The sequence below is a fragment of the Corynebacterium sp. LK26 genome (assembly GCF_014335085.1).
GTDB classification, from domain to species: domain Bacteria; phylum Actinomycetota; class Actinomycetes; order Mycobacteriales; family Mycobacteriaceae; genus Corynebacterium; species Corynebacterium jeikeium_D.
The window spans coordinates 57672-113349 of the sequence record NZ_PDHB01000017.1 but is presented as its reverse complement, the minus strand read 5'-3'; the positions used below and the strand labels follow the sequence as shown (position 1 = coordinate 113349).

The 55678-nt window shown below is 59.5% G+C and carries 48 protein-coding genes and 1 tRNA gene (1 of these 49 running past the window's edge); 21 read left to right on the top strand and 28 right to left on the bottom strand.

Annotated features, from left to right (window positions below):
• Positions 1 to 245: 245 nt before the first annotated feature.
• Positions 246 to 317, bottom strand: a tRNA-Asn gene (locus tag CRD13_RS09660).
• Positions 318 to 593: 276 nt separating this feature from the next.
• Between CRD13_RS09660 and CRD13_RS09655 the strand changes: the two genes are divergently transcribed.
• Entirely contained in the window at positions 594 to 1751 is a 1158-nt protein-coding gene (locus tag CRD13_RS09655) for an S-(hydroxymethyl)mycothiol dehydrogenase (protein WP_049170748.1), read from the top strand.
• On the top strand, positions 1748 to 2380 hold the full coding sequence (locus tag CRD13_RS09650; protein ID WP_070642011.1) for an MBL fold metallo-hydrolase: 633 nt from the start codon (positions 1748 to 1750) through the stop codon (positions 2378 to 2380). Before CRD13_RS09655 ends, CRD13_RS09650 begins: the two co-directional genes overlap by 4 nt.
• 19 nt (positions 2381 to 2399) lie before the next feature.
• On the opposite strand, the gene dnaG is transcribed toward CRD13_RS09650, so the two are convergent.
• Positions 2400 to 4331, bottom strand: a complete 1932-nt coding sequence (dnaG, locus tag CRD13_RS09645) for a DNA primase (protein WP_187401561.1) — start codon at positions 4329 to 4331, stop codon at positions 2400 to 2402.
• Positions 4332 to 4451: 120 nt separating this feature from the next.
• Here dnaG and CRD13_RS09640 point away from each other — a divergent pair, with 120 nt between their 5' ends.
• Complete coding sequence (locus tag CRD13_RS09640) at positions 4452 to 4955, top strand: ribonuclease domain-containing protein (protein WP_070438686.1); 504 nt, start codon at positions 4452 to 4454, stop codon at positions 4953 to 4955.
• Positions 4956 to 4959: 4 nt separating this feature from the next.
• On the opposite strand, the gene CRD13_RS09635 is transcribed toward CRD13_RS09640, so the two are convergent.
• Positions 4960 to 6252, bottom strand: a complete 1293-nt coding sequence (locus CRD13_RS09635) for a deoxyguanosinetriphosphate triphosphohydrolase (protein WP_016423106.1) — start codon at positions 6250 to 6252, stop codon at positions 4960 to 4962.
• A gap of 28 nt (positions 6253 to 6280) precedes the next feature.
• Here CRD13_RS09635 and CRD13_RS09630 point away from each other — a divergent pair, with 28 nt between their 5' ends.
• Positions 6281 to 8314, top strand: coding sequence for a TPM domain-containing protein (locus tag CRD13_RS09630; RefSeq protein WP_222866708.1), 2034 nt, complete (start codon positions 6281 to 6283; stop codon positions 8312 to 8314).
• 8 nt (positions 8315 to 8322) lie between these two features.
• On the opposite strand, the gene CRD13_RS09625 is transcribed toward CRD13_RS09630, so the two are convergent.
• The 3 genes from CRD13_RS09625 to CRD13_RS09615 are packed head-to-tail and all read right to left on the bottom strand — an operon-like array spanning position 8323 to position 10681.
• Complete coding sequence (locus CRD13_RS09625) at positions 8323 to 8739, bottom strand: hypothetical protein (protein WP_049192874.1); 417 nt, start codon at positions 8737 to 8739, stop codon at positions 8323 to 8325.
• Positions 8727 to 9296, bottom strand: coding sequence for a hypothetical protein (locus CRD13_RS09620; RefSeq protein WP_049170730.1), 570 nt, complete (start codon positions 9294 to 9296; stop codon positions 8727 to 8729). The genes CRD13_RS09625 and CRD13_RS09620 overlap by 13 nt, the downstream gene beginning before the upstream one ends.
• Positions 9296 to 10681: a glycine--tRNA ligase gene (locus CRD13_RS09615; RefSeq protein WP_049189626.1), complete on the bottom strand. Its 1386-nt coding sequence runs from the start codon at positions 10679 to 10681 to the stop codon at positions 9296 to 9298. The genes CRD13_RS09620 and CRD13_RS09615 overlap by 1 nt, the downstream gene beginning before the upstream one ends.
• Positions 10682 to 10871: 190 nt before the next feature.
• Between CRD13_RS09615 and CRD13_RS09610 the strand changes: the two genes are divergently transcribed.
• Complete coding sequence (locus CRD13_RS09610) at positions 10872 to 11366, top strand: Fur family transcriptional regulator (RefSeq protein ID WP_070607075.1); 495 nt, start codon at positions 10872 to 10874, stop codon at positions 11364 to 11366.
• A 35-nt stretch (positions 11367 to 11401) separates the two neighbouring features.
• Here CRD13_RS09610 and CRD13_RS09605 read toward each other — a convergent pair whose 3' ends face one another.
• The 12 genes from CRD13_RS09605 to CRD13_RS09550 all read right to left on the bottom strand — a co-directional run bounded on the left by CRD13_RS09605 (position 11402) and on the right by CRD13_RS09550 (position 23654).
• The gene (locus CRD13_RS09605) at positions 11402 to 12124 is read right to left on the bottom strand and encodes an isoprenyl transferase (protein ID WP_016423112.1); all 723 of its coding nucleotides are present in this window, start codon (positions 12122 to 12124) and stop codon (positions 11402 to 11404) included.
• 28 nt (positions 12125 to 12152) lie between these two features.
• Positions 12153 to 12902: a DNA repair protein RecO gene (recO, locus tag CRD13_RS09600; RefSeq protein ID WP_070549895.1), complete on the bottom strand. Its 750-nt coding sequence runs from the start codon at positions 12900 to 12902 to the stop codon at positions 12153 to 12155.
• Between the two features lie 4 nt (positions 12903 to 12906).
• Entirely contained in the window at positions 12907 to 13848 is a 942-nt protein-coding gene (era, locus tag CRD13_RS09595) for a GTPase Era (RefSeq protein WP_042389423.1), read from the bottom strand.
• Positions 13849 to 13852: 4 nt separating this feature from the next.
• Positions 13853 to 15181, bottom strand: coding sequence for a hemolysin family protein (locus tag CRD13_RS09590; protein WP_016423115.1), 1329 nt, complete (start codon positions 15179 to 15181; stop codon positions 13853 to 13855).
• Positions 15178 to 15711, bottom strand: coding sequence for an rRNA maturation RNase YbeY (gene ybeY, locus CRD13_RS09585; RefSeq protein ID WP_187401560.1), 534 nt, complete (start codon positions 15709 to 15711; stop codon positions 15178 to 15180). Before ybeY ends, CRD13_RS09590 begins: the two co-directional genes overlap by 4 nt.
• Before the next feature lie 16 nt (positions 15712 to 15727).
• The gene (locus tag CRD13_RS09580; protein WP_070549896.1) at positions 15728 to 16756 is read right to left on the bottom strand and encodes a PhoH family protein; all 1029 of its coding nucleotides are present in this window, start codon (positions 16754 to 16756) and stop codon (positions 15728 to 15730) included.
• Positions 16757 to 16768: 12 nt separating this feature from the next.
• On the bottom strand, positions 16769 to 17548 hold the full coding sequence (locus CRD13_RS09575; RefSeq protein ID WP_069359237.1) for a 16S rRNA (uracil(1498)-N(3))-methyltransferase: 780 nt from the start codon (positions 17546 to 17548) through the stop codon (positions 16769 to 16771).
• Positions 17549 to 17589: 41 nt separating this feature from the next.
• Entirely contained in the window at positions 17590 to 18720 is a 1131-nt protein-coding gene (gene dnaJ, locus CRD13_RS09570) for a molecular chaperone DnaJ (RefSeq protein WP_069359238.1), read from the bottom strand.
• 2 nt (positions 18721 to 18722) lie between these two features.
• Positions 18723 to 19760, bottom strand: coding sequence for a heat-inducible transcriptional repressor HrcA (hrcA, locus tag CRD13_RS09565; RefSeq protein WP_187401559.1), 1038 nt, complete (start codon positions 19758 to 19760; stop codon positions 18723 to 18725).
• Positions 19761 to 19769: 9 nt separating this feature from the next.
• The gene (gene hemW, locus CRD13_RS09560) at positions 19770 to 20933 is read right to left on the bottom strand and encodes a radical SAM family heme chaperone HemW (protein WP_187401558.1); all 1164 of its coding nucleotides are present in this window, start codon (positions 20931 to 20933) and stop codon (positions 19770 to 19772) included.
• Positions 20930 to 21616, bottom strand: a complete 687-nt coding sequence (locus CRD13_RS09555) for a hypothetical protein (RefSeq protein WP_016423121.1) — start codon at positions 21614 to 21616, stop codon at positions 20930 to 20932. Before CRD13_RS09555 ends, hemW begins: the two co-directional genes overlap by 4 nt.
• Before the next feature lie 205 nt (positions 21617 to 21821).
• Complete coding sequence (locus CRD13_RS09550; protein WP_016423122.1) at positions 21822 to 23654, bottom strand: long-chain fatty acid--CoA ligase; 1833 nt, start codon at positions 23652 to 23654, stop codon at positions 21822 to 21824.
• A gap of 154 nt (positions 23655 to 23808) precedes the next feature.
• Between CRD13_RS09550 and malQ the strand changes: the two genes are divergently transcribed.
• On the top strand, positions 23809 to 26028 hold the full coding sequence (malQ, locus tag CRD13_RS09545; protein ID WP_187401557.1) for a 4-alpha-glucanotransferase: 2220 nt from the start codon (positions 23809 to 23811) through the stop codon (positions 26026 to 26028).
• 361 nt (positions 26029 to 26389) lie between these two features.
• Here malQ and CRD13_RS09540 read toward each other — a convergent pair whose 3' ends face one another.
• Positions 26390 to 26605, bottom strand: a complete 216-nt coding sequence (locus tag CRD13_RS09540) for a hypothetical protein (protein ID WP_070866660.1) — start codon at positions 26603 to 26605, stop codon at positions 26390 to 26392.
• A 75-nt stretch (positions 26606 to 26680) separates the two neighbouring features.
• Entirely contained in the window at positions 26681 to 28735 is a 2055-nt protein-coding gene (locus tag CRD13_RS09535) for a M3 family metallopeptidase (protein WP_187401556.1), read from the bottom strand.
• Positions 28736 to 28843: 108 nt separating this feature from the next.
• Between CRD13_RS09535 and CRD13_RS09530 the strand changes: the two genes are divergently transcribed.
• The 6 genes from CRD13_RS09530 (at position 28844) to CRD13_RS09505 (ending at position 37499) form a co-directional block, all read left to right on the top strand.
• Entirely contained in the window at positions 28844 to 30118 is a 1275-nt protein-coding gene (locus CRD13_RS09530) for a carboxylesterase family protein (RefSeq protein WP_187401555.1), read from the top strand.
• A 231-nt stretch (positions 30119 to 30349) separates the two neighbouring features.
• Complete coding sequence (locus CRD13_RS09525) at positions 30350 to 30838, top strand: PH domain-containing protein (RefSeq protein WP_049170706.1); 489 nt, start codon at positions 30350 to 30352, stop codon at positions 30836 to 30838.
• A 60-nt stretch (positions 30839 to 30898) separates the two neighbouring features.
• Complete coding sequence (locus CRD13_RS09520) at positions 30899 to 32218, top strand: PH domain-containing protein (protein WP_070600904.1); 1320 nt, start codon at positions 30899 to 30901, stop codon at positions 32216 to 32218.
• 108 nt (positions 32219 to 32326) lie between these two features.
• The gene (gene treS / locus CRD13_RS09515; protein WP_049170701.1) at positions 32327 to 34138 is read left to right on the top strand and encodes a maltose alpha-D-glucosyltransferase; all 1812 of its coding nucleotides are present in this window, start codon (positions 32327 to 32329) and stop codon (positions 34136 to 34138) included.
• Between the two features lie 32 nt (positions 34139 to 34170).
• Positions 34171 to 35523, top strand: coding sequence for a hypothetical protein (locus tag CRD13_RS09510; RefSeq protein ID WP_049170698.1), 1353 nt, complete (start codon positions 34171 to 34173; stop codon positions 35521 to 35523).
• Positions 35524 to 35582: 59 nt separating this feature from the next.
• Positions 35583 to 37499 carry an ABC transporter ATP-binding protein gene (locus CRD13_RS09505; protein WP_070600905.1) on the top strand — a complete coding sequence of 639 codons (1917 nt, stop codon included), beginning with the start codon at positions 35583 to 35585 and terminating at the stop codon, positions 37497 to 37499.
• 55 nt (positions 37500 to 37554) lie between these two features.
• On the opposite strand, the gene CRD13_RS09500 is transcribed toward CRD13_RS09505, so the two are convergent.
• Positions 37555 to 38514 (bottom strand): diacylglycerol kinase, encoded by a 960-nt coding sequence (locus CRD13_RS09500; protein ID WP_049192863.1) that lies wholly within the window; start codon positions 38512 to 38514, stop codon positions 37555 to 37557.
• Between the two features lie 224 nt (positions 38515 to 38738).
• Between CRD13_RS09500 and CRD13_RS09495 the strand changes: the two genes are divergently transcribed.
• From CRD13_RS09495 to CRD13_RS09485, 3 genes are all read left to right on the top strand, one after another.
• Positions 38739 to 40433 carry an FAD-binding oxidoreductase gene (locus CRD13_RS09495; protein ID WP_049192862.1) on the top strand — a complete coding sequence of 565 codons (1695 nt, stop codon included), beginning with the start codon at positions 38739 to 38741 and terminating at the stop codon, positions 40431 to 40433.
• A gap of 622 nt (positions 40434 to 41055) precedes the next feature.
• The gene (locus CRD13_RS09490) at positions 41056 to 42639 is read left to right on the top strand and encodes a glycerol-3-phosphate dehydrogenase/oxidase (RefSeq protein ID WP_049189384.1); all 1584 of its coding nucleotides are present in this window, start codon (positions 41056 to 41058) and stop codon (positions 42637 to 42639) included.
• 96 nt (positions 42640 to 42735) lie between these two features.
• Positions 42736 to 43887: a MalY/PatB family protein gene (locus tag CRD13_RS09485; protein ID WP_049189383.1), complete on the top strand. Its 1152-nt coding sequence runs from the start codon at positions 42736 to 42738 to the stop codon at positions 43885 to 43887.
• Positions 43888 to 43895: 8 nt separating this feature from the next.
• Here CRD13_RS09485 and CRD13_RS09480 read toward each other — a convergent pair whose 3' ends face one another.
• From CRD13_RS09480 to CRD13_RS09465, 4 genes are all read right to left on the bottom strand, one after another.
• The gene (locus tag CRD13_RS09480; RefSeq protein WP_070595537.1) at positions 43896 to 45254 is read right to left on the bottom strand and encodes a phosphatase PAP2 family protein; all 1359 of its coding nucleotides are present in this window, start codon (positions 45252 to 45254) and stop codon (positions 43896 to 43898) included.
• Positions 45255 to 45534: 280 nt separating this feature from the next.
• On the bottom strand, positions 45535 to 46401 hold the full coding sequence (locus CRD13_RS09475; protein ID WP_005510660.1) for a 3-hydroxybutyryl-CoA dehydrogenase: 867 nt from the start codon (positions 46399 to 46401) through the stop codon (positions 45535 to 45537).
• A gap of 186 nt (positions 46402 to 46587) precedes the next feature.
• Positions 46588 to 47205, bottom strand: coding sequence for a hypothetical protein (locus tag CRD13_RS09470; RefSeq protein WP_048732750.1), 618 nt, complete (start codon positions 47203 to 47205; stop codon positions 46588 to 46590).
• Complete coding sequence (locus tag CRD13_RS09465; RefSeq protein ID WP_038629105.1) at positions 47205 to 47528, bottom strand: putative quinol monooxygenase; 324 nt, start codon at positions 47526 to 47528, stop codon at positions 47205 to 47207. The genes CRD13_RS09470 and CRD13_RS09465 overlap by 1 nt, the downstream gene beginning before the upstream one ends.
• 106 nt (positions 47529 to 47634) lie before the next feature.
• Between CRD13_RS09465 and CRD13_RS09460 the strand changes: the two genes are divergently transcribed.
• Positions 47635 to 48189: a gamma carbonic anhydrase family protein gene (locus CRD13_RS09460; protein WP_187401554.1), complete on the top strand. Its 555-nt coding sequence runs from the start codon at positions 47635 to 47637 to the stop codon at positions 48187 to 48189.
• A 62-nt stretch (positions 48190 to 48251) separates the two neighbouring features.
• Here CRD13_RS09460 and CRD13_RS09455 read toward each other — a convergent pair whose 3' ends face one another.
• Positions 48252 to 48959, bottom strand: a complete 708-nt coding sequence (locus CRD13_RS09455; protein WP_016423140.1) for an isochorismatase family protein — start codon at positions 48957 to 48959, stop codon at positions 48252 to 48254.
• 171 nt (positions 48960 to 49130) lie between these two features.
• Between CRD13_RS09455 and CRD13_RS09450 the strand changes: the two genes are divergently transcribed.
• Positions 49131 to 50084, top strand: coding sequence for a DUF808 domain-containing protein (locus CRD13_RS09450; protein ID WP_069359251.1), 954 nt, complete (start codon positions 49131 to 49133; stop codon positions 50082 to 50084).
• Here CRD13_RS09450 and CRD13_RS09445 read toward each other — a convergent pair.
• Both CRD13_RS09445 and CRD13_RS09440 read right to left on the bottom strand, forming a co-directional pair.
• Positions 50081 to 50530, bottom strand: a complete 450-nt coding sequence (locus CRD13_RS09445) for a YchJ family protein (RefSeq protein ID WP_088611608.1) — start codon at positions 50528 to 50530, stop codon at positions 50081 to 50083. The genes CRD13_RS09450 and CRD13_RS09445 overlap by 4 nt on opposite strands.
• A 167-nt stretch (positions 50531 to 50697) precedes the next feature.
• Complete coding sequence (locus CRD13_RS09440) at positions 50698 to 52131, bottom strand: GuaB1 family IMP dehydrogenase-related protein (RefSeq protein ID WP_070438731.1); 1434 nt, start codon at positions 52129 to 52131, stop codon at positions 50698 to 50700.
• A gap of 152 nt (positions 52132 to 52283) precedes the next feature.
• On the opposite strand from CRD13_RS09440, the gene CRD13_RS09435 reads away from it, so the two are divergent.
• From CRD13_RS09435 to CRD13_RS09420, 4 genes are all read left to right on the top strand, one after another.
• A complete protein-coding gene (locus tag CRD13_RS09435) occupies positions 52284 to 53534 on the top strand; it encodes a glutaminase (protein ID WP_070438734.1) in 1251 nt (416 codons plus the stop codon).
• A gap of 98 nt (positions 53535 to 53632) precedes the next feature.
• Positions 53633 to 54505, top strand: coding sequence for a patatin family protein (locus tag CRD13_RS09430; RefSeq protein WP_049189375.1), 873 nt, complete (start codon positions 53633 to 53635; stop codon positions 54503 to 54505).
• A 295-nt stretch (positions 54506 to 54800) separates the two neighbouring features.
• The gene (locus CRD13_RS09425; RefSeq protein WP_049189374.1) at positions 54801 to 55325 is read left to right on the top strand and encodes a CBS domain-containing protein; all 525 of its coding nucleotides are present in this window, start codon (positions 54801 to 54803) and stop codon (positions 55323 to 55325) included.
• 153 nt (positions 55326 to 55478) lie between these two features.
• Positions 55479 to 55678 carry the beginning of an MFS transporter gene (locus CRD13_RS09420; RefSeq protein ID WP_255467840.1) on the top strand. The gene runs 940 nt beyond the window's last position, so the window shows 200 of its 1140 coding nt (coding positions 1-200); it begins with the start codon at positions 55479 to 55481; the stop codon falls past the right edge of the window.

Below are 55678 nucleotides of genomic sequence, written 5' to 3'. Positions count from 1 at the left end.
ATTTTTCGTGCCATTTTTGACATAAACGCAGTCAGTAACTCGCATCCACCCAACGCCATCAGCCATAAACGCAGTCAGTAACTCGCACTGGGGTAAGTGGCGAAAGGTGCCCACCGGCGACGCACCGCCCAGACACGCTTTTCCGACTTTCCTAGGGCTTGGATTATTTTCTGTCTGTTTTTGTCTTCTTCGTCTTCTTAAACGAAAACCAGGCCAGAGAAAAACTCTCTGACCTGGCTTAATTGCTCCTCCAGCTGGACTCGAACCAGCAACCCTTCGATTAACAGTCGAATGCTCTGCCATTGAGCTATGGAGGAATATCCACCGCACAGAACCGGCTAAACCGAACTTCGGCCATGCCGTTCCTTGCGACGGATAGATACTTTACCCAGACCCCTTGAAACTCACAAATCGCCAGGTCAAAGGTCAATTTATACCTTCTTTTCCCACACGTCATGACACCGTTGTGAGTTCTCAGAGCCACGCAATCCACACAATCCACGCAACCTCACACAGCGCCCACAAAGCTCCTACCAGTACTGAAAACGCTTTCCATCATGCACTTTTCATACCGCGTTCATATGATGGGGCTTATGTCTGAACAAACCAACGGAACCGAAAACACCGAGCAAACCGCACGCGTTGTGCGCGGCGTTATCGCCCGCGAAAAAGGCGCACCTGTAGAACTTACTGATATCCACATCCCGTCCCCGGGCCCGAACGATGTCATTGTCGACATCCAGGCCTGCGGCGTCTGCCATACAGACCTGGCTTACCGCGACGGCGATATCACCGACGAGTACCCGTTCTTCCTCGGCCACGAGGCCGCAGGCGTGGTCTCCGAGATTGGCGAAGAGGTCACGCATGTTGCCGTCGGCGATTTCGTTGTCCTCAATTGGCGCGCCGTCTGTGGCGAGTGCCGCGCCTGCAAGCGCGGTGAGCCACAGTACTGCTTTAGCACTTTCAACGCCTCCAAGCCCATGACGCTTGCCGACGGCACCGTCCTCACCCCAGCACTGGGAATCGGCGCTTTTGCGGATGCCACCCTCGTCCACGAGGGCCAGTGCACCAAGGTCGATTCGGCAGCCGATCCGGCCGTTGCGGGCCTGCTGGGCTGCGGTGTCATGGCCGGCATCGGTGCGGCTATTAACACCGGCGAGGTCAAGCGCGGTGAATCGGTAGCCGTCATCGGCTGCGGTGGCGTTGGTACGGCCGCTATCGCCGGTGCCAAGCTGGCCGGCGCTAGCAAGATTATTGCCATCGACATCTCGGACGAGAAGTTGGATACCGCCCGCGAATTCGGCGCGACCGAGACCATTAACTCTGCGGAGCTGGCTAAGAGCGATAAGGGCACCGGGGAAGAGGATCCCGTCGTTAAGCGAGTGCGTGAGCTGACCGACGGTTTCGGTGCTGACGTCGTGATTGATGCGGTCGGCCGTCCGGAAACTTACAAGCAGGCGTTCTACGCCCGTGACCTGGCTGGACGTGTTGTGCTGGTCGGTGTTCCGGCGCCGACGATGGAGCTGGACATCCCGCTGGCGGATGTGTTTAGCCGCGGTGGTGCGCTGAAGTCGTCCTGGTACGGCGACTGCCTGCCGGAGCGGGACTTCCCGATGCTGGTAGATCTGTCGTTGCAAAACCGCCTGCCGTTGGAGGGCTTCGTAACGGAGCGCATTGGCATTGAGGATGTTGATGAGGCTTTCGAAACTATGAAGGCCGGTAAGGTACTGCGATCGGTGGTGACGCTGTGAACAAGGATTTGAGGGTTGACCACGTTCTCACGTCGGGCACGTTCTCGCTCGATGGTGGCACGTGGGACGTAGACAACAACGTATGGGTGCTCGGCGATGACCGTGAGGTCATTGTCATCGATGCGGCGCATGAGGCGCAGCCGATTATTGATGCGGTGGACGGTCGCAAGGTAAAGGCGATTGTATGCACCCACGCGCACAACGACCACATCACTGTGGCCCCTGAACTGCAGGAGAAGCTCGACGCTCCCCTGCTCGTCCACCCGGGCGACCAGATGCTGTGGGATCAGTCCTGGCCGGACCTGGCGCACGAGGATCTCGCGCATGGTCAGCGCCTGGAGATTGCAGGCACGGAGGTTGTCATTATTAACACTCCGGGTCACTCCCCTGGCTCGTGCTGCCTGTACGTGCCGGAGGCCGCGGAGCTGTTCTCTGGTGACACGCTGTTTTCCGGCGGTCCGGGGGCGACCGGTCGGTCCTACTCGGATTTCGACACGATTATTAACTCCATCCGCGACAACCTGCTGACTCTGCCTGCGGAAACGACTGTCCGCACGGGTCATGGCGACCACACGACGATTGGCCGCGAGGCTCCGCACTTGGAAGAGTGGATTCGCCGCGGCTACTAGCCGCCCTACTAGTCGCTAGCTACTCAAACACGACCTTGACCGCCTCTGCTTGCAGTTCGCGGCGGTACTGCTCCATCGCGAGCAGGTCCGCGAACAGCGAGTTGTAGGCGGTTTCGTCATCTGAGGGCCGCATTCGCGAGAGCATCGCCTTCAGCTGTGCAATTTGGTCACCGACCCACACCTCCTGCAACCGCGCCAGAATCGCCTGCGCATACGGGCGCAGCGTCTCTGCATCGACAGCGATTTGCTCCACTCCCAGCTCAGTCACGAGATGCTTGACGACGTCCTCCCGCGCCTGATCCATAATTGCGGTCGCCCAACAATGTGGCTGCGTGGCCGCTTCCCCACAGGCACCACCTGCAGCCATGATGGCGTCGAATACCGCTCGGTAGGTCGGATGCCCAAAGGTCTCGGGTGCGAGCGCATCGAATACCGGACCGGTGGTGGCGGGCTCTTGAATTGCCAGCTTAAGGGCCTCACGCTGCGCATAGAGCACAGGGTCCCGCGGATTTGGATACGGCAGTGCCGGGTTGCGCCGGCGCCGCGCTTCCTCCGCCTCTTCGCGGGCACGGGCCTCTTCTTGGCGACGCTGGTAGGGAGTGCGCTTTTCACTCTGTGGCCGACTGGCCTCCTCGCGGACGCGCTGTACCAGCTCGGCCTCATCATTCCAGCCGATCCAGCCGGCAACTTCGCGGGCATACTCATCGCGCAGCGCCGCGTCCTTGAGCTGGGCCAGGACAGGCACCACGCGGCGCAACCCGGAGACCCTGCCATTAGCGGTGGTCAGGTCATAGTCGGCCAGAAGCGTGCGGAGGACAAATTCGATCAATGGCCGTCGTGAAGCGACGAGATCGCGCACTGCGGCCTCGCCCTTCTTCTGGCGCAGATCGCACGGATCCATGCCGTCCGGCGCGACCGCGACGTAGGACTGGCCGGTGAAATTCTGCTCGCCCTCGAAGGCGCGCATGGCGGCCTTCTGCCCCGCCTCGTCGCCGTCGAAGGTGTAGATGAGTTCGCCGCGGAAGAAGTTGTCATCGAGCATGAGACGGCGCAGCAGCTGGAGGTGTTCCTCGCCGAAAGCGGTACCACAGGACGCGACGGCTGTGGTCACGCCTGAGGCGTGCATGGCCATGACGTCGGTGTAGCCCTCCACAATCACAGCCTGATGACCAGCGGCAATGTCCTTCTTTGCCAGATCCAGGCCGAAGAGCACCTTGGACTTCTTGTACAGCATGGTTTCAGGCGTGTTCATGTACTTGCCCAAGTTGTCATCGTCAAAAAGCTTGCGGGCACCAAAGCCGATGACATCGCCGGACATATTGCGAATCGGCCACATGAGACGGCGGTGGAAACGATCGATTGGCCCCATCCGCCCCATCTTGGAAAGCCCCGCCTTGTCCAGCTCCTCGAAACTAAAGCCCAGGCGCTGCAGGTGCTTGGTTAGAGTATCCCAGCCGGCCGGCGAGTAGCCACAGCCGAACTGGGCCGCGTGCTCGGCGGTGAAGCCACGATTTTCCAGAAACTCGCGAGCGGGCGCTGCCGCTGGAGTCGAAAACTGCTCGCGGTAGAACTTCTGTGCCTCGCGGTTTGCGGCGATGAGACGCTGGCGGGTTCCCGGTTCCTCGCGACGGCCCGTGCCGCCGCCCTCATAGTTAATGTGGAAGCCAATTTTCTCCGCACAGGCTTCGACAGCCTCCGGGAAAGACAGGTGTTCCATCTCCATGAGGAAGCTGAATACATCACCGCCCTTGCCGGTGGAAAAGCAGTGGTAGTAGCCATGATTGGGGCGTACGTGGAACGACGGCGTGCGCTCGTCTTTAAAAGGCGATAGCCCTTTCAGAGAATCCGCGCCAGCCGGTTTGAGGTTCACGTATTCTGCAACGATCTCCTCAATCGGAGTCCGTTCGCGGATTGCCGCGATGTCGGAGTCCGGAATTCTTCCCCTAGCCATGAAAATAACCTTACCCAACCCGTCCAATCGACTCCGCCGTAGAGGTTTCGCTTGCCGACGAGCCGCCCGCGCTCAACCCAAAAGCGTGCCGGCGGCGACAGATATGGAAAGATACTAGCCATGGCTGAGTGGAAGAAGATTGCGAGCGGTGTAGGCGCTGCCGCCCTGGTGCTGGCTGGTAGTTATTTCGGGCTCGATGGCGGAGACCAGAACTCTACGGCATCCGAGAACTCACAGGGGTCGCAGGATTCCACTGCCTCCAGCGCGAAACCAGGCCCTAAACCTGGCCCCAACTTGGGCAGCAACAAGGCCGGCACAAAGGGTGCCACCTGCGCAGTAGATACCCTGCCGCAGGAGGCCGACGATGTTATCGACCGCATCCTGACCGACCAGGACCACATCTATTCGCAGCACGACGGCAAGCACTTCGGCAACTACGAGGGACGCCTGCCGAAGGAGCGCGGTGACTACTACCGCGAATACACCGTGACCACCCCGGGCAATTCCAGCCGCGGTGCACGCCGCATCGTTGTCGGCGGCGGTTCCGAAAACGATCCGGATGTCTGGTACTACACCGACGACCACTACGAGAGCTTCTGCGAAATTCCTGACGCGGAGGAGTAGACAACTATCCCCACGCCGCAGCCACACCAGCAATCTGGCGATCAAGCCGCTCTACACGCGATTCCGTCATCGACGCTAGCTGATCAACGATAACCCGCAGCCGCGCTTGGTCACTCTCCGCCCGGGAATAGAGCCACTGGAACATCGGATCAAGCGTCCCTGGAGCACCTTCCTGCAGATACTCGGCCACCCGGAAAAGACGATCGCGTTCACGCTCCTGACGGCGAATATGACGCGGAAGATCCATCACATACAGCACGGCGATGGTCTTCAGCATGGTGACCTCCGCCAGAATCGAGCTGGGCACGGCGAGGTCCGCGTCGTAACGCCCGAGCGGAAGCGTCGACCCGGAGGCAGCACGCGTACCCGCGACGGAAGCCGTGACGAAACGGCCGACCAGCTCCGAGGTCATCCGTTTCAGCGCGACCAGCGAGCGCAGCGAACCATCATAGGACGCCGCAGCTGATACCACCGGCAAGCTGGCAAGACGCCCGGCAGCCTCGACGAGCTCCGCTGGATCGCCACCAAATGCGGCAGCACCCTTGTCAGCGAGCGCGGCCAGTTCCACCGTGTCCCACAGAACACCCAGGTCAACGCGGCCAGAGACGATGCCATCCTCGACATCGTGGACGGAATAGGCGACATCGTCAGACCAGTCCATGATCTGCGCCTCAAGACACTGCTTGCCGTGCGGAACGCCCTGGCGAATCCACTGCAGGATCGCAGCATCTTCCTGGTAGGCGCCGTACTTGTGGCGGAGCTGACCATCGGGACCGATCGGTGTCCACGGGTACTTACAAGCCGCATCGAGCGCCGCCCGAGTGAGATTGAGTCCACAGGGCTCACCTGTACCATCGAGCACCTTCGGCTCGAGGCGAGTGAGAATACGCAGCGTCTGCGCGTTGCCCTCGAACCCGCCGCAACCAGCGGCAATCTCGTTGAGGGCACGCTCGCCGTTGTGGCCATACGGCGGATGCCCGATGTCATGGGTCAGGCCGGCCAGCTCTGCGAGATCCTCATCTGCACCCAACTCGCTGGCGATTCCACGGGAAATCTGCGCGACCTCCAGCGAGTGAGTCAGGCGCGTGCGCGGAGTATCACCCTCTCCTGGCCCCACGACCTGGGTTTTGTCAGCCAGTCTGCGCAGCGCTGCGGAGTGCAAAACGCGGGCGCGATCTCGCGCAAACGCCGCCCGGTGAGATTCCAAGGACTGCACCCCGGGCAGCAATGACTGCTTCGGAGACTCCTCGACAATACGAGCGAGTTCAAAAGATGAATACGAAAATTTACCGGCCACGTAATTATTGTTACGTATCCTTGTAGATATGTCTGACAGGAATCGCGTGTTTCGCCCCCTTTACCTTGCTGCATCGGGTGCTTTCCTCGGCCTGAGCATGCCGCTAATTACTGCCGCACTACCGGCACAGCCACCGGTTCACGCACCTGCTTCGCTGCTGGCACTCGCACCGTCAGCATCCCTGGCGCACGCCGAGGCACCGGCGGATGTGTCGGGCGAGGTGGCTGATCTCGCAGGTGTGCTGAGCGGCGGCGATGAAGCTCGTCTGAAGGAGCAGATTCAGCAGCTCAAGACAGAGAAGCGACTCCTGTTCTCGGTGTTTTACATCAAGAGCTTCGACGGCATTCAGGGCGAACAGTGGGCGCAGCAGGCCTGGGAGCACCTCGGAGCTGCCGACAACCGCGGTGTCCTGGTCGTCGCCGTGGAAGACCGAAACCTCGGCGCTTTCGTCGGAGACTCCTTCCCCCGCAACGCCGAGGCCGTCAACAGCGCAGCTCAAGGGCAGTTGTTAGAGGATGACAACTGGGCAGCTGCGGGTGAAGCTGCCATCGCCGAGGCAGGCGGTGGCAGCGGCTCCGCCGGTGGGTGGGCACTCGGCGCCGGCCTCGGTGGTGCCGCCGTTGTCGGTGGCGCCACCTGGGCCGTGGGCCGCCGCAATAAGAAGAAGCGCGATGAGGAGGAGATCGCTCGTGGCCGCAACATCGACCCCAAGGATGTCTCTTCGCTGGACTCGCTGAGCACCAGCTCGCTCGATGTTCTTGCGCACGATGAGATTGTCAGTACCGATGAGTCCATTCGCAAAGCCCGCACCGAGCTCGACCTCGCCCGCGCTGAGTTCGGCACCGAACGCATCCGCAGCTTCGACAACGCACTGAAGCACTCTCAGTCCACGCTCGAGCGTGCGTTTGCACTTCGCCAACAGCTTGACGACGGCTCCGTGTCCGACGAAATCGAGCGCCGCAGTGTCCTACTGGAGATTATCTCCACCTGTGGTGTAGCGGATGACCAGCTCGACGGCGAGGCCGCAAACTTCCAGAAACTCCGCCAGGAGTTGATGAATGCTGAAGCGACGATTTCGAAGCTCACTCAGCGAAGTGTCGAGCTGCGTTCACGTATGCCGCGTGCCGGCGAAATTCTCGATGGTCTGCGCGCACGTTACGAAGAGCAGATGCTCAGCTCTGTGACCGACAATATTGATATGGCCACGGAGCACCTGAATCAGGCTGACCAGTCAATGTCTGAGGCCCGCCGCATCGCGGACCTACCCGCCGGTGAGCAAGGTGGTCTGATTGATGCACTGTCGGCCACCGACTTTGCGCTCACACAGGCAGAGAGTCTTCTAGAGGCCATTGAACACGCCGATAGCGATATTCACGCTGCAGTCGCTGGACTGGCTTCCCTTATCGCCGAGGTCCGCGGTGAAATCGATGAGGCCTCGCACCTGATGTCGGCACCGCAAGGCGCCAACATCAACCGCGAGCGTCTCAATGCGGCCATCGAAGCAGGCCGTGAAGCACTCGGCGTGGCAGCCAATAAGTCCGAAGTGGATCCACTGAGTTCCTGGACCGCACTGACCGATGCCGATGAGCTGCTCGACGAAGCCCTCGACTCCGCTCGAGACAAGGCCGCATCGTTCGCCCGCGCTACCGCCACTTTGCAGCACAGCATGCAGGATGCCGACAATCACATTCGCGCCGCGGCTGACTTAATTGCTACCCGCCGCCGTGTGGTTGGTGCTGAGGCTCGCACTCGCCTCGCGGAGGCGCAGCGTGCTTACGGCTCTGCTCAGGGCTTGGCCAACGACGATCCGCGAAAGGCTTTGGCCTACGCACGTCGTGCGCGCAAGCTCGCGGCTGAGGCCGCTGACTTGGCCCGCCGTGACATCCGCCGCTACCAGGATCAGCGCCGCGGTGGCGGCAGCAACGGTTCGATGGTCGCCGGCATGGTGCTAGGCAGCATGCTCAGCAACAACAGCGGCTTTGGTGGCAGCATCGGCGGCTTCGGCGGCTTCGGCGGAGGTTCGAGCCGACCAGGCGGCTCCGGCAGCACAATGGGCTTCTAGATTCCCGCCTAAATTCGCATCTGGCGTGGCCCATCCACAGACCACGTCGCCAGTGCGGCGGCAATCAGCCAGTCTTCGAAACTCCCCCGGAAGTCTCCTTTCTGGGCATAGACACCAAATACCCCTCGGCCTAGGCTGTCCTCTCTGACGATTCGGGCGAGCTCATAGCCTGGCCGTTCGATGTCGAAGACCGTGCGAATTCCCCGTCCTTCTCTGTTTAGGACGAAAGAATCCCCCTCATCTGGATTCGTCATCACTAGCGCGTTCGTGCTAAAAAAGCGGGCTTTCACCTGCCAGCCACGCCCTTGTGGCGAGGTGATCCAGAAAGCACTAAAGACCCCGTCCTGACAGCTCCAGCCGTCGGACAGGGTCTTTTTGTTCTCGTCGTAAACGACGCCGTCTGCAATAGTTGCTACACGATCCACACCCAAATCATATAGGCAATCAGCAAGAGCAAGCAGACAGTGAGAATCCAGGTAGAGGAAACCATGCGGGACTCCAGCACTCGACGAGCACTGTAGACCAGGAAGATCTTCTCCTCTTCCGGCAGCGCACGGCCCTCATCGGTGTCGAACTGCACCTCTGCGTGGCGCACGCCACGGGACGCACCGGTAAACTGGCCCCACTTCTCGCCGGTCTTCGCATTCTCGATGACGTAGTTCGTCGATCCCTCGCACACCAGCTTGCCTTCAGGACGTTCCGGCCCAAAGGTCACTGAAAGCTGCTTGGCTCGCGAAATCTTGTCACGGTCAGCAGCAACGGTCGAGAACACGCGGCCGTCGGGAAGCGTGGCGGAAACACGGTGATTAGCAGAGGCATCAATGACCCACTCCCCTTCCGGGGTGTTGAGGCGATCGCCCTGCTCATCACGGATGTACGTGCCGACTTCGGTGCTTTCCTTCAGAATCGGCCAGGTTTGCTCGGATTTTTCCCGAGAGCCGTCGCCGAGACTATAGGATTCCCAAAAAACTTCTTCGGCCATTAGCAGCCCACCAGGCGAGCTGCGAGGTAGCCTTCCAGCTCGTCAATCTTGACGCGCTCCTGCTCCATGGTGTCGCGGTCACGGACGGTCACAGCGTTGTCCTCGAGAGTATCGAAGTCAACGGTGACACAGAACGGAGTACCGATCTCATCCTGGCGACGGTAACGACGGCCGATAGCACCGGAGGTGTCGTAATCGACGGCCCAGTACTGGCGCAGCTTGTCGGCGACAGCCTCAGCAGTCGGAGTCAGGGTGTCCTTCTTCGACAGCGGCAAAACAGCAACCTTAACCGGCGACAGACGCGGGTCCAGCTTCAGCACAGTACGGGTGTCGGTGCCGCCCTTTGCGTTCGGCACCTCTTCCTCGGTGTAGGCATCGCACAGGAAGGCCATCAGGGCGCGGGTCAGACCGAAGGACGGCTCAATGACGTACGGAACGTACTTTTCGCCGGTGACCTGGTCGTGGTAACGCAGGTCTTCCTTGGAGTGCTCGATGTGGCAGCCGAGGTCGTAGTCCGTACGGTTGGCGACACCCATCAGCTCGCCCCACTCGTTGCCCTGGAAGTGGAAACGGTACTCGAAGTCGATTGTGCGTGCAGAGTAGTGAGCGCGCTCGTCCTTCGGAACGTCGAACTGACGCATGTTCTCCGGGTTAACGCCCAGGTCAATGAACCAGTTCCAGCAGGCGTCGACCCACTCATCGAACTTCTCTTCCGCCTCGTTCGGTGCGACGAAGTACTCGATCTCCATCTGCTCGAACTCGCGGGTACGGAAGATGAAGTTGCCCGGGGTGATCTCGTTACGGAATGCCTTACCGGTCTGGCCGATACCGAACGGTGGCTTCATACGAGCCGTGGTCATAACGTTCTTGAAGTTGACGAAGATACCCTGAGCGGTCTCCGGGCGCATGTAGTGCAGGCCCTGCTCATTGTCGACCGGGCCGAGGAAGGTCTTCATCAGACCGGAGAACATCTGCGGCTCGGTCCAGTTGCCCGGCTGACCGGTCTCCGGGTCCGGAACATCTGCCAGACCATTGGCCGGCGGGTGACCGTGCTTGGCCTCGTAGGCCTCCAGCAGGTGGTCAGCGCGGTAGCGCTTGTGGGTGTGCAGGGACTCCACCAGCGGGTCGGTGAAGGTAGCGACGTGGCCGGAAGCTTCCCAGACCTGGCGCGGCAGGATAATGGAGGAATCCAGGCCGACGACATCCTTACGACCGGTGACGAAGGTCTTCCACCACTGGCGCTTGATGTTTTCCTTCAGCTCCACACCCAGGGGACCGTAATCCCATGCCGAGCGGGTACCGCCGTAAATTTCACCACACGGGTAAACGAACCCCCTGCGCTTACACAGGTTGGCGACGGTATCGACAACTGACTTAGGTGCCACGGTCTAGACCACTCCTTATAAATGGCTTCGCATCGCACACCACACGCCTTTTCCGGGCACACAATTCAGCCCGTTCCGTGCGGCGAACGACATAATGAAAAGCAAAATGTACTGACCCCAACAGGCCAGTTAAAAGTTCCCCTATACTCTAGCGCATCTTGTCCAACCGATACCGGGTAGTGTCGGTTACATGGCTGGCGAAGATATGCACGAAGTTAGTTCTGGCGAAAACCCACGTGGTACGGGCTCCCCCGCTAGCACCGGAACACAAGCCTCCGCGCGGCCGGCCGCAACCCGCATCGGCCAGCGCAGTACTCGCCAACGCCGCGCCGTCGTGTCGATTATGAGTGAGGCCCCTAATTTTCGCTCCGCTGCTGACATTCATAAGTCGCTGACGGAACGTGGGGACAAGGTCGGCTTGACGACGGTCTATCGGACGCTCCAGTCCCTTGCAGAAATGGACATTGTCGATGTTCTGCACAATGCCTCCGGAGAGGCTCTGTACCGGCTGTGCGGTGACCACCACCATCATCACCTGGTCTGCACCGATTGCGGCAGCACCGTTGAAGTCGCCGGCGGCCCTGTCGAGCAGTGGGCGCACAGCCTTGCGGAGGAGCACGGTTTTAATCTGACCGGGCACACTGCTGAGGTCTTCGGCCTGTGCAGGGACTGCCAGAAGAAGTAGCCCGGGCTCCCTCCCCCCCCTAAAAAATATCGGCTCTAGGCCTTGCCGAACCTACGGTCGCGCTTGGCGTACTCCACCACTGCGGCGCGCATGTCATCCCGACCGAAATCCGGGAAAAGCTTGTCCTGATAGACCATCTCCGCATAGGCGGACTGCCAGATTAAGAAGTTGGACGTGCGCTGCTCGCCCGATGGACGCAGGAACAGATCAACATCCGGCATAGTCGGCTCATCCAGGAACTGTGCGAAAGACTTCTCGGTCAAGTCATATTCGCTGAGCTCCCCCGCTGCTGCCTGACGAGCAATCTCTCTAGCAGCATCAACAATTTCAGCGCGACCACCGTAGTTGACGCACATATACAGAGTTAGCGCGTCATTGTCCTTCGTCTGCTCCTCGGCAATCTCAAGTTCCTTAATAACCGAGCGCCACAGTCGCGGGCGACGCCCTGCCCAACGCACGCGAACGTTCTTCGAATCCAACTCATCACGACGTCGGCGCAGCACATCGCGATTAAAGCCCATAAGGAATCGGACCTCATCGACCGAACGGCGCCAATTCTCAGTGGAAAATGCGTAAGCCGACAGGTGCTTGACGCCCATCTCCAAACAAGCATCGACGCACTCCATCAGCACGGCCTCACCACGCTTGTGCCCCTCGGTGCGTTTGAGCCCACGCTGTTCGGCCCATCTACCATTGCCGTCCATCACGAGCGCGATGTGATTGGGCACGAATTGCTGCGGTACAGGAGGATTCAACACGCTTCCTATTGTGCCCCACCGCTACTGCTTACTGCCAAAAAGCATCCACATGTTCCAGCGCCGGCACCCGGCGGCCCAGGTAGTACTGCAGGTACTTCGCCGTTAGGGTACGCGCCGTCGCAATCCGCCCCTCAAAATCGCTTGACGACGTATCGATGCCCGCCCATTGCTCATGAGCAAGCTGCCACATCAGATGCAGAACCTCGGTCGGCGGAGTATCTGCACCCGGTGGCCTGCAGTTGGTGCACACTGCTCCGCCCAGTGCGGGAGAAAACGCGTGGTGAGGGCCGGCTTTGCCGCAGCCTGCGCATTCAAAGAGGCTTGGCTGCCAACCGGCCTGCGCCATTGCTCGCAGAATGTAGGAGGTCAGCAACAAATCGGGGCGATGGCGACCGGCCGCAACGTCGTCGAGCGATTGAGTGGTGAGATCCCACAATTCGGGAGCCGGCACTTGCTCCTCGCCGACAATGCGTTCGGCGACGTCCAGGACTGCACACGCACAGGTGTAGCGCGCATAGTCGTCGACAAGCGGTGCTGCCCACGTGCGCACGGTATCTGCGCCTGCGATAGTGGACAGTCCTCGGCGTGGGTAGATGTTGACATCCACGTCGACGAATGGTGAGAGGCGCGAGCCGAAGCGGCTCTTCGCGCGCCGCACGCCTTTGGCGACACCGCGGACTAAGCCGTGGTCGCGGGTGAAAAGGACGATGATGCGGTCGGCTTCGCCGAGGTCGTAGCGGCGTACGACCAGCGCACGGTCGCGATACGGCTCGACCAACTTTTTAGAATCCCAACTTGCCCAGCTGCTTCGGGTCCGACTGCCAGTCCTTCAATACCTTCACCCGCAGGTCAAGGTAAACATTCTGACCGAGCAGCGCAATGAGTTCCTTACGAGCCTTATGAATGGTGGTGCCCATGCGTCGACCGTCGCGCCCCATGAGGATGGACTTCTGCCCCGAACGCTCGACATAGATAACGGCGTGGACATCCAGGACGCCTTCGCGGTCCTGGTTTGGCAGCACCTCATCAATCTGGACTGCCACGGAATGCGGCAACTCATCGCGCAGACCGCCGAGGGCCGCCTCGCGGATGAGCTCTGCCATCCGGGTGTGCAGATCCTCATCGGTGATGTGCCCCTTCGGGTACAGGCGCGGTCCCTCCGGCAACTGGGAAGCCATGACATCAATCAGCGTGTTGATGTTCTCGCCGGACTTCGACGACAGTGGCACCAGCTCGGCATCCGGACCGAGCAACTCCTGCAGCTCGATCAGGCGCTCAATAATGGTGTCGCGCGAGACCTTATCCACCTTGGACACAATGCCCATGATGTTCTTGCAACCTTTGGAGACGTTCTCGTAAATCCAGCGGTCACCGGGGCCAATTTTCTCGTCGGCAGGCACGACCATCGCGACCAAGTCCACATCGGAGTAGGTCTCCTGAACCATGTCATTCAGGCGCTCACCGAGCAGCGTGCGTGGCTTGTGCAGACCTGGCGTATCCACGACAACAATCTGACAGTTCTCGCGGTGGACTACACCTCGGACTGGATGACGCGTGGTTTCCGGCTGGTTAGCGGTAATAGCGATCTTCTCGCCCACCAGGGAATTGGTCAGCGTCGACTTACCGGTATTCGGACGCCCCACGATAGAGACGAACCCAGAGCGAAAGCCCTCCGGCGCACTGTAATCATCAGCATCTCCGCCAAGTCCAGCATTGGCCAGCATGTCATCAAGATTGCCCATCAGTATCTTCTTCCTCGGAGTAAAACTCCGCAGTCGGCTCCACCACCACAGTGCGTACCCGCATACGACCACGACGGTCACGCGAGCCCTCGGCGGTAAACTTCAGTCCTGCATATTCTACGTACGAACCGGGCAGTGGCACACGTCCAAGCTCATATGCCAACAGACCGGAGACCGTATCCACCTCATCGGTGACCTCGTCATCGAAGACGAGTTGGCGCCCGTGGGCTTCGTCGTAAAGCTCTATGAGCTCGCCCAAGCTGAGGCGCGCCTGCACGCGGTAGGAGGCATCCCCCAGTGGTTCGATGGGGGCCTGCTCGGCCTCGTCGTATTCGTCGGCAATCTCACCGACAATCTCCTCGAGGATGTCCTCAATAGAGATAAGACCGGCGACCGATCCATATTCGTCGATGAGAATGGCGATGTGATTGCGGGTGCGCTGCATTTCATCGAGCAGGTCATCCAGTGGCTTGGAATCGGGCACAAAAACGCAGTCACGCATGACCTCGGAGACGCGAACACCGCGACCGCCATCAGTACGCGAGTACGTCTGCTGGACAATGTCCTTCAAGTAAATGACGCCGACGATGTCCTCAACGCTCTCGCCAATCACCGGCAGTCGCGAGTGACCCGACTTCACGCATAGGGCCACTGCCTGACCACAGTGCTTATCCGCCTCAATCCACACCATCTCTGGGCGCGGAACCATAACAACGCGTGCCGACGTTTCCGCGAGATCGAACACAGACTGAATCATGCGGCGCTCATCGTGCTCCACAATGCCGCGCTCCTGGGCGATATCGACCATCTCGCGCAACTCGACTTCAGTGGCGAACGGGCCATCGCGGAAGCCACCACCAGGGGTGATGATGTTGCCGAACCAAATCAGCAACTTTTCCAGTGGCCCCAACACCTTGGCCATAAAACTCAGAACGACCGCGGTGGCGAGGGAAATCGAGTACGGATTCTTCCGACCCATCGTGCGGGAAAACACCCCGAGGACCAGGAAGGTGAACAGAGCCAACAACACCACTGCAGCCACAATGGCCCAGCGCTCCGGCTCGAAAAGCTTAAGACAAACTGCCGCAAGCGTCACTGCACCGATTGACTCGCACAGCGTACGCAAAATCACCAGCACATTGACGTGCCGAGCGCGATTTTCTACGACCTTGAGAAGCGCATTAGCACCTGCGACCTCGTCACGCTGCAGCTCTGCCACGCGCGCACGGGAAATGCCTGCGACCGCAGTTTCGACTGTGTTAAGTCCGCCAGCGCAGATCATCGCCACAACGGCGACAATTATCAAAGTGATCATCGCTCGTTAGAACGCTCCGGGAACGCATTGGGGTTAATTGGTTTTTCGGAAAAGCGCACGCCACGACGATCGATGTCGTCGTACCAATCCGCCAACAGGCCATTCTGCAGGGAGAACATCTGGCGCTCTTCCTCCGCCGTGACATGGTCATAACCCAACAGGTGCAGTACGCCGTGCACGGTGAGCAGTACCAACTCGTGGCTCAGCGGATGGCCTGCACGCTCCGCCTGCCCCGCGGCAAACTCCGGGCACAACACAATGTCGCCCAGCATCGCAGGCCCTGGGCTAGCTGCATCTGGTCGGCCAGAGCCAGGAGTGAGCTCATCCATCGGGAAGCTCATCACATCAGTCGGCCCCGGCAGATCCAGCCAGCGCACATGGAGGTCTTCGATCGTCTTCAAGTCGACAATGTGAATGCTCAGCTCAGCTGCCGGATGCACGTCCAGGCGGCCCAGCGCATAACGGGCAACGTCGATAAGCGACTCTTCATTGACGCCCTGACCGGACTCGTTGAAAACTTCAATGCTCATGTAATTTCAGCGTCCTTTATCGCTTTGTGGCGGACTGTCGCTTTTGTGGGGACTCGGCGCCCTGTTCAATACCTTCGTTATAGGCATCGTAGTCATCGTAGGCCTCGACAATTGCGGTTACCAGCGGGTTGCGCACCACATCCGCAGCCGCCAGCGCCGGAAAAGCGATTCCCGGCACACTGCGCAGCACCTCACGGGCGACAGCTAGACCGGACTTCTGCCCTCGAGGCAGGTCGACCTGGCTGGCGTCACCGGTGATGACCATCTTCGAACCGAAGCCCAGGCGGGTGAGGAACATTTTCATCTGCGCCGGAGTAGTGTTCTGTGCTTCGTCGAGAATGATGAACGCATTGTTCAAGGTACGACCGCGCATGTACGCCAGCGGTGCGACCTCCACTACCCCAGTTTCCATCAGCTTTGGAATCAGCTCTGGCTCAAGCATTTCGCGCATCGCATCGTGCAATGGGCGCAGGTAGGGGTCAATCTTCTCGTGCAGAGTACCCGGCAGGAAGCCCAGGTTCTCACCCGCCTCCACTGCGGGGCGAGTCAGAATAATGCGTTCTACCTGCTTATTCTTCAGTGCAGCAACCGCCTTGGCCATGGCCAAGAAGGTCTTGCCCGTACCGGCGGGGCCGATACCGAAAACAACGTTATAGCGGTCGATGGCATCGACGTAGTTCTTTTGTCCCTCGGTCTTGGGACGCACGGTCTTGCCACGATGTGTCACGATGCCGCCACCGAGCACCTCGCTGGCGGACTTCTCCCCGCGATCCACAATGCCCACCGCGTGCCGCACCGACTCCGGGGAGAGCTCGTGCCCACGACGGGCCATTGCCTCTAGCTCCTTGAACGCGCGGACAGCCAACGAAACATCCGCCGGAGCACCCTTGATTGTCACAACTCCGCCGCGGACATGAATATCCGCTGCCAGCAGAGATTCCAGCAGACGTAGGTTCTGATCCGCATGACCGACCACAATCGGCGCGAGATTGTCATCGAGCTCGACGACGGCAGTGGTACGAGCAGTTACTGAATACTTTGTCATTATGCGTCTATCCTACTGACCAGGCGTGGGTGCGCCGCCCCAGCGCTTTGTCAACGGGCCCAGTGCGCAAAGAGCAGCAGCTCCCGCGAGGGCGCTGCGGAGAACTGTCGGGCCGAGTACTACCGAGCTAGCACCTGCGGCGCGGAAGGCCTCGAGTTCCCCAGGGCTGACTCCCCCTTCTGGGCCGACGATGAAAAGAACCTTGTCAGCGTTTGCTGCCTGCGCGGCGAAGTCCACGAACGGAGCTGTTTCCTCCTCGTGCAAAACTGCTGCCACACCACCTGCTGACGTGGTTTCCCGGATGAGTTGCTCAATATCAGCGGAGCTATGCAGGTCAGCGACCGGCGGAATCCATGCACGACGAGCCTGCTTGGCTGCCTCGCGCGCAGCCGACTGCCACTTGGCGCGGGCCTTAGTGACCTTCGCGGTACCCTGCCATCGGGCCACACAATTCACGGCCGCCCAGGGGATAATCTCATCGACCCCGGCCTCGGTCATCAAATCGACCGCAAGCTCAGCACGATCCGACTTCGGCAGCGCCTGCACCACAGTGACGTGCGGGCGCGGACGTGGACGTTCCTCAGCGGCAACCACACGAACGTGAACCTCACGAGGGTCTACGTGCATGAGCTGTGCTCGCACCACCTTGTCCGCACCATTGGCAAGAAGGATCTCCGAGCCCTCCTTCAGCCTGCGAACGCTGATGTGTTTTGCCTCCGACCCGAGGATTCGAATGATTTCTTCCGGGCGCGGCAGCTCGGTGAACTCACCGAGGAATACGGGCAAACTCATGCGTGTTTCACACTCACTGGAGGGGGCTTTGGGTGGCTGTTTTAACGGCGGCGGAAACGGGAGAAGAAACCGTTGCGCTCACTCGAGTCTGACACCTTGGCATCATCATCGCGGTGCTCGCGTAGCTTCTCCAGCAGCTCGCGGGACTTGCGGTCCAGCTTCGTCGGCACCGTGACATCGACGTGTGCGACCACGTCGCCGTTGCCCTCGCCGCGCAGATGCGGCATGCCCTTACCCGACAGACGAATCTGCTCTGCCGGCTGGGTGCCCGAATCAACCTTGATGGTCATTGGTTCGCCGAGCAGGTCGTCGACCTCAAACTCGGTACCAAGTGCGGCATCAGCCATGGGCACCTGGACGTTAAAGTGCAGATCATCGCCCTCACGCTCGAATACAGGGTGCGGGTCCATGGCAACTTCCACGTAGAGGTCACCCGCCGGGCCACCGCCCGGACCGACCTCGCCCTGCCCTGCCATGCGAATACGCATGCCATCAGAGATACCTGCCGGAACGTTGACCGTCAGATCACGGCGAGCACGGACGCGGCCATCGCCACCGCAGTTGTTACACGGATCAGGGATAATCTCGCCGGTGCCCTCACAAGCCGGGCACGGCCGCGAGGTCATCACATTGCCCAGGAAGGAACGCTGAACCTGCTGAATCTCGCCAGTACCATCACAGCTGGTACACATCTTCGGCTTGGACTTGGACTTCGAGCCAGTTCCCTCGCACTGCTCACACAGCACCGCGGTGTCCACCGTGATGGGCTTGCGGACACCGGTGAATGCCTCATCGAGGCCCAGAGAAATACGCAGCAGTGCATCCGCACCTGGCTGTACACGCGAGCGGCGCTGGCGGGTCCCGCCGGCACCGCCGAAGAATGCTTCGAAGATATCGCCGACTCCGCCGCCACCGAAACCGCCGAAGCCGCCGCCTGGCATACCGCCCTGCGGGTTGAGAGGATCTCCTCCCATATCCACAATCCGGCGCTTTTCAGGATCCAGCAGGACCTCGTTCGCCTCAGAGGCCTCACGGAACTTCTCCGCAGCTTCTTCATCACCCGGATTACGGTCTGGGTGGTACTTGAGCGCCAGCTTTCGGTACGCCTTTTTAATCTCAGCGTCCGTAGCGTCCTTCTCCACTCCGAGGATGCCGTAATAGTCGCGTGCCAACTTTAGCTACTTCCTTTCAATACCCGGCCAACGTACTGTGCAACAGCAGCAACCGAGGAAATTGTTCCCGGATAATCCATAAATGTGGGGCCAACTACGCCCATGCCACCCAAAATTTCGGTGCCGGTGCCATAGCCGGTTGAAACAACTGAGGTAGCGCGCAGCTCCTCGTCCTCGTTTTCCTCACCGATGGAAACGCGAACGTGGTGCAAATCCTGCGCGGCCGACAGCAGTTTCAGTACGACCACCTGTTCTTCGAGAGCTTCAAGAACCATGGGCAACGTAGAAGGTAAGCGACCGGCCATATTACCACGGGTCAAATTCGACGCCCCGGCCAGGATGAGTCTGTCATTCGGCTTTTCAATCAGCGACTCCACCAGCACCGTCGAGCAGCGAATAAGCACATCCCGCAAATCACGCGGGGCGTTAGCTGCAAGATCGGAAATCGCAATCGACGCGTCGGCAAGCGTGTGCCCCGACATTGCGCGGTTGAAATGCTCGCGCAAGAGCGGCACGAGATCGGGATCCATCGGTGCTGGCAGTTCAACATTGCGCTGCTCCACGCGCCCGGTGTCGGTGATGACTACCAGCAACAATCGCGCGTCGGCGAGCTGGACGACCTCGCAGTGCCGGACGCGGGAGACCTCCAGCGTCGGCACCTGCACCACTGCGACCTGGCGGGTTAGCTGCGCCAGCAGCTGCACACTGCGGCGCAGCACGTCCTCCAAATCGACGCCGCCTTCGAGGAACTCGAGGATAGCTCGGCGCTCGGCCCGGGACAGCGGCTTAATCTGCGAAAGACTGTCCACAAAAAGGCGGTAGCCCTTCTCAGTCGGGATACGCCCGGACGATGCATGTTCCTGCTGGATATAGCCCTCGGCCTCCAGCACTGCCATGTCATTTCTAATGGTCGCCGAGGACACACCCAGATTGTGGCGCTCCACCAGAGCCTTCGAGCCGACCGGCTCCTGGGAAGCTACGTAATCCGAGACAATTGCCCGAAGAACTTCCTGCCTGCGCTTATCCGTCTGAGATGACATGCGGATAGTTTAACTAAGGATGTCAACAATTATTGCGTCGGCCAGCAAACGACCGCGATTGGTCAGCTGAATCCGCTGGCCACCATCGACGGAAACAAACTCCACCATGCCCGCTTCCGCTTGCCGACGTGCCTTGCCCAGCTCATCCTCACCGAGCAGATTGGCATCAATGCCCTCGGCCAGGCGGAGGCCCAGCATAATCTTCTCAGTGTGCCGATCGTCGGCAGTCAGCCCTTCCGAATCCTTAATCGGCAACTCTCCGCCGGAAATGGTCGCCGCGTAGCGAGCCGGATGCTTGACGTTGTAAAACCTCGTGCCATCCAGGTGCGAATGTGCACCGGGGCCCGCACCCCACCAATTTCCATCGCGCCAGTAGAGCATATTGTGACGACACTGGCCGCCCGGCTTCGCCCAGTTGGACACCTCGTACCAGGAGAAACCGGCTTGACTCAGTGCGGCCTCGATGCGCTCGTAGCGGTCGGCGAGACCGTCGTCGTCAGGCATCGGCAGCTCACCGCGACGAACCTTACGCGCCATCGCAGTACCCGGTTCGACGATCAGCGAGTACGCCGAAACATGATCGACCTCCGTGGCCAGGACTGCCTCCAACGTCGTATCGAGGTTCGCCATCGACTCCCCTGGCGTGCCATAGATAACATCGAGGTTGATGTGCTCAAAACCGGCAGCGCGTGCCTCCGCCACTGCCGCCGCAGGACGCCCCGGCGTGTGCGTACGATCCAGAGTGGCCAGCACATGCGGCACAGCCGACTGCATGCCCAGACTCACCCGGGTAAACCCTGCCTCGGCCAAGCCTTCGAAAAACTCCGGGGAGGTCGACTCGGGATTCGACTCGGTGGTGACCTCGGCGTCGTCGGCAAGCCCAAAGCTGTTGCGCACACCGTCGAGCAGGCGACGAAGACCACTCGCCCCCAACATCGACGGCGTACCCCCGCCGACGAATACGGTATCGGCACCACGCGCTAGTTCGGGGTGCTTTACGACGGCCATCTCGAGCTCAGCCACGATGGCATCGAGGTAGTCTCCCTGCGTTGCGCCACTGCCCAGCTGACCTGGCGTGTACGTGTTGAAATCACAGTAGCCACAACGGGTGGCACAGAATGGGACGTGTAAGTAGACACCGAAGGAATCGGTGTGTGCGGAGGCTTCGCTCACGCATGCTCCTTGGCTCGACGTTGCTTCACGCGGCGGACAATTTCATCGATGCGGGCACGTTCCATCAGGAACTCCGGAGGCCTACGGCCGCGCAGCGCATTGGCAACTGCCGGATGAGTCTCGGGAACAGCAACACACCAAGCGGCGGCAGCGGACAGTGCTCGGCGGCCAGACTGTGCGTAAAGCTGCGGAAGCACCACACTACCGAGCTTTTCCACGCCTCGGATGTTTTCGGCGGAAACCCAGTCGGCGAGTTCCTCCAGGTAGGAGGCCACGGCATCGGAGCGAGCAATCATTGCCTGCGTGACCGTAGGGACTGCAACCGGATGCTTCAATGGCGCCGGGATGAGCGACAGCGACTGCACATCCGGTGACTTCGGTGCCGGATGCGGGTGTCGCCGCGGTGTCGAAGCGGAGGAAAGAGTACCGATGCGCCCCGAGCGAATGCCGGAGGTAAACGCTTGGCGTAGACCATCAAGTTCACCAATCAGAGGGCGGCAGTCCTCAACGGCCTCGTCGACGATGTCAGCGAGCTCGAGGACACATTCGTCCACCAGCTCACGATCTACATCAGCAACCGCCTGAGCAAGGTGCTCGATGTGTTCGGCAACTTCGTCACCAATGTCGTAGAGCTCTTGGGTCACTTCGCGCAGGCGTAGCCGAGCATCGAAGTGGTTAATCATTACCCGCCCTCCCACGACATCTTCGGTGTCGGTGACATCCTTGCAGTTTTCCGCTTTCGAATACCGACGAACATTGACGAATGCCGACTTTCGAAAACTGAAAACTCCTTAAAAATTTCTAGCGCCCCTCACCTTAATGGGGTGAGGGGCGCTAGCGCGGTAACAACACGCTGCCGTTTTCTATCGACGGCTGGCAGAACGTGAATTAACGCTGGTAGAGAGCCTCAATGTCACGCGAGTAGTTGTCCATGACAATGTTGCGCTTGACCTTCATGGTCGGGGTCAGCTCGCCGCTTTCCTCGGTGAAGTCACTGTCCAGAATATGGAACTTCTTAATGGCCTCTGCGTGAGAAACCAGCTCGTTAGCGGAGTTGACGGCGTCCTGAATCTCGGCGCGCAAAACTGCGCTGGAGGCAGCGAGTTCACGGATCGAGGTGTGCTCGGGGACGGAGTGCTCAATCTTCCACTTCTCCAGTGCCTCCTCATCGAGAGTGACCAACACGGAGACGAACGGACGACCATCGCCGATGACGACTGCCTGGGACACCAGCGGGTGCGCACGCATGCGGTCTTCCATCGGACCCGGCGCGACATTCTTACCACCTGCGGTGACAATGAGGTCCTTCTTGCGGCCGGTGATCTTCAGGTGGCCTTCTTCGGTCAGCTCACCGAGGTCGCCAGTCTTAAACCATTCGCCGTCGATGAAGGCTTCCTTGGTAGCCTCTTCGTTCTTCCAGTAGCGGTCGAACACAACCGGACCACGCAGCAGAACTTCGCCATCATCAGCGATAGCGGCGGAACAGCCACCGACCGGACGACCGACGGTACCAATGATTTGCTCGCTCGGGTTGTTCACGGTGACGGCAGCCGTGGACTCAGTCAGACCGTAGCCTTCGTAGACAGGCACACCGAGACCACGGAAGAAGTGCCCGAGGTCAGAGGACAGAGCCGAACCACCGGAAATGGTGTACTGCACGGCCTCACCCATAGCTGCGCGAATTTTCGAGAACAGCAGGCGATCGTAGAGCTGGCGACGCAGCTTCAAGACACGCGACGGACCTGCCGGAGTATCCAGCGCCTTGGAGTACTCGATGGCGGTGGCCTCAGCACGCTCGAACATGGCCAGACCGAATGCGCCCTTCTCCTTAGCGGAGGCGTAGGCGGAGTCACGAACCTTCTCGAACACGCGCGGCACACCGAGAATCATGTGCGGACGGGAACGCTGGAACTCCAGGGTGACGGTCTTGGTATCAGCCCAGTGAGACTGGGTAGCACCGGAAATCATCGAAGCCAGGGACACTGCGTGAGCCAACACGTGCGCCAACGGCAGGAAGGTCAGAATGCGGTTACCCGGACGGGCAATCAGGCCAATCTCGTTGGTGAGGATGGCGCGGGCCTCCGCCAGCCAGTTGCTGTGCAGGAGCACGCAGCCCTTCGGACGACCAGTGGTACCGGAGGTGTAAATCACGGTTGCCAGGTCGTCGGCCTTGGTGTCCTTGATGCGGCGCTCGACCTCGTCGCCGTCAATGTCACGGCCTTCGTAGCTAATGGTGTCAGTAGCGGAAGCGTTAATCTCCAGTACACGACGCAGCTGAGACTCGCCCTCCGGGTTCTCGGTGCCCTTTTCGACCAGCAGAGGCTTCATGCGGTCGGTGTGCTCACGCGACTCGGTAAATGCGAAAACAGCACCGGAGTTTTCAATAATCCAACGAATCTGGCCAGACGAAGAAGAGCCGTAAATCGGGACAACAGCAGCGCCTGCCATCCAGATAGCGGTATTGATCAGGTTCCACTCGTAGCGAGTCTCACTGAGCAGCGCTACGCGGTCGCCCGGCTGAACACCGTTGGCAATTAGCCCCTTAGCGACGCCCTTTGCCTCGTCATAGAACTCCTGAGCAGTGACATTTACCCACTCAAAGTTCTTGGGGCGAGTGAAAAGCACCAGCTTCGGGCGCTTCTGCACCAGCTCCTGCAGCGAGGTAATAATCGTTTCGTCCTCGCCGATGACGTATTTCGCCTCGGTAGTATATTCACGCATCGAGTTACAAACCCCTACTTTCGGTAGTTCTGTCCGTCGTTGGTTTCGTTAGGAATCAACTTAGAACATCAAACCCTGCGCCGTTGTGATTTCAGTAAATATTTCGATAACGAAGTGATTTGCCTTACTGCTGGCAAAGTTTTTCTAAACTGGCATGATGGAAAGAGTGACACAGGCAGCTTCCAATCCTCCCCTTTCCTCTCCACTCGCCGACCTCGCTAAAGATGTCGGAGTTGGGGTTTCCTACTACTCCACCGAGGGCCAACTCGTGCACGTCTCTCGTGAGACAGTGCTAAAAACTCTCGCTGCTCTCGACATCGATCTGGGCCCAGATCCCAGCGATGCCGACATCAACGACGCCCGTCGTGAGTGGGCAGACACGCAGTGGTCTCGCCTTCTCCCGCCCGTGGTAGTTACCCGCCAGGGCATCTTCCACCGAGTTCTGGTTCACGTACCGCACGGCAGCAATGTCAGCGTGACTGTGAAACTGGAGGACGGCGCAGAATGGCCCTGCGCTCAGGTGCACCACTTGGTACCGCCACGCCAGGTCGGCGATGTGTTGATGGGTGAAGCCGCCTTCGCAATTCCAGAGGATCTGCCACTTGGTTGGCATCGCTTGCGCGCAGTCAACGATGACAACGTCGCTGAGTGCGATGTGGCCGTAACCCCCAACCGTCTCGCCACTGCCGACAAGTACGTGCAGAATCCTGCGCATGGTGTCATGGCACAGCTGTACTCGGTACGCTCCAGCCGCAGCTGGGGTATTGGCGATTTCGCTACCCTCGGCGACTTGGCACAGGTCAGTGCAGAGCACGCGGGCTCTGATTTCGTCCTCATCAATCCGTTGCACGCCGCAGAGCCACTGCCTCCGGTAGAAGACTCGCCGTACCTGCCCACCACGCGCCGCTATGTCAATCCGCTGTACGCGCGCCCAGAGCTTATCGACGAGTTCGGGTACCTGGACAAGGACGAGGCCGATGAAGCCCGTGCGCTAGCGAACTCTTTCCACCAGCTCAATCACAGCCCTGATGAGATTGACCGCAACCCCATCTACGCTGCAAAGCTCAAGGTATTGCGGGCAATTCACAAGATCCCCCTGTCCAGCGCACGCCAGGCGGAATTTGACCGTTGGCTGGAGGCCGAGGGCCGTGGCATATACGACTACGCGTCGTGGTGCACCGAGCGCGAGCTCGCGGATCGCGCTGCTGCCCGCGATGCTGCACGCGCTGCCACTTCCGATTCTGGTGCCGTAACCGAGAACGATATCGAGTTGGTTCCACCGTTGGGTAACCACGCCAGTGTCGAATCTCTGCGGGAGGAAATCTTCCAGTTCCACCTCTGGGTGCAGTGGATTCTCGATCAGCAGCTCGGCCAGGCACAAGAGGCAGCCCTGGATGCGGGTATGCGCATCGGCATCATGGCCGACCTTGCCGTCGGCGTGCACCCTGGCGGCGCGGATGCCGAGAACCTTGCGGATTGGCTCGCTCCTGCTATCTCTGTTGGCGCACCGCCAGACGGTTTTAACCAGCGCGGCCAAGACTGGTCGCAGCCGCCGTGGAACCCGCACAAGCTAGCCGAGGCCGGCTACCGCCCCTGGCGCGACATGCTGCGCACAATCCTTCGCCACGCAGGTGGCATTCGTGTTGACCACGTGCTGGGTATGTTCCGCCTCTGGGTCATGCCGCGGATGGAGTCCCCCGTCAATGGCACCTACCTGTACTTCGACCACGAGGCAATGGTCGGCATTCTCGCACTTGAGGCCGAGCTCGCTGGGGCCGTCGTCGTAGGCGAAGACCTGGGCACTTTCGAGCCGTGGGTGCAGGACTACCTGGCCTCGCGGGGCATCATGGGCACCTCGATCGTGTGGTTTGAATCCGAGGGCGACCAGCCGAAACCACCAAGCGCTTACCGCAGCCTGTGCCTGTCCTCCGTCACCACGCACGATTTGCCGCCGACGGCAGGCTACCTCGCAGGCGAGCACATCAAGCTGCGGGAACGCCTGGGGCTATTGCTTTCCGACGTCGCGGAGGAAGACCGCCGGGACTTCGAGTGGATTCGAAAGGTTCTGGGCGCTGCCAAGGAAGCTGGCTGCTTTGGTGACACGGCTGCGGCGGACATGGATGTTCATTCCCTTACCCGCGATAATCTGCCACCAATTGACGCACTGGTCACGGGCCTACACCGCTTCCTCGACCAGACACCATCCGCGCTGAAGTGTGAGGCCTTGGTGGACATGGTCGGCGATCGTCGTACCCAGAACCAGCCGGGCACGAGCCACGACCAATACCCGAACTGGTGCATTCCGCTAACCGATGCCGAGGGCAAGGCCGTGCTTGTCGAGGACCTGCCTCGCTTCCCCGGATTTAAGCGTTAATTGGTTCGAGAACGCTTAGTCCCTCATTTTTGCTGTTCACCGATCTTTCAAGTTATGTGCCCGGCACTAAAACCGAGGCTAAAACTGGAAATCGGTGACTGCACCAGCGATGAGGATGAGAAGAAGCAAAACGATTAGGGCAAGTAGGACCTTCGAGTGCCTCGACCGATGCATGCTAACTCAGCTCCCTACTGCGAAATATTTGCGAACTACCCAACTCTAGCCTGTTGGGCAAATTTCCTAATACTTTAAGACATACCTTAGGGCAGCGATAGCGACCCAACACTTAAAGGGGGCTTGTCCCAGCTCAATTCATCGGGACTCCCGGTGAGCTATCTACAGGCCACTACCTCATCGGCTACTAGCTCTCGCTGCCCGCTCCTCGACGCTCCTGCGAACGCTCCCGCCAGCGCACTGACCTCTGCCACAGGCGACCGCTGACAACATCGATTGCGCCAACGAGAACGAAAGCAACAAACCCTCCGACTACCAGCAGAACCACGCATAGCACGCTGACCTGCGCAAGCAGTGGCAATTGGATAAGCCACTGCCCTACTCTGTCGAATACTTCTGCCATGAGTGTCAACCTACCCTGCCGGTGACCGGAATAACCAGTGGGCGGCGGTCGCGGCGCTCGTCGTAAAGCGTGAAGCTAGGCATCAGTGCCCGACAGCCCGCGGCGTTCGAGGAGCGGCTGGATGTCCTTGTCGCGGCCTCGGAAAGCGCGGTAGGCGGCCATAAAATCGATGGCGCCACCACGGGAGAGAATCTCCTCGCGGAAGTGGCTGCCGCCGCTGATTGTGGCACCGCCGTTGTCGGTGAACCAACCGAAACCGTCCGCGTCGAGAACCTCTGCCCACAGGTAGGAGTAATAGCCCGCCGAGTAACCGCCAGCGAAGATGTGGTTGAAGTAGCGGGAGCGGTAACGCGGGGCCAGGTGGGGAACATCGAGGCCGAGTTCGGCGAGTGCTTCCGCTTCGAAAGCGTCGACATCGGTGGCCTGAGCCGCTTCCTCCTCGGTGAGGCTGTGCCAGGCCAGATCGATGGCGCAAGCTGCAAGGTACTCAACCGTGGCAAATCCCTCACCAGCGGTGCGGGCCTTCTTCACCGACTCGACTAGCTCTGCTGGGATCGGCTCACCGGTACGAACGTGGACGGCGTAGTTGGTCAGAATGGATGGCTCAAGTGCCCAGTTCTCGTTGATCTGAGAGGGGAATTCCACAAAGTCGCGCGGGACGTTAGTGCCCGAGAAGGTCGGGTACGTGACGTCGGAAAGCAGACCGTGGAGGGCGTGCCCGAACTCGTGGAAAGCAGTGGTGACCTCGTCGAGTGTCAGCAGCACCGGGGTTCCCGGCTCGGTTTCGGCAATGTTCATCACGTTGACCACGACCGGCAGGCGGCCCAGCAGACGGGACTGATCCCTAAACGAGCTCATCCACGCACCACCGCGCTTGGTCGGACGCGAGAAATAGTCCGTGATAATCAGGCCGATGGTCTCCCCTCCGCCCTGGCGGACCTCCCACACAGTCGTGCCCGGCGCGTATCCCTTGAGGTCCTCGCGCTTGACTACTTCGATGCCGTAAAGCTTGCGGGCAGCGTAGAACACGCCGTCTTCGATGACACGGTGCAGTTCGAAGTAGTTCTTGAGCTCCTCCGTGTCGACTGCGAATTCTTCCGCTTTACGACGGCGCTCCCAGTACGGCCAGTCAGCGCCCGTGACCGTCTCATCGCCAGCCAAATCAGCGACCCGCTTGTACTCGCCTTCAGCATTGGCAATGGCAGCTGGCGCCAGGTCTGCAATGAGCTTTCGAGCAGCCTCTGCGGTGGTTGCCGTCTCCTTGGCAATGACGTAATCCGCATGCGTGTCGTAACCGAGCAGCTTGGCGCGGCGGGCGCGCAGGCGTGCCATTTCCAGCACAATGTCGGAGTTGTCGAACTTGCCGGAGGCAGCACCCGCACGTCCCAGTGAGGCTTCGTAGAGCTTGGCACGAGTAGCCGGATTATCGAGGTCAGCCAGCTGTGCCGGAGTTGATGGTAGGTCCAGCGGAATCAGCCACGGCGCATCGGTGTCGGCCTTTTTCGCGTAGGCGGCGAAGGACGCAATGGCGTCGTCGGAAAGCCCGGCGAGCTCCTCGCGGTCGTAGATTTCCACGGCGCGCGCAACGGTGTCCTTCAGCAGGTTTTCGCCGAAAGCCGTGGAAAGCTCAGAGAGGCGGGAATTGATGCGGCTGAGCTCGGCTTTGTCCTCGTCGCTGAGGTCCGCACCGGCGCGCTGGAAGTCTTCGCGGACTTTCTTCAGCAGCAGCTTCGCCTCTTCCGGGTTGGCGGCATCGTCAACGCTGTCAATGGCATTGATGCGCTGCCACAGGTCACTGCGCATGCGAATCTGATCCAGGTGTGCTGTGAGCTGCGGGGCGATCTCGGCTTCAATTTCCATGCGGACGTCGGTGGCGTCCGTCCCGGCAACGTTGAAGAAATAAGCAGCGACGCGGTCCAGATCTTGGCCCGCCTTCTCCATTGCCTCGATGGTGTTAACGAAGGTCGGAGCCTCCGACGACGTGGCGATGGCGTCAATCTCGCGCGCATGGCTGCGCATTGCTTCGCTAAAAGCCTCGCGGACGTGGCTGTCATCGATTGCCGCAAAATCTGGCAATTCGCAGAACAATTCCGACGGTGTCAACAGTGGATTTCGTGCATCATTGGTCATAGTGAATTCAACTGTAGCGTGCTCGAGAAACCAGAGTGCGCCTACCGTCTGAAACAGGCTCCCCGCCGTTCTGGCAGGACCAACCGTGACGAGGAGGCGTTTTCCGCCATGACAGAGACGACTATTTCCGCTCCCTGTGGGAGGCTAACCGGCCGTATTCACGATGGCGCAATACAAGTTTTCAATATCGATTACGCAGATGCTGCTCCGTTTGCCGCGTCGGCACCGGTGGCTGACGGGCCACAGTCAGGCACTCGGCGCTGTGAACCCGAGCGCGAATTAGTTCTCACCGTCACCGCACCGGCTGAGCCCGCGGACGCCTCCTATCCGGTATTGCTGTGGATTCACGGTGGTAGCTACGAGTTTGGGCATCCCTCCGAACCCTGGACGGACGCGACGGCCTTCGCACAGGCGGGCATCGTCACCGTTTCGCTTGGATACCGCAAGGGCCTCGAGGGCTTCTGGCGTGACAGTGAAACAGAGACCTACCGGGCCATTGATGACCTGTATCTGGGGCTGCAGTGGGCTCGTCGTAACGCGCCTGCCTTCGGCGGCGATATCGACAACATCACTATCTCGGGGCAATCGGCGGGTGCGGCGCTGGCGCTCACTCTGGCTGCCGACGATCGCACTCGCGGCCAGATCCAACGCACCATTGCCATGTCGCCGGCCTTCTCGCTGCTGTCGGGCTCGCGCCTCCGCCGCACGTTGGCCGGCATCGGCGTGGGACGTGTGCCGTCCACCGACATCTTTTCGCGTGCCGACGAACGCAGGGTCGCTCGGGCCCAGAAATTGGTGTCGGCATCCTCGCCTTCGGATCCGGCAATTGGGCCTCGCTTCGACAGCTTTGCTCCCACACTGCCGACGATGGTGACCGCCACCAGCGAAGAGTTCTTCTCAGAACCGCCGGTTGTGGCGATGGACAAGTTGCCCATGCGAGAGTGGATGGCTCGGCGCTACGCCAAGGGGCATCGCGGCCACGGCGAGTTTCCGGCCACCGCCTATGCCGAGCGTCCGATGGGGAATGTCATTTCTGACTCAGCGATTCGCTCATACGCTGTTAAAGTCGCCGAACGGTCCGTGGCGGCTGAGCTGGATGTGTGGGCGGCACAGTTCGAACCGGGAGAGGGGTTGGGCTATGCACCTGCTGGCCGCACCAGTGGCGCTCCGCACTGCATCGACATTGCACGCTTCTTCGGTATGAAGGAACCCAACCATCCATTCCACCAAGTGGCGGTCGAGTTCATCCGCGAAGGCACCTCACACATGCCCCGCTACAACAATGACCGCAAGGTGACCACCTTTGCTGGCGCTGACGCCCAGGCAGTCGAGGACATTGCCATCGATGCGTGGGCGGCTCCGCGCCAGCTCTTTGGCGCATAAGGCATAAGGCGGGTGAGGCTTGCGCTGGTTAGCGCTGTGCTGTTGTGCTCAACAACTGAGCCCAGCGACTTAAGCTGGCAAAGTCTGCATGTACCGATAAATCTCGACGCAGACCAAAATGGTGATCAGCGTGATAAGTACTGCTATGAGTTTCCTGCGATCCATAGCCACCGTTCTTACCGAAGCACCAGGCCAGACGCAAGCTTTACCCTCTGTGGTTAACTGTCAACTATGGAGCCGCTTGATTTATTAGTCCCCGAGAATTCCGCGCTGCAGCCGGTCGACCCCGCGCTGGCTAAGGTGAAGCGAGTCGCGCACGCCGCTCCCCTGCTAGTTATCACGATTGCATCCGTCGTCGCCGCTGTGATGTGGACTCCGTGGATGTGGTTGGGCGTCCTCGCCTGCGTGCTCTACTTCGCATATATCTACTGGCTCATCGGTCGACGAGTTCGTGCCCACCGATACCTCGAAGAGGACAACGACTTCATTGTTGCGTCCGGACGCTGGTGGCGCTCGGTCACTGTCGTCCCTTACGGACGAATCCAGTTCATCGACATCGATGAAGGACCTCTCCTTCGACTATTCGGACTGGCAACGCTGAAGCTCAACACAGCATCGGCGAGCTCGGATGCAGCCGTCCACGGTTTGCCACGTGAAGAAGCGCTCGCCCTGCGCGCTCGTCTATCTCAGCGCGCCCACGACCGGATGGCGGGTCTCTAAATGAGGCATAGAGTTCATCCCCTATCTCCGCTGCTCAAAAGCTTTGCCACAATCGCTGCGGTGACTGCATTCGCAGTCGCGAATCAGTGGCAGTTGGCCGTTGCGGTCGTGACTCAGCTCTACGACTGGGCATGGCTCGGTCTCCTTGTCGGTACCGGTGCGGTCGCCATAATTATTGGTCTGATTGCATTTTTCTCGTGGCTGTCCTGGCGGTATACGTTCTACGAGCTCACCGACGATGAGGTTCGCTACGGCTCCGGATGGCTACTGCGTTCTCGACGCGCGGCACGGCTCGACCGCGTGCAGGCGGTGGATATCAACCAACCATTGTTGGCGCGCATTTTCGGGCTCGCCGAAATTGTCATTGAAACAGCCGGCGGCTCCGATTCACACTTCACAATCAAATACCTCACTCCCCCGCAGTGCGAACAGTTCCGCGCCGACGTGCTGGGTGAGGTAGAAAAGCTGGACACCGAACTGGCGCATTCGCTTTACGACGGTGACAGCTCCACCGCGCCCCTCGACTCCGGCGCTCACATGTCCTCTCGCATGCCCGAAGCGAAGACCATCTTTGGCCCGGTCGATGTCGGACGGCTGATTGCATCCGTGGCCATTGGACCCGGTCTTTTCGTCGGCATAGCTCTCATCCTCCTCGCCGTTGTCTCTGCGCTGTTTACCGACCTCATCGTAGAAATCCTCAGCGGAGTAACCATCACTACTCTGATTGTGATTGGCAGTTTCGCTGTCGGCCTTTTCGGGGTACTAAATCAGTCGTGGGATTTCACGCTGAAGGTATCGTCGGAAAGCAGGCGTCTGGCGATTACCGCCGGACTGTTGTCGACGCGCGCTCAGACCATTCCCATTGATCGCATTCATGGGTTTAAAGTGGTGCAACCGCTCTGGTGGCGTCCGTGGAGATGGTCCCGTGCGGATGTCTCGGTGGCGGGCTATGGCCTGGACAGCACACAGTCGAACAACACACTGGTGCCAGTGGCACCGGCACCGGAGACGGACGCGATTGTCGATTACCTGATGACTGAGATTGCGGGACCGTCCTCCGCGGATGACCTGTTGGGCTCCTGGCAGACTCCACGCACGGCGTGGTGGCTCAGCCCAATTGACTGGAAATTCCAAAAGGTGCAGGCCACGCGGCGGGGGCTGTTAGTGACCAAGGGGCGGTTCTGGCATACGCGGTTCATAGTCCCTTGGCAGCGCATCCAGGGGCATACACTAACCATTTCTCCGCTGAAGAAAGCGGCGGGAGTGGCAAACGTGCGAATCGACATGGTGCCGGGAGCGGTCACTCCGGTGGCAACGGAGTTGAAGTTGGATGATGCGTACCAGCTCACCGCGCTGATTCAGGAACACAAGGCTGTTTAGAATGCTGTTTAATGAGGTCTCCCAGGACGGCCGTCTCGCGCGGTCTTGTGGGATCTCGCAGGAAAACTCTCTCTGCAGGCTAGTGGCATAGTCATTACGCTGGGATGCATGACTATCGCCAAGGAAGATTACGAGTGGTACCGCAGCGCGGTGTTCTATGAGGTGCTCGTCCGGGCCTTCTTCGACTCCGACAACAACGGCTCCGGCGACCTCAAAGGGCTGACGGAGAAGCTCGATTATCTGCAATGGCTGGGCGTTGACTGCCTCTGGCTGCCGCCTTTCTACGACTCCCCGCTGCGCGACGGCGGTTACGATATCCGCGACTTCCGCGCCGTGCTCGACGAGTTTGGCACGGTCGAGGATTTTAAGGTGCTTCTCGACGAGGCCCATGCGCGCGGTATCCGCGTTATTACTGACCTGGTGATGAACCACACCTCCGATACCCATGAGTGGTTTCAGCAGTCGCGCACTGATCCGGATGGCCCCTACGGCGACTTTTATGTCTGGACTGATGACCCGGACACTTACTCGGGCGCACGCATTATCTTTGTCGATACCGAGGATTCCAACTGGACCTATGACCCGGTGCGTGGCCAGTACTACTGGCACCGTTTCTTCTCCCACCAGCCGGATTTGAACTATGACAATCCGGCGGTGCAGGAAGCGATGCTCGATGTGCTGCGCTTCTGGTCCGATCTCGGCATCGATGGCTTCCGCCTCGACGCTGTTCCCTACCTCTTCGAACGCGAAGGTACTAACTGCGAGAATCTGCCCGAGACCCACGCTTTTCTGAAGCGCTGCCGCAAGGTCATGGATGAGGAATACCCGGGTCGCGTCCTGCTGGCGGAGGCCAACCAGTGGCCCTCCGATGTGGTGGAATACTTCGGCGACCCGGAGGTCGGTGGCGACGAATGCCACATGGCTTTCCACTTCCCACTCATGCCACGCATTTTCATGGCGGTGCGCAAGCAGTCCCGCTTCCCCATCTCGGAGATCCTGGAGTCCACGCCAGAGATTCCGTCTTCGGCTCAGTGGGGCATTTTCCTGCGCAACCACGATGAGCTGACGCTGGAAATGGTCACCGATGCCGAGCGCGACTACATGTACGCCGAGTATGCGCACGATCCGCGGATGAAGGCCAACATCGGCATTCGCCGTCGTCTAGCGCCACTGCTGCAAAATGACCGCACACAGCTCGAGCTTTTCAATGCCCTGCTACTCTCCCTGCCGGGTTCGCCGGTGCTCTACTACGGGGACGAAATTGGTATGGGCGACAACATTTGGCTCGGTGACCGCGATGGCGTGCGCACACCGATGCAGTGGTCACCCGACCGCAACGCCGGGTTCTCCAAGGCCGACCCTGGTCGGCTCTATCTGCCGACCATTCAGGATGCGACCTACGGTTACCAGGCGGTCAATGTCGAGAACCAAGCGAGCTACTCCAATTCGCTGTTGAATTGGGTGCGTCGACTGATTCAGGTCCGCAAGCGCTATGAGGCTTTTGGCCTCGGTGATTTCCGCGAGCTGAATAGCGATACCGCCTCTGTTCTGACCTATCTGCGCACATACGGCGACGAAGTGCTGCTGTGCGTCAACAACCTGTCCTCTTACCCCGCGGCCGTCTCGCTGGATCTGTCCGAGTTCGCCGGCGCCACCCCGGTAGAGCTCACGGGTTCGGTTCCCTTCCCCACAATTGGCACTGATCCCTACCAGATCACGCTTCCTGGTCACGGTTTCTACTGGTTCGAAATCCAGTTGCCGCCAGAGACAAACCTCGAATCGAGCGCCTCCATGTCGGCGCCGACAATCCCGGTTGCGCAGGCGATATCGGACGCGCCGGTGACGTCATCACGCGAGCACTCAGGCACCGCCGCCGATGCCGCAGCCGATGCCGTCACAAACGCCGATAATAAAGAGTGATCTTTTAAGTCCCGAAAGGCGAACGAACTGAAATGACTATTCCCACCGCCGATTTCATTGCCGAAGAGCTGGCAGACACACTGGTCAAGATGCGCTTTTTCGCTGACAAGGTCTCTGACATCGACCACGTCGAGATCCTCGCGCTTGACCCCGTACTGCGCGACAATCCCGACAGTCCCGATGTCGATATCGCATTGGTGAGGGTGCACACCGCGCATTCCGCACCGACCTATCAGCTGCCCATCGCTTGGGCGGAGGACGTCCCCGATGGCCACGAGCAGTCCCTGCTGGTTCGCGCGGAGGGCATCGTCGGCTACGACGCTCTGATTGATTCGGATGCCATCACAGCACTCGGCCAGAAGCTTTCCGACGAAGGCAAGCTCGGCCGCATGGAACTGCGACGTGTGCCGGGCTCTGAGCAGCTCCGACCGAAATCCGGCCGCCCCATGGGAGTCGAGCAGTCGAACACCTCGGTCATTTTCGACGACCGCGTGATGTGCAAGTTCTTCCGTCGCCTCTACCCCGGTACTAATGCCGATGTGGAGCTGCTGGCCGCACTGGCCCAGGCGGATTGCAAGTTCGTCCCTGAGCTCTACTCCTGGGTGGAGACCACCATTGGCGAAGACACCTACACCACCGCCATGCTGCAGGAATTCGCACCGAACTCGGTGGATGGCTGGGAGCTGGCTCTTGGCGCAGTCCGCGATGCCATCCGCGACAGTCAGACCCCGCTGGAAGATTTGGGCACCGACTTTACATCCGAAGCGCGTGCGCTCGGCGAAGCAGTGGCCTCGGTACACAGCAGCCTCGCTGCCGCTGTCGCGGTAAAGAAGCGTCTGACCGGTGCGGAGCTGGTAGCCCCACTGCGAGCTCGCCTGGACTTCGTCGCTGGTGTGGTGCCACAAATTGCTGAGGTCAAAGATAAAGCGCAGGCTATCTTCGATCGCGCGGAGGCTGCGGTTCCGGAAGGTGGTGCCGTCGTCCAGCGAATCCACGGTGATCTGCACTTGGGGCAGGTATTGCGCACGCCGAGCTCTTGGCGCTTGATTGACTTCGAAGGCGAGCCGTCGCGCCCGTGGGAGGAGCGCCGTCTGCCGGATCACCGCCTACGCGATATCGCCGGCATGATTCGCTCCTTCGATTACGCCGCTCATTACCCGCTGCTGACCGGACGTGAAGACACCGAGGCAGCTACCGAGCGTGTTGAGCAGTGGGCTCGCCGCAATATCGATGCGTTCTTGGAGGGCTATGGCGATGCCAGTGACCCGGCGCTACTGGAGGCCTTTGTACTGGATAAGGCCATCTACGAGTGCCTTTACGAAGCGCAGAACCGCCCCAACTGGCTGCCGCTGCCGCTTGGTGCTGTGCGCTCGCTGTTAGGATAGGGCTTTTGTCGCAGTAATTTCATCGCGGGAGTGATCCTCCCGCAAGATAGAGGTCTTTCGTGCGTCTGCTCAGCAGAATCCTGTCCACTACACGAGTGCTCTGGCCTTTCTATATCGGGGTCATCATCTGTTCGCTGGCCACCGCCGCCGCGTCGTTGATTAGCCCCTTCCTCATCCGCGATGCCACCGACGCCATCGTCGGCGCGGTGTCCAGCGATGAAGGCTTGAGCCAGGCGGCGATGTCCGATACCACTCGCACGGTAATCTGGCTGGTCATCGGGCTGCTAATCGCAGATCTGACGCAAACCATCGTGCATAACATCGGTGGTTACCTGGGCGATGTGATGACTGCGCGCATGCGCGAGATTCTGTCGACCCGCTACTATGCAAAGCTGCTGTCGCTGCCGCAACGCTATTTCGACAGTCAGGTCACCGGCACAATTATCGCCCGCCTGGAACGCTCGATTAGCAATATCACGCAGTTCCTCCAGGCGTTTTCCAACAACTTCTTCCCGATGCTGTTGACCGTCGGCGCGGTACTGGGCATCACTGCCTGGCACTACTGGCCCCTGGCGGTGCTATTGATTATCGTTTTCCCGGTCTACACCCTGCTGACCGCGCTGACCTCGAAGCGCTGGCAGAAGATTGAAGCGAAAAAGAACGAACAAATCGATATCGCCGGTGGCCGTTTTGCCGAGGTCATCGGCCAAGTCAAGGTTGTCCGCTCCTACACTGCGGAGCTGCGCGAAATCGCTTTCTTTGGTTCCCGCTTCCGCCGCACCATCTCCCTGACCCGCGATCAGTCAACGTGGTGGCACCGCATGGATGCCCTTCGCGGGGGTATTTTGAACATCATCTTCGCAGGCATTTACCTGCTGCTTTTCCTGCGTACGCTGTCGGGAGAATTCTCCATCGGCACCATGGTCATGCTCATTCAGCTGATTAACATGGCGCGCCAACCAGTGACCATGATGAGCTTCCTGGTCGACGCTGCCCAGCGCGCAGTCGCCGGTTCGCGCGATTACTTCAAGGTCATGGAGCTTACTCCAGAGACCCGCACGCAGCCGGAGCTGCTCAGTGCAGCGACCGCGAATAACGGCGACTTCGACTCCGCGTCCGTTGGTTCCACCGCAGACGCAGAGTCCGTCGACAGCGCCCACCGTTCCTCCCTGGAACGCGCAGCCGAACAGGAGGCAATTGGCGCTCCCATTGTCGACTTCGACGCAGTGGATTTTGCCTACGAAGAGGACAAGACGGTGCTCTCCAATGTCAGCTTCCAGGCGTACTCGGGCCAGAAAATCGCCCTGGTCGGCGAGTCGGGTGGCGGCAAGTCCACCATCGTCAACTTGCTGCTCGGCTTCTACGCCCCGACCGCAGGCCGCTTGAGCGTGCTGGGGTCGGATGTCTCCGAGGTTTCCGGTTCCACTCTGCGTGCTGGCTCTGCCGTCGTGTTCCAGGACTCGTCACTATTCTCCGGCACGATTCGGGAAAACATCGCCTACGGCAAACCCAACGCCACCGACGAAGAAATCATTGCCGCCGCGAAGAAGGCCAACGCCGACGACTTCATCCGCAGCTTCGCCGAAGGCTACGACACCACTATCGGCGAGCGAGGTCTGAAGCTCTCGGGTGGCCAGAAGCAGCGCATCGCCATCGCGCGCGCTATTTTGAAGGATGCTCCCCTGCTCATCCTGGACGAAGCCACTTCGGCGCTGGACACCAAGGCCGAACGCGAAGTTCAGCGAGGCTTGGACAAGCTGATGGAGGGACGCACAACGGTTATCATCGCCCACCGCCTGTCCACAATTTCCGATGTGGACACCATCGTGACGCTGCGTGACGGTCACGTCGACGAGGTGGGCGCACCCGCAGAATTGGCGCAGACTGACGGTATCTACGCCGAGTTGCTACGCCTGACGGCTTCGGCCTCGGCGGCGGATCGTCTGCGCCTGAAGAAGTACGGCATCAAGGGGTAACGCGCCGTCGTCAAGCATGCAGGAAACGCTTGACGACGGGCACCCCTGCGCCCTTTTACGGACGGGGAACGATGTAGCGGCCAGCGCCCGGAACAATTTCGACGGTGACCGGCATCGGGAACATGAGGTCGCCGTCAGCGTAGGCGTTCATCTGGCGTGGCGGGCCGATGTATTCCACGTAAGCCTTCTTGGCGCGGTAGGTGCTGACCTCCCCGATTTTTTCAACGGTGCCGTCGAACACGGACTTGAAGGCCAGGGCGGCCTTGATGCGCCCGGCTTTGCCGATGACAGTGATGTCCATCAGTCCGTCGGAGTGGTCTGCGGACGGGCAAATCTTCATCCCACCGCCGTAAGAACGGGTGTTGCCGAAGGCGGCCAGCGTGATTGGATCTTCGAGAACCCGATCGTCATCGAGCGTGATGCGGAATGGTAGCGAGTGAAAAGCCAAGAACTCGCGGACGATAGCCAGGTTGTAGCGGTTGCGGCCATGCGGCCAGGTCATCTGATTGACGCGGTCGGAGACAATCGAGTCGAAGCCGGCACACATGATAGTGCCGAACCAGCGCTGCTCCCCTGCCTCATTGATGATGCGGCCGAGGTCAGTGGTCGTCCAGAAGCCATCGGCGATAACGTGAGCGGCATCGCGAGCATTGCCACGCGGCAGATTGTATTCGCGACCGTGGTCGTTTCCGGTGCCGGCCGGGATAATACCGAGGGGGATGCCGGTCTGTGCCTGCTCCTGCAGTGCGAGGTTAATCATGCCGTCGCCACCACAGACTGCCAGGGCATCAATTCGGCCGTCGGCGATGACCTCACGAATGAGCTTGCGGGCGTCGTCGGGGTTAGCACCTTGGAGAGCGATGACATCGATGCCGCGATCCGCGAACACCCGGCTCGCCCGGGCGGACGCAATCTGCGAGGCGCCATGACCCGCGTGGGGGTTAGTGACCAGAGCAAGGGTACGAATCTCAGTTGTTCCCAGCGGGTAGTTGAGATCCTTGTCGTTAGCGTTCATCGAAGAAATACCTACTTTTACGTGGGCTTTTGACCGGTCAATACTGGCCTTTATGGGAGTGCGTTAATGCATCTAACTAAAGCTTACCAAGATTGATTGACATTTTTTGAGAAAACGTAACGTAATACCGCTATAATAAAAGATGTAAAGATGTGCTTCCGCGCAAGTTACATATAATTCCGCAGTTCAGACTCGCAGCACCGATGCCCAAGGAGAAGCTCAGGATGTCTAACAAGCTCACGATTCCGTACCGCATGCGCTGGTGGGGCTGGGGTGTTGACGGCAACGACAAGCCAATCACCACGGCCAGCGAGAAGCTACTGCAGCGCGAAATCGGTATGTCGTTGGACGCAAACAACCCGCCGCGCAACATCGCCGACGTCACCATCCCCAATAGTCGCCTCAGCGCCGAGGATATCGAAGCCCTGGGCGCTGTTGTCGGCGCGGATGCCGTCGCCACCGACCACGACACCCGCGTCAAGCACGCGGTCGGACGCTCCTACCCCGACCTGGTTCGCCTTCGCGCAGCCAAGCTCGATGTCGCCCCAGATGCTGTAGTGCTACCGAAAACTGAAAAGCACATCGAAGACCTGTTCAAGGTATGCGCTGAGCGCAAGATTGCAGTCGTCCCCTTCGGTGGTGGCACCTCGGTCGTCGGCGGCGTGGAGGCTGTTGACGGAGGCATGGGTAAGGCCATCGCAGTGTCCATGACCGCCTTTAACAAGATCATCGACATCGACAAAGTCGCTGGCACTGTCACCGCCCAGACCGGCGTTTTCGGCCCCGACCTAGAAAAGGAGCTGTCCAAGGCCGGCTTCACCGCTGGTCACTTCCCGCAGTCCTTCGAGTACTCCACTGTCGGCGGTTGGGTTTCCTGCCGCTCGGCAGGCCAAGAATCCTCTGGTTACGGTCGTATCGACCGCAACGTGATTGGCATGCGCGTCGTCACGCCAGCCGGCACCATGGAATTCCGCGACATGCCGTCGTCGGCATCCGGCCCGAACCCGCGTGAGCTTTTCCTGGGTTCGGAGGGCACCCTGGGCATCATCACGCATGTGACGATTGCCCTGAATCAGCGTCCACAAAAGGAGATGCTCTTCGACACCTACTTCTTCAACTCCTTTGAGGAAGCCGCCGAGGAGCTGCGCAAACTGGAGCAGAGCGGCAATATCCCGCACCTAGCACGCATCTCCGACGAGAAGGAGACGCTGTTCGGCCTCACTCAGCTGGGCTCCGCCAGCATGTCCGAGAAGGTCACAAAGTACCTGAAGCTGCGTGGCATCGACACCCCGTGCATGGTGATTTTTGGCTTTGCGCAGACGGATCCGGTCGGCGCCCGCGTCACCCGTGAGCGCCTGGCCGCTCGCCTGCTGGCCAAGAAGTGCGTCCGCATGGGCTCCATCCCGGGCATGGCTTGGGTTAACCACCGCTTCTCCTCGCCGTACCTGCGCGATGTCATGATGACTCGCCGCGTCGGCGTCGACACCCTGGAAACCGCCACCACCTGGGATAACGCCGCTACACTGCGCCGCGAAATCGCCTCCGCAATGGAAGCCGCTGGCGAGAAGCACGGCACCCCGGTGTACGTCTTCTGCCACATCTCGCACATGTACGAATCCGGCTGCTCGCTGTACTTCACGTACTTCTTCCGCGAGACCGAGGGCGAGATCCTCCAGCAGTGGATGGACATCAAGACCGCGGCGTCGGAGGCCATGATGAACTTTGGCGGCACCATCACGCACCACCATGGCATTGGCCAGGATCACAGCCCGCAGTACTACGAGGAGAACACCGAGTTGTTCGCCAAGGTCATGCGTGCAATTAAGGACGAACTCGACCCTGCTGGCATCCTCAACCCGGGCAAGTTGGCTACCGGTCCGCACTCCTTGGAAGAGCGTTACGACGGCAACATGATTTAACCCTGTTGCCGCCAGCCTCCGCTAGCGAGCTAGACTGACCAGTTCGCTGGCGTAGATTGCCGGTGACGTTGGGCCGTCATAAATAAACAGTGAAACGTAATCGTCAAGGGTAAAAGATTCAAGTGCTGCGGTCATTGTCGCTGTCGCTTCTTCCTGGGATTCCAAGCGAAGATGCCCGGATAGTGGGATGGTCGGCTCAATCGGTGCGATTTCGTCCGTGCGACCGCAAACAGCGTGGCGTTTTAAATACCTAAGCGTGCTTTTCTAGTTACGACCTGTCTGGGGTGGCACGGACTGGAGACAGCAGCAACACATTTGCAGCGATGGTGCAATAGCAGCGAAAGCTCGGTTCATGGACTCAGAGCGGTTGGACGCTGGGTGCATAGCCATCGAGGTGTCTCCTTCCTTGTAATCCCGGGAAATGATTCGCAACTAAGAAAGATCTCTTGAATCAATATCCGTGCCGGTCGTTGATAATGAACAACTTAGTCTATTTCTAAGCGCCTTGCAATGGGGTACGCCCGAAATAGTTCACACTCACTACGCACTCCACAACTTCATCACTTACGCCAGATAGTTTCATCACTATTACCGTCTTCGGGAAAGTCGAGGAAGAAAGACTATGACTGCCACGCACGCTCCTCAGCGCGATCGCTCAGCTGCGGTTTTGAACAAGGCTCGTCGGCAAGCGGACTTGAATCGTCTACGCGAAGAGACCGTTAAGGGCGACATCCCAGATCTGCTGGTCATCGGCGCCGGTATTACTGGTGTCGGCATCGCTTTAGATGCGGCGTCGAGGGGTTTGACGACCGTTCTCGTCGAATCGAAGGACCTAGCTTTCGGCACCTCTCGTTGGTCATCGAAGCTCGCCCACGGGGGCTTGCGCTACCTTGCCAGCGGCAATGTCGGTATCGCTCGCCGCTCAGCTATTGAACGTGGTGCGCTGCTCGACGTCACCGCTCCGCACCTAGTGCGTAACCTGCCGCAGGTTGTACCGGTGATGGATAACTTTGCACCGTTGACCAGGGTTTTGCCGCGTTTAGGCTTTTTGGCCGGTGACTTTCTGCGCATTATCGCTGGTACCTCCGCCACTACCCTGCCATTGTCCCGCACTGTCAGTTCCCGCCGAGTCAGCCAGCTTTCGCCGACCGTCCGTAAGCGCGACGTGAAATTCGGCTACGTCAACTACGACGGTCAGCTGCGTGACGACGCACGCTTGGTCACCGCTATCGCTCGAACCGCCGCTAGCTACGGTGCAACTATCTTGACCCGGGTCCGCTGCGAGACTGCCTCTGGAACGAGCGCCACACTAAGCGACGAGCTCACTGGCGATTCCTTCGAGCTGCCGGCTCACGCTGTGGTCAATGCCACTGGTGTGTGGGCCGCAAACCTAGCGACGAACATCAAGATTCGCCCATCTCGCGGCACGCATCTGGTTCTTGACGCCGCGAAGCTAGGCAACCCTACCGGCTCTCTGACGGTACCGGTTCCTGGTCACACCAACCGTTTCTGTTTTGTCCTTCCCGCAGAGCACAACCGCGTCTACATTGGCCTGACCGATGAGGATGCACCGGGCCCGATTCCGGACGAGCCGGAAGTGCCGGAGGATGACATCGTTTTTCTGCTCGATGTCATCAACCAGGCACTCGAGGTTCCGCTCACTCGTGACGATGTCATCGGTGCTTTCGCCGGCCTGCGTCCGCTCATCGACGCCGGCGAGGCACACACCGCTGACCTCTCCCGCGAGCACGCCTTGTTGGAGGCCCCGAACGGCCTGATTTCCATTACTGGGGGCAAGCTCACCGAGTACCGTCTAATGGCGGAGCAAACCGTGGACAAGGTTGCGGAAAAGCTCGGTGTTTCGCTTGCTCCGTGCTCCACCCGCACCATCCCTGTGCTGGGCTCCGAGCCAGAGGAGCTCGACCGCGCTCGCACCGCTGCCGCTGCCGGCCGTATCCCGATGCCGCTGTTTAACCGCTACGGTGCCGAATCCTTCGAGGTCATCGAATCCTGTCCGCTCGACCGACCGCTCGACCCGGTAGCGGAGGGTCTCGATGTCACCCGCGCCGAGTTCGCCTGGCATGTGACGCACGAGGGAGCTCTCAGCGTCGACGATATTCTCGATCGCCGCACACGGCTGGGGCTGGTCAAGGCTGATCGCGAAGCTGCCCTGCCAGCTGCTCAGGAGGCGCTGGGGCTGGCCTAGCGCTGGCCATTGCCGCGGCTGCTTCTGATGCGGCCGTAGCTACTGGTTAAAGCAGGGGTCTTCGGACTTCCCGCTTTTTCTGTATACACGGAAACTATGAGTGTAAATAACGCTGTCACTTTCCCCTCCCTCGATGAACTCCGCTCCCGCAGGACAGTCAAATGGACCGCATATTCACCGGACGTGCTGCCACTGTGGATCGCCGAATCCGATGCCACAACCTGCCCTGCCGTCAGTGCCGCAATCGACGAGGCGTGTCAGCGCGAACAATTCGGATACCTCTCGCAGGACATCACCGCGCTTACGACCGCAACCGCGGACTTTTCTGCACAACGCTACGGATGGCGCCCGAACCCCGACAATATCTTTGCCGTCGCTGACGTCGTCCGCGGTGTCACACTCGCGGTTGAACGCTTCACCCGCCCCGATTCCGCAATTGTCGTCCCCACTCCCGCCTACATGCCGTTTTTCCAGGTAGGTCCCGCGCTGGGACGCGAGACAGTGTGCATTCCCACGCTTGCCGACGGCCCGGATCTCGGCGCCCTCGAACGCGCCTTCGCCGACGGTGCCGGTTGCCTGATCTTGTGTAACCCGAATAATCCTCTCGGCTTTACCTACTCCCCCGAAAAACTGCGTGAGATTACCGATTTAGCCGCTCGCTTTGGTGCGCGCGTTATCTCAGACGAGATTCACGGCCCAGTTGTTCTAGATGGCACTCACACTCCAACCGCGTCGGTGTCGGATACCGCGGCGGCCGTGACTATCACGGTGACTGCTACCTCGAAGGGCTGGAATACCGCCGGCCTCAAGTGTGCGCAAATCATCTTTAACGACGAAGATGCCAAAACCTGGCTGGAGCTGCCCTTCATTGTTCGCGAAGGCGCTTCTATTCTTGGTGTCGTCGCGGCCACCGCCGCCTACCGCGATGGCGTGCCCTGGCTGGACAATTTTGTCGATGTCCTGCGCACCAACCGTGAGACTCTGCGAACACGTTTGTCCACTTTTGCGCCACAGGCTCGCTTTACCCCACCGCAAGCATCATTTTTGGCGTGGTTGGACTTGGGTGACGTGCCTGGTGTTGACAGTGAGGACCCAGCTGCGTGGCTGGTTGAAAACGCCAAAATAGCACTCAACCCCGGCTTCGCATTCGGCGAAGGCGGGGTTGGGCATGTGCGGCTTAACTTTGCGACCTCCCCGGAAATCCTCGGTGAGGCCCTGGACCGTCTTGACGCGGCCCTGCGCTTGTAGTTGACGTTTTAGTTGGTGACAGTGACGCTGCCGTCGGCGTTGACAACAACGTTGGCGGCCAGAGCGCGAGCCAGGTTCATGCGAACGTGCTGGCCCTCACCGTCAGTGCGATCGAGCGGGTAGCCGGATGGGATTGCGGTCTGAGCGAGGACGGAGCTGCGCTGTTCCTCAGTCAGCTGCGGGAAGCGGGTCTCCAGCAAACCTGCGTAACGCTTCGGAACAACAACTGGCTCGTTAGCCGGGCCAACCTGCTTGAAGTCGTAGGTCATGCGTTCGGTGTACTGCTGAACGGCAGCTGCGGTGCTCATGTACGGAGTGTCCTTGGCAACGCAGTTGGCGATGGTGTCGCCACAGCGGTACTCGAGCTCCGTACGCAGCTCATCCATGGCTTCTTCGATGAGTGGGCGGAACTCTGGGTCTGCCCAACGATCAGCTGCGGCCTGGTTGCCCATCATGCGGCCGCCCATAACGTCCAGCGGGTAGTGGACGCCCATGACAAGGCGAGAATGACCAGCCTCGGACGCACGCGCCTGAATCTGCGGTGCAACCTCCGGCAGCATCATAGCCAGCATGGTTGAAGTCCATGCAGCCTTGTTGGTGTGGCCCGACGGGTAGGACGGGGTGGTCGAGTACGGGTCGTCCTGACCTTCGCGGTAGTAGCGCTCGATGCGCTCCGGCGCCACCACAAACGGGCGATCGTAGCCGTAGACGTACTTCTCGAAGAAGGTCGAGCTGACCAGACCGCCGCCGCGAGCAAGGTTGCCGGACAGCAGGGCCTTTACCTTCGGCAGGCGATCCTCGTCGTAGGCATCACGGAAGTGCTGGCCCAGGTTTGCACCGAAAGCAGTGGAAATATTGGCCAGTGGGTCCAGGTAGTCGTCATCAAGAGCGAGTTCCTGTGCCTGCGGTTCATTCTTGGCAGCGTTGTTAATGCGGACGACCGTTTCGAGGTTCTGGTCCATAACCTCTGGGTGGTTCTTCTCCAGCTCCACGAAAGGATGCACAACGTAGAAGTAGAACCAGTTATCGGTGGCGGCATCCGACGGGTACGCGCGTGCAATCTGGTCCGGGCGATACGAGGTTGGCTTCGGCGCATTCGGGTCGGTGTTTTCACCGGAAGATGACGGCAGCGAGATGGAATCCGGGACCTCGAAGCCACCGCCGGGGAGCTTGATTCCCTCTGGAGCGGCCACATTAGCTGGAAGATCAGAAACAGAGTCCAGGCGGTTGCCGAGCTCGGCCAACGGGTTGACCGGAGCTGCCACGGCCGTTGCCGGTGTAAGCCCCATTACAACTGCCATTGCTGCGGTAGCAGCGCCGACGCGAGTACGTGTTGCAGTGCGCTTGTGCGGCTTCAAAGAAGACACTGAAGCATTCCTTTCCAGATTGCTGCGTGGGAGGCACCAGTTGTGAAGTGCTCTATAAGCCAAGGTCTGACAAAATCTTCACTTATGTTAAGCGCACTGTGAGGTTTCGGCGCGTTGAAAAGAAACAAGTTTTCAAAATGCTAGGGCCAATCGTGGGAACTTTCCCCCTCAGACTCCGGATTTTCACTGATAAATGCATAAAAGAAACCGGTTGGCGGGATAAAAGCCCGTCAACCGGTAAGAATTCAATACTCGCCCCAAACGGGGCTAAAAGCGTGGACTACTTGGAGTAGTCGTAGAAGCCACGGCCGGACTTGCGGCCGAAGTGACCCGCCTCAACCATGCGCTTGAGCAGCGGAGGTGCCGCGTAAGTCGGCTCCTTGTACTCATCGAACATGGCATCGGCAATGAACTTGATGGTGTCCAGACCAACCATGTCGGCCAGAGTCAGCGGACCCATCGGGTGCGCACAGCCATTGACCATTCCGGCATCGATGTCTTCTGCGGTAGCAATGCCGTCCTGCAGCATGCGGATAGCGCCGAGGATGTACGGAACCAGCAGGGCGTTAACAATGAAGCCCGAGCGATCCTTAGCGCGAATGACGGTCTTGCCCAGCGCCTCGGAAGCGTACTCGTACGCACGCTCCGACTGAACATCACCGGTCGTCAGAGTAACGACATGCTCTACCAGAGGCAGAACGGGCACCGGGTTGAAGAAGTGCAGACCCATGACGCGCTCCGGACGCTTGGTGGCTGCGGCAATGGACTGAATCGGCAGCGAGGAGGTGTTGGAAGCCAGGATGGCATCGTCCGACTCAACAATCTCATCGAGCTGCGAGAAGACGCTGGCCTTTACTTCCGGGTTCTCCACGATGGCCTCGATGACCAGCTCACGGTCAGCGAAGTCCTCCAGCTTGGTGGTGAAGCTAATACGTCCCAGAATCTCATCACGTGCAGACTGCTCTAGCTTGCCACGGGAAACGGCCTTATCCAGTGACTTTTCAATACGGGCGCGACCGGACTCAAGGAACTCCTCCTTGGCCTCCCAGACCTTGACATCGCTACCGGCCTTCGCACAGACCTCAATAATTCCGGAGCCCATCTGACCGGCGCCGACGATACCTACTCGCGAGATACTATTTGCCATTGGCGTGTTTTCCTACCTTCTACTCTGGGTTATTAGCCAGCATTGTGCTTCATCCGAGTGCGCATTCGCTTGACGACGATCACAGCGCACTGGCTTTATTTACACGCTACTCACTTCCCCGGTTCCCCGGGCACGCTTTGCAGGACTTTTTACTTGAATTTCCCCCCCACGAGCTTTGGGCAGCGGCTAGTACTGCATACGTTTTTCCAGCGCCTGCTGAATATCTTCCAGCTGCTGCTGAGAAGAGCGTGCCAACTCTTGCAGGTCGTTTCCGCCATGCTTTTCCAGCTCTTCCCACTGTCCGAGCATCTTATCCAGGCTGCCTTCCATCAACGTCAGATAAGCCATATCTGCGTGTGGCCCCTCCTCGTTCTCGAGGCGAGTCATGGTGGCGGTGTCGAGCTTGGTCTCCGACGGATCAACATCGACGCCGAGAGTCTTGACTAGCTGCGCTTCCTCTTCAGCAAAGATTGGCTCCGCCTGCTGCGCAATCTTTCGAGTCTCTTCCGAGACCGATTCCTTTGCAATTAGTGTCTGCGATGCTTTCTTCAGCGCCGCAGTATCTGCCGCCAGCTGAGCCAAGTTATCCCGAATGGCGGCAGTGGAGGCAACAGCACTCTGCTCCTGGCTTGACTGATTTTGGCTACCCTCCAGGGCTGCCTCATCGCTATCCCCACAAGCACTGAGACCAACGACGAGAGCAGAGGCCAGCACAGCGGAGCCAATACGCAGGCCACGCCCAATCAGAGAATAGGTGTCACTGCTGGAAGCGGCTGCGCTATCGCGAATGGTGTCTGAGGACATTAGTCGACCTGCAGCTCGCCCATGCGATCCCAGTCCTGCTTATCTGGCAGTACCTGCGAGACAATCTTCGGGGTCTCAGCGAGCAGCGGCTTCATCGCCTCCAGGCCCTTGGCGAAGTGCTCGGAATTGACGTGGGCTTCACCAGCGTCATCATCGAATGCCTCGACGAGGATGTACTGGTTGGGGTCTTCTACGCTGCGGGACCATTCAAACCACTTGTTGCCAGCCTCTGCGCGGGTGGCAGCGGTGAACTCAGCGACGTGGTCCATCCATTCGTCGGCAAATTCCGGCTTAACTTGGTAATTCACAACGATAAAAATCATGTCGCCCACTGTAGGCGCGTCCAAGCAGAATTGCACCCTTCGACGAATAGAGTTTCGCTGAGAATTTTTCTTACGCTGACCTCAGGTGACAGTTATATTGGTTTGTATGATGAACACTCCGCTCATTCTCACCTACCAAGATAAGACCCCACGCATTCATTCCAGCGCCTGGATTGCGCCCGGCGCGGTCATTATCGGTGATGTCGAAATCGGTGCGGATAGCTCCGTGTTCTACGGTTCTGTTCTCCGAGGAGACGTCGCACCGATCCGCATCGGCCAGCGCACCAATATTCAGGACAACTCCACAGTCCATGTCGACCGAGGTGTGCCCACAATTCTCGGCGATGATGTCACCGTCGGACACATGGCCTTGGTCCACGGCACCACGGTTGAAAATGGTTGCCTCATCGGCATGAAGTCCACCCTGCTTTCGCGTTCCCGTATCGGCGCTGGCAGCCTCATTGCTGCAGGTGCCGTGGTGTTGGAAGATCAGATTATCGACCCCAGGTCGCTGGCTGCAGGCGTTCCCGCCAAGGTGCGTCGTGAACTCTCCGCCGAGGAAGCAGAGGGCTTCATCGCCCATGCAGGGCGTTATGTGGAAACAGCGTCCAACCACCGCCACCTCCGCGAGGTCGACCTGGATATGGTGATTTTTAACTAGGCGGCTGCCGAGGCGCCTAGCTAAGCGGCTAGGCGGATTGTTTGACGGTCAGCGTCGCAGCACTACACCACTGTCGCGCCCGCCGCGGCCAATTCCGCTAGTGCAGCCTTGCCGCGCTCCGGGTCCACCGCCGCGACCTGATTGCTCAGAACACGAACGGAAAAGCCCTCCTTGAGGCCATCGAGCACTGTGGCGCGGACGCAGTGGTCAGTCGCAACTCCCACCACATCGATTTCTTCGATGTCAGAGGCGCGGAGAGCGTCGGCAAGCGAAACGCCAGCCTCCGTTGTTCCCTCGAAACCGGAGTAGGCGGCGGCGTACTCCCCTTTTGTGACATCGATACGCACAGCAGCGGGGTTGAGCTGCTCAAAAAACGCGATGGCGCGCTGCATGCCGGGGTGAATCTCTGCGCCAGGGGTACCTGCAACACAGTGTTTCGGCCAGGTATCGACGAAATCCGGGGTTTCAGAGAAGTGCGTGCCTGGGTCGATGTGATTGTCACGGGTGGTCGCAAGAACCGAGTACTTGTTAGCTGTGCCCGCAACATGCAGATATGTAGCGGTGTACGCTGCCTCAGCACCGTCGACGGCAAGTGCGCCACCCGCGGAAAAATCATTCTGAGCGTCGACGACTACCAGTGCCATGCGGGGACGCGCCGGGCGCTGCTGTTCCTCGGAGTGGGCGTCATTGCTGGTGTCTGCCTCGGTGCCAGCGTTGTCCGAGTTGTCCGCATTGACCTGTCGGTAGATTTCGGAGAAGGAAGCGTTCATGGCCTATATCTTGCCACGTGCCCACGTTCAGAGGAGCACGTGAACTATCGACCGGACATCGACGCCCTACCGACAACACAGAGTCAATCCGGGAAAGCGGTTAAAATTGCTCCGGTAAGTCTTTGGTACGACGACGGCTCCTGGTCGCGTCCTCCAATACGGGAGGTTTTTATGGCAGGCGGACTTGTCGCGCTGCTTGACGACGTTGCCACGATTGCACGTGCTGCAGCGGCAACAACAGACGATATTGCGGCTGCGGCCGGCAAAGCTAGCGCTAAAGCCGCCGGTGTTGTGGTTGACGACGCTGCGGTGACACCTAAATTCGTCGAGGGTGTCTCGCCGAAACGCGAGCTGCCGATTATTTGGCGTATCGCCAAGGGCTCCTTGGTCAATAAAATTGTCATTATTCTGCCGATTGCATTGCTGCTAAGTCAGTTTCTGCCCTGGGCGCTGACGCCGATTTTGATGCTCGGTGGCTCCTACCTGTGCTTTGAGGGCATGGAAAAGGTCTGGGAGAAGATTAAGCACCGAATCTCTCCCGATCAGACTGAGCAGGAGCGGATAGAGGCGGCGACCAACCGCACACCACAGAATGAAGATTCGCTGGTGAAGTCTGCAATTTTCACAGACTTGATTCTCTCTGCGGAAATCATGGTGATTTCTCTCAATGAGGTCGCTGATCAGCCGCTGCTCAATCGCGCGCTGATTCTTATTGTGGTCGCACTCATCATCACGCTTGCGGTCTACGGCGTGGTGGGCCTCTTGGTCAAGATTGATGACATTGGCCTGCACCTGCAGTCCAAGAAGTCAGCCGGTATCAGCAAGTTTGGTACGGCACTGGTCAAAGCCATGCCAATCGTTCTGAACACGATCGGCATTATCGGCACGTTTGCCATGTTGTGGGTCGGTGGCCACATCATGGTGGTCGGCCTCGACGAGCTGGGCTGGCATCTCCCCTACCAGCTGGTCCACAACCTTGAGCAGCTGTTTACCGGCGGCTTCCTCGGCTGGTTGGCCAATACCACCGGCTCACTGATTTTCGGCACCATCTGGGGTGCAATCATTGTGGCGATTGTCGCCGTGCTGCCATTCGGCCACGGCAAGCACAACAAGTCTGATGCTTAGGAGTACGTGACCTCGCCGTCGACGTAGACCCAACGTCGCGCACGCCGAACAAAACGGGAACGCTCGTGCATCGTACCGACACCGTCATGGTCATGAAAAGCCGCTTCAAATTCCACGATGCCTTCGCGGTCATCCTCGCCGCCATCGACAGCGTTGATGATGGTGAGTCCTTCCCATTCCACACCGTCATCGACATTGATAACTTCCGGGCGGTAGCGCGGATGCCACGTCCGCCAGATGTAATCCGCCTCGTGGGCAGCGTAAGCGCTGTACCTCGCTGCCATCAGCTCAGCTGCGGTCACCGCCTCCCGCTCACCGCGGTGCAGCGGGCCACAGCACTGCCCGTAGAGTCCCCCACCACACGGGCACAAATCGGAATCAGTAACGCGGGCGCGGGCGAAAAATGCGTTCCCGCTTCCTGCTCTAGCACCGTTTCCTGCTACCAATCCAGACTCCGTTACAGCACTGTTTTCTCTTACCTGCCGACCCATAATCGCCAGCCCCTCCCCAATCTTGCACGTGGTACTAAACACGTCCTAACAACGTCTTTACATACCTACCAATTGGCCCGCAGCACCGCTAGTCGGCTTAGCCCCGAGAGGCTTGACGACGGCTACCGCGTCGCCCTCGGCATTCCTTCCGCAAAGCCCGCAGCGGATTGAATTCCCACCACTGCCCGCTCAGCGAACTGCTCGATGGTGGCCGAACCCGCGTATGTGAACGAAGAACGTACGCCCGAGATAATGCGATCGATCTGGTCCTCCACGCCTTCGCGGCCTGGCTCCAGGTAGATTTTCGCAGTCGAGATGCCCTCTTCGAACATCTCGCGCCGGGCCTTCTCAAAGGCCTCTACCTGTGCATTTCGGCTCTCCACCGCACGGTGTGAAGCCATGCCAAAGGACTCCTTGAACATGCGCCCGTCGACGTCCTTTTGGACATCCCCTGGGGACTCGAAAGTACCGGCAAACCACGAGCCAATCATCACGTTGGACGCACCCGCAGCCAACGCAAGCGCAACATCGCGAGGATCCTTCACTCCACCATCAGCCCAGACATGCACGCCGCATTCACGGGCAGCTGCAGCGCATTCGAGCACGGCAGAAAACTGTGGACGCCCAACTCCGGTCTGCATTCGGGTTGTGCACATCGCACCCGGACCGACGCCGACCTTAATAATGTCGGCTCCCGCCTCCGCTAGGTCGCGAACACCATTGGCGGTCACGACATTGCCAGCGGCAATTGGCACAGGTGGGTTGAGCGCGCGGACTCGTCGTAAAGCACGGAGCATCGATTCCTGATGACCGTGGGCGGTATCGACAACGAGCACGTCGGCACCTGCGTCGAGCAGTGTCTTCGCGCGCCCTTCAACATCACCGTTGATGCCAAGCGCCGCACCGACGCGCAGCTTGCCCTCCGCGTCGACAGCCGGCTTGTAAAGCGTCGCCCGCAGCGCGCCTTTACGCGTGAGGATACCCACCAGCGCGCCATCGGCATCCACCACCGGAGCGAGTTTGCGCCCGGATGCGGTGAGCTGGTCGAAAGCGTCACGGGGCTCAATATCGGCCGGAAGCGTAAATAGCGAAGTGGACATGAGCGTCCCCACCTGCGCAAAGTTGTCAACGCCCGCCAGATCACGGCCGGTAATCAGACCAACCGGTTTGTTGTCTTCCACCACCACTGCCGCACCGTGCGCGCGCTTCGGCAGAAGATGGCGCGCATACCCCGCGGTGTGGTGAGGCTTGACGACGATTGGAGTGTCGAAAACCAACCCAGCGGACTTGACCTTGCGGATGGTCTCAGCAGCAATGTCAGCTGGGACGTCCTGCGGCAGGATGGCAATTCCGCCTCGGCGAGCGGTGGTTTCGGCCATCCGGCGACCGGAGATGGCCGTCATATTGGAGACGACAATCGGAATGGTTGTGCCGGTGCCATCATCGGTGGCTAAATCGACACCCATGCGAGAGCCGACGGATGACTTTGACGGCACCATGAAGACATCGCTGTAGGTCAACTCGTAGGGCGCGGACTGATTGTTGAGGAATTTCACACACCCCAGGATATGCCGATTTTTCCGGCGCGCACGGTGAGAGTGCACAGAGGTGAGCATCAGTGGCTGACCTCGCCTGGTGTAGGTTCGAACGGGACTCCATTGACTCAACCGGGATTTTTCAGCCCAGGAAAGATGCTTAGCAGAATCTGATGAAAACGCCGATCAAAGATTACTTGTCCGAAATCGTCGAATCCGTCCGCCCCGATGAGTCTGGCGAGGTAGCGGACTATATTCCCACCCTTGCCCAAGCTAATCCCGACCGCCTCGCGCTTGCTATGACCACCGTGTCAGGGCGCACCTATACCGCTGGCGACACCGATACTGAATTCACCATTCAGTCGATGTCCAAGCCCTTCGCTTATGCCGCAGCCATCACCGAGCACGGCACAGACAAAATCGACAGCATTGTGGGCACCGAACCTTCCGGTGAGGCTTTCAACGAGCTGTCGCTGGAGCAGGGCACGCACCGACCAAAAAATCCGATGATTAATGTCGGCGCACTGGCCATCAACCAGTTCGTATGCCAGCCAGGTGCCAACTGGAAGACTCGCACGAAGCACATGGTGGAGCTTCTCTCGACTTTGGCTGGCCGTAAGCTTCGCGTTGACTACGATGCCTATGAATGCGAAATGGACACTGCCCATCGAAACATGTCCATCGCACATATGCTGGCAGCTTACGGTTTCATCGAAACCACGCCCCACGATGCTGTCCGCGGCTACACCGCACAGTGCTCCGTGCTGGTCAACACTCGCGATGTCGCCATGATGACCGCAGTGTTGGCCAACGGTGGCGTTAACCCGGTTACCAATCAGACTGTGCTCGGCCGCTCGGTTGTTCGCAGAGTCTTGTCCGTGATGGCTATTGCCGGCATGTACGACGAGGCCGGTGAATGGTTTACCGACGTCGGGATTCCCGCCAAGAGCGGTGTCGCCGGCGGCTTGCTGGGAGCGCTGCCTGGACAGGCGGGGCTCGCAGCCTTTTCGCCGCGATTGAACGACCACGGCAATAGCGTCCGCAGCATTGCCATCTTCCGGAAGCTCTCCGAAGATTTGGGTCTTCATCTCATGGATGCCGATGCGATTGGTTCGCGTGCGCTGCGCGGTACACGCGTCAGCAATGGCCGCTCGATCATCGAGATTCAGGGCCCCGTCAACTTCACTGCGGCCGAGATTGTTCTCAACAGGTTGGCGACTTCCACACCGTCGGAAAGCGAAGTTGTCTTCGACGTCAGCCGCGTTGGCATTGTCAACCCGGTGGGACGCACGTTGATTCTGGAAGCGATGCGACGTCTGAGCCACGAGGGCAAGGAGATCTTGTTCTACGACCCGGAGGGCGTACTGCCGAACCCAGATATGGGAGAGGGGCTGCTGCCGGTCATCCTCCAAGATGCGCCGTAAACTACGCTAACCGAAATCCAATATGGTGACGTTCGGGTAGTCTTGAACGATCGTAACGCTCGAAAGGCAGCAGCGCGAGAACAACCGGAGGGATGTAAATGCAGGTCAGCGATGTGGCATTAGTCTTCGAGGGCGGAGGGACTCGCAATAGTTACACGGCACCTTTCGTCGAGCGGCTACTTCGCGAGAGCATCGATGTCGGCTGGGTCGGTGGCGTAAGCGCCGGCGCCTCTCACGTGGTCAATTACCTTTCCCGGGATATCCAGCGCTCTATAATTAGCTTCACTGACTTCATCGCACAGCCGAACAGCAGTGGCTGGCGCCCAATGTTGCGCGGGCGGGGCTATTTCGATGCCGAGTACATCTACGAAGACGCGGGACTTCCCGACGGCGCCATGCCCCTGGATTACGAGACTTTTAAGAACAATCCAACTCCCTACCGGATTTCTGCTGTCCGAGCGGATACGGGCGAGACCATCAACTGGGGGCCGGACGATATCCCAGATCTACCTACGCTGATGAAGTACACTCGCGCCAGTTCGACGATTCCGGGTGTCATGCGTATGCCCTATATTGATGGCGTTCCGTTCGTCGACGGTGCACTGGGATCATCAGGTGGCATTCCCATTAATGCCGCCGAAGCAGATGGTTTCAAGAAGTTCCTCATCGTCCTGACTCGCCCGAAAGGATTCCGTCGCACCGCCCCTAAGCGCCCACAGCTACTGCGCCAGATTTTCCGCAGTAACCCGGTGGTGGCTGAGCTGCTTATCACTAGACACGAGCGCTACAACGCTTCTCTCGATTGGGCTGCTGAGCTTGAACGAAAAGGCCAAGCATATGTTTTCTACGCCAATAACATGAGCATCACAAAGGCGGAGCGGAGGCGGTCGAAGCTGCTGCACAACTACGAGCTCGGCCGGGCGCAAGCCGATGCCGAATGGCCAGCAATTCGAGAGTTCATGGGCTTATAACTCCCGCCACCTTTAGGAAGCTTTTCGTTCATTCCTCTTTACTGTGTACGTAACCTTGTGTTAACCTTTGCGTAGCGAACAACCTCGTTAGGTAAGGCTCCTATATCCACATAGGCCGCTGCCCTGCACTTTATCGAGAGTTTCGAAAGACTCTCGAAGCAAGGGTCCATCTCAAGTGGCCACCTTTAGTTACGGCATTACATTGCCAACACTCTTAGGCGGGGAGCCATAATTTTTCAATCAACAGAAATTCCCTCCTAGCAAAGGAGCTGGGATACCTGGAAAAGGATCCACAATGACACAGACACAGAACACCATCGCCAACTTCTTCAAGCCGAAGTCTTCAATCAGCCCGTACAGCCTCCTGCCTGACACCGTAAGCATGCACATGACGGATTCTTACATTGCGCTGCCGGAGGACATCACGGTCGGTGAGGCACTGAGCACCTACGCAGCCGAATTTGCTGGTCTCGATGACGATACCTGTGTCTTCCTCGTCGACGATGAAGGCTACCTGACCAGCGATATTACGCTGAAGGAACTCCGTGAGTACGCCGACCGCGATGCCTACATGAACACCGTCGGCGCCCCGGTGAAGGTCTTTGTCAAGCCCGAGGATCCAGCTGCAATCAGGGCTCGCCAGCTTATTGACGGGCCGCTCAGCGAGCTGCCCGTCGTCCGCAGCGGCAAGCTGGTAGGTGTCCTCACCGACCGCATCTCTGAGCGCATTCTTGGCAGGACAAAGGCAGCTAAGAAGTCAAAGAAGTCCAAGGGATTCTTCTCGCCGATTACCGCGTTTTTCGGCGCCGCCAATAACTAGGGCGACTAACTTGGGTAGACGACCCGAGTAACTCAATAGGCCAGCTAGCGTTTGCTAGCTGGCCTATTGTTGTTACCACACTGTTCTATCCCCACAGATGAGAGCCCTCAGGAGGCAACCGTGATACGAGACTGGATTCGGGTAGCCCTGGGCATGTTCGCGGTTGCGTTTGGAGCCAACCTCTTCGCACCACTCCTGCCCGCGTATCGAATAACCGATGCTCTCAACCAGTCCCAGGTCACCTTTCTCTTCGCCATCTACGTCGCAGGACTCATCCCCGCGCTACTCATCTGCGGCCCACTTTCCGACCGGCTCGGCCGTCGCGCCATCATCCGGCCTGCACTCATAACCTC

What these genes read in the sequence shown, in the direction of transcription:
- CRD13_RS09425 (WP_049189374.1), top strand. Translation starts at nt 54,801, where the DNA reads ATGACACAGACACAGAACACCATCGCCAACTTCTTCAAGCCGAAGTCT.
- treS (WP_049170701.1), top strand. Translation starts at nt 32,327, where the DNA reads ATGACTATCGCCAAGGAAGATTACGAGTGGTACCGCAGCGCGGTGTTC.
- CRD13_RS09430 (WP_049189375.1), top strand. Translation starts at nt 53,633, where the DNA reads ATGCAGGTCAGCGATGTGGCATTAGTCTTCGAGGGCGGAGGGACTCGC.
- CRD13_RS09495 (WP_049192862.1), top strand. Translation starts at nt 38,739, where the DNA reads ATGTCTAACAAGCTCACGATTCCGTACCGCATGCGCTGGTGGGGCTGG.
- CRD13_RS09580 (WP_070549896.1), bottom strand. Translation starts at nt 16,756, where the DNA reads ATGACAAAGTATTCAGTAACTGCTCGTACCACTGCCGTCGTCGAGCTC.
- CRD13_RS09460 (WP_187401554.1), top strand. Translation starts at nt 47,635, where the DNA reads ATGATGAACACTCCGCTCATTCTCACCTACCAAGATAAGACCCCACGC.
- CRD13_RS09620 (WP_049170730.1), bottom strand. Translation starts at nt 9,296, where the DNA reads ATGGCCGAAGAAGTTTTTTGGGAATCCTATAGTCTCGGCGACGGCTCT.
- dnaG (WP_187401561.1), bottom strand. Translation starts at nt 4,331, where the DNA reads ATGGCTAGGGGAAGAATTCCGGACTCCGACATCGCGGCAATCCGCGAA.
- CRD13_RS09550 (WP_016423122.1), bottom strand. Translation starts at nt 23,654, where the DNA reads ATGCGTGAATATACTACCGAGGCGAAATACGTCATCGGCGAGGACGAA.
- ybeY (WP_187401560.1), bottom strand. Translation starts at nt 15,711, where the DNA reads ATGAGCATTGAAGTTTTCAACGAGTCCGGTCAGGGCGTCAATGAAGAG.
- CRD13_RS09610 (WP_070607075.1), top strand. Translation starts at nt 10,872, where the DNA reads ATGGCTGGCGAAGATATGCACGAAGTTAGTTCTGGCGAAAACCCACGT.
- CRD13_RS09510 (WP_049170698.1), top strand. Translation starts at nt 34,171, where the DNA reads ATGACTATTCCCACCGCCGATTTCATTGCCGAAGAGCTGGCAGACACA.
- CRD13_RS09525 (WP_049170706.1), top strand. Translation starts at nt 30,350, where the DNA reads ATGGAGCCGCTTGATTTATTAGTCCCCGAGAATTCCGCGCTGCAGCCG.
- CRD13_RS09655 (WP_049170748.1), top strand. Translation starts at nt 594, where the DNA reads ATGTCTGAACAAACCAACGGAACCGAAAACACCGAGCAAACCGCACGC.
- CRD13_RS09435 (WP_070438734.1), top strand. Translation starts at nt 52,284, where the DNA reads ATGAAAACGCCGATCAAAGATTACTTGTCCGAAATCGTCGAATCCGTC.
- era (WP_042389423.1), bottom strand. Translation starts at nt 13,848, where the DNA reads ATGCTGGCCAATGCTGGACTTGGCGGAGATGCTGATGATTACAGTGCG.
- CRD13_RS09465 (WP_038629105.1), bottom strand. Translation starts at nt 47,528, where the DNA reads ATGATTTTTATCGTTGTGAATTACCAAGTTAAGCCGGAATTTGCCGAC.
- CRD13_RS09575 (WP_069359237.1), bottom strand. Translation starts at nt 17,548, where the DNA reads ATGAGTTTGCCCGTATTCCTCGGTGAGTTCACCGAGCTGCCGCGCCCG.
- CRD13_RS09455 (WP_016423140.1), bottom strand. Translation starts at nt 48,959, where the DNA reads ATGAACGCTTCCTTCTCCGAAATCTACCGACAGGTCAATGCGGACAAC.
- CRD13_RS09490 (WP_049189384.1), top strand. Translation starts at nt 41,056, where the DNA reads ATGACTGCCACGCACGCTCCTCAGCGCGATCGCTCAGCTGCGGTTTTG.
- CRD13_RS09500 (WP_049192863.1), bottom strand. Translation starts at nt 38,514, where the DNA reads ATGAACGCTAACGACAAGGATCTCAACTACCCGCTGGGAACAACTGAG.
- CRD13_RS09640 (WP_070438686.1), top strand. Translation starts at nt 4,452, where the DNA reads ATGGCTGAGTGGAAGAAGATTGCGAGCGGTGTAGGCGCTGCCGCCCTG.
- CRD13_RS09555 (WP_016423121.1), bottom strand. Translation starts at nt 21,616, where the DNA reads ATGATTAACCACTTCGATGCTCGGCTACGCCTGCGCGAAGTGACCCAA.
- CRD13_RS09485 (WP_049189383.1), top strand. Translation starts at nt 42,736, where the DNA reads ATGAGTGTAAATAACGCTGTCACTTTCCCCTCCCTCGATGAACTCCGC.
- CRD13_RS09535 (WP_187401556.1), bottom strand. Translation starts at nt 28,735, where the DNA reads ATGACCAATGATGCACGAAATCCACTGTTGACACCGTCGGAATTGTTC.
- hrcA (WP_187401559.1), bottom strand. Translation starts at nt 19,760, where the DNA reads ATGTCATCTCAGACGGATAAGCGCAGGCAGGAAGTTCTTCGGGCAATT.
- CRD13_RS09475 (WP_005510660.1), bottom strand. Translation starts at nt 46,401, where the DNA reads ATGGCAAATAGTATCTCGCGAGTAGGTATCGTCGGCGCCGGTCAGATG.
- CRD13_RS09530 (WP_187401555.1), top strand. Translation starts at nt 28,844, where the DNA reads ATGACAGAGACGACTATTTCCGCTCCCTGTGGGAGGCTAACCGGCCGT.
- CRD13_RS09450 (WP_069359251.1), top strand. Translation starts at nt 49,131, where the DNA reads ATGGCAGGCGGACTTGTCGCGCTGCTTGACGACGTTGCCACGATTGCA.
- CRD13_RS09590 (WP_016423115.1), bottom strand. Translation starts at nt 15,181, where the DNA reads ATGATCACTTTGATAATTGTCGCCGTTGTGGCGATGATCTGCGCTGGC.
- CRD13_RS09630 (WP_222866708.1), top strand. Translation starts at nt 6,281, where the DNA reads ATGTCTGACAGGAATCGCGTGTTTCGCCCCCTTTACCTTGCTGCATCG.
- CRD13_RS09470 (WP_048732750.1), bottom strand. Translation starts at nt 47,205, where the DNA reads ATGTCCTCAGACACCATTCGCGATAGCGCAGCCGCTTCCAGCAGTGAC.
- malQ (WP_187401557.1), top strand. Translation starts at nt 23,809, where the DNA reads ATGATGGAAAGAGTGACACAGGCAGCTTCCAATCCTCCCCTTTCCTCT.
- CRD13_RS09540 (WP_070866660.1), bottom strand. Translation starts at nt 26,605, where the DNA reads ATGGCAGAAGTATTCGACAGAGTAGGGCAGTGGCTTATCCAATTGCCA.